Source organism: Arthrobacter sp. Soil736, from assembly GCF_001428005.1.
Lineage (GTDB): Bacteria > Actinomycetota > Actinomycetes > Actinomycetales > Micrococcaceae > Arthrobacter.
In genome coordinates this window covers 1-57,069 of record NZ_LMSB01000008.1, presented here as the reverse complement: position 1 = coordinate 57,069, position 57,069 = coordinate 1, and the positions used below count along the sequence as shown (strand labels likewise).

The 57,069-nt window shown below is 66.5% G+C and carries 48 protein-coding genes and 2 tRNA genes (1 of these 50 only partly in view); 27 read left to right on the top strand and 23 right to left on the bottom strand.

All coding sequences use genetic code 11. The features are described 5' to 3' along the window. On the top strand, positions 1-162 hold the 3' portion of the coding sequence (locus tag ASG92_RS06615) for a hypothetical protein (protein WP_056626202.1). Its footprint begins 54 nt before the window's first position; only the last 162 of its 216 coding nucleotides appear in the window; the start codon falls outside the window, past its left edge; its stop codon occupies positions 160-162. A 57-nt stretch (positions 163-219) separates the two neighbouring features. Here the strand turns inward: ASG92_RS06615 and alr are convergent, their stop codons facing one another. Together alr and ASG92_RS06605 are read right to left on the bottom strand one after the other, a co-directional pair. Beyond that, entirely contained in the window at positions 220-1,461 is a 1,242-nt protein-coding gene (gene alr, locus ASG92_RS06610) for an alanine racemase (RefSeq protein WP_056626200.1), read from the bottom strand. Between the two features lie 167 nt (positions 1,462-1,628). Then, on the bottom strand, positions 1,629-3,110 hold the full coding sequence (locus tag ASG92_RS06605; RefSeq protein ID WP_056626197.1) for an amino acid permease: 1,482 nt from the start codon (positions 3,108-3,110) through the stop codon (positions 1,629-1,631). 606 nt (positions 3,111-3,716) lie between these two features. Here ASG92_RS06605 and ald point away from each other — a divergent pair. Then, positions 3,717-4,835 (top strand): alanine dehydrogenase, encoded by a 1,119-nt coding sequence (gene ald / locus ASG92_RS06600; protein WP_056626195.1) that lies wholly within the window; start codon positions 3,717-3,719, stop codon positions 4,833-4,835. Between the two features lie 1,026 nt (positions 4,836-5,861). Here the strand turns inward: ald and ASG92_RS06595 are convergent. After that, the gene (locus ASG92_RS06595) at positions 5,862-6,635 is read right to left on the bottom strand and encodes an SDR family oxidoreductase (RefSeq protein ID WP_056626191.1); all 774 of its coding nucleotides are present in this window, start codon (positions 6,633-6,635) and stop codon (positions 5,862-5,864) included. 61 nt (positions 6,636-6,696) lie between these two features. Between ASG92_RS06595 and ASG92_RS06590 the strand changes: the two genes are divergently transcribed. Further along, complete coding sequence (locus ASG92_RS06590; protein ID WP_056626188.1) at positions 6,697-7,299, top strand: TetR/AcrR family transcriptional regulator; 603 nt, start codon at positions 6,697-6,699, stop codon at positions 7,297-7,299. A 771-nt stretch (positions 7,300-8,070) separates the two neighbouring features. On the opposite strand, the gene ASG92_RS06580 is transcribed toward ASG92_RS06590, so the two are convergent. The 6 genes from ASG92_RS06580 to ASG92_RS06555 all read right to left on the bottom strand — a co-directional run bounded on the left by ASG92_RS06580 (position 8,071) and on the right by ASG92_RS06555 (position 17,293). After that, positions 8,071-8,277: a hypothetical protein gene (locus ASG92_RS06580; RefSeq protein WP_056626183.1), complete on the bottom strand. Its 207-nt coding sequence runs from the start codon at positions 8,275-8,277 to the stop codon at positions 8,071-8,073. 189 nt (positions 8,278-8,466) lie between these two features. Further along, positions 8,467-10,419, bottom strand: coding sequence for an allophanate hydrolase (gene atzF / locus ASG92_RS06575; protein WP_056626179.1), 1,953 nt, complete (start codon positions 10,417-10,419; stop codon positions 8,467-8,469). Then, on the bottom strand, positions 10,416-14,159 hold the full coding sequence (gene uca, locus ASG92_RS06570; RefSeq protein ID WP_056626176.1) for an urea carboxylase: 3,744 nt from the start codon (positions 14,157-14,159) through the stop codon (positions 10,416-10,418). Before uca ends, atzF begins: the two co-directional genes overlap by 4 nt. Continuing rightward, a complete protein-coding gene (locus tag ASG92_RS06565) occupies positions 14,156-14,863 on the bottom strand; it encodes an urea amidolyase associated protein UAAP2 (RefSeq protein WP_082579348.1) in 708 nt (235 codons plus the stop codon). Before ASG92_RS06565 ends, uca begins: the two co-directional genes overlap by 4 nt. Continuing rightward, positions 14,860-15,738 carry an urea amidolyase associated protein UAAP1 gene (locus ASG92_RS06560; RefSeq protein WP_056626367.1) on the bottom strand — a complete coding sequence of 293 codons (879 nt, stop codon included), beginning with the start codon at positions 15,736-15,738 and terminating at the stop codon, positions 14,860-14,862. The genes ASG92_RS06565 and ASG92_RS06560 overlap by 4 nt, the downstream gene beginning before the upstream one ends. 40 nt (positions 15,739-15,778) lie before the next feature. Then, positions 15,779-17,293, bottom strand: a complete 1,515-nt coding sequence (locus ASG92_RS06555) for an amino acid permease (RefSeq protein ID WP_056626174.1) — start codon at positions 17,291-17,293, stop codon at positions 15,779-15,781. Between the two features lie 242 nt (positions 17,294-17,535). On the opposite strand from ASG92_RS06555, the gene ASG92_RS06550 reads away from it, so the two are divergent. Further along, the gene (locus tag ASG92_RS06550; protein WP_056626171.1) at positions 17,536-18,219 is read left to right on the top strand and encodes a TetR/AcrR family transcriptional regulator; all 684 of its coding nucleotides are present in this window, start codon (positions 17,536-17,538) and stop codon (positions 18,217-18,219) included. Positions 18,220-18,517: 298 nt separating this feature from the next. On the opposite strand, the gene ASG92_RS06545 is transcribed toward ASG92_RS06550, so the two are convergent. Then, positions 18,518-19,456: a LysM domain-containing protein gene (locus ASG92_RS06545; protein ID WP_056626169.1), complete on the bottom strand. Its 939-nt coding sequence runs from the start codon at positions 19,454-19,456 to the stop codon at positions 18,518-18,520. A 332-nt stretch (positions 19,457-19,788) separates the two neighbouring features. On the opposite strand from ASG92_RS06545, the gene ASG92_RS06540 reads away from it, so the two are divergent. Together ASG92_RS06540 and ASG92_RS06535 are read left to right on the top strand one after the other, a co-directional pair. Further along, positions 19,789-20,346, top strand: a complete 558-nt coding sequence (locus tag ASG92_RS06540; RefSeq protein WP_056626166.1) for an acyl-CoA thioesterase — start codon at positions 19,789-19,791, stop codon at positions 20,344-20,346. Positions 20,347-20,442: 96 nt separating this feature from the next. Then, a complete protein-coding gene (locus tag ASG92_RS06535) occupies positions 20,443-20,880 on the top strand; it encodes a thioredoxin family protein (protein WP_056626164.1) in 438 nt (145 codons plus the stop codon). A 128-nt stretch (positions 20,881-21,008) separates the two neighbouring features. On the opposite strand, the gene ASG92_RS06530 is transcribed toward ASG92_RS06535, so the two are convergent. Beyond that, the gene (locus tag ASG92_RS06530; RefSeq protein WP_056626162.1) at positions 21,009-21,287 is read right to left on the bottom strand and encodes an antibiotic biosynthesis monooxygenase; all 279 of its coding nucleotides are present in this window, start codon (positions 21,285-21,287) and stop codon (positions 21,009-21,011) included. Between the two features lie 103 nt (positions 21,288-21,390). Between ASG92_RS06530 and ASG92_RS06525 the strand changes: the two genes are divergently transcribed. Further along, entirely contained in the window at positions 21,391-23,067 is a 1,677-nt protein-coding gene (locus tag ASG92_RS06525; protein ID WP_056626160.1) for an AMP-binding protein, read from the top strand. 111 nt (positions 23,068-23,178) lie between these two features. On the opposite strand, the gene ASG92_RS06520 is transcribed toward ASG92_RS06525, so the two are convergent. The 4 genes from ASG92_RS06520 to ASG92_RS06505 form a co-directional block, all read right to left on the bottom strand. Next, on the bottom strand, positions 23,179-23,991 hold the full coding sequence (locus tag ASG92_RS06520) for an ABC transporter permease (protein ID WP_056626159.1): 813 nt from the start codon (positions 23,989-23,991) through the stop codon (positions 23,179-23,181). Further along, complete coding sequence (locus ASG92_RS06515; protein WP_056626155.1) at positions 23,991-24,959, bottom strand: ATP-binding cassette domain-containing protein; 969 nt, start codon at positions 24,957-24,959, stop codon at positions 23,991-23,993. The genes ASG92_RS06520 and ASG92_RS06515 overlap by 1 nt, the downstream gene beginning before the upstream one ends. 88 nt (positions 24,960-25,047) lie before the next feature. Further along, complete coding sequence (locus tag ASG92_RS06510; RefSeq protein ID WP_082579347.1) at positions 25,048-25,788, bottom strand: DUF4386 domain-containing protein; 741 nt, start codon at positions 25,786-25,788, stop codon at positions 25,048-25,050. Positions 25,789-25,935: 147 nt separating this feature from the next. Beyond that, positions 25,936-26,916, bottom strand: a complete 981-nt coding sequence (locus tag ASG92_RS06505) for a hypothetical protein (RefSeq protein ID WP_056626152.1) — start codon at positions 26,914-26,916, stop codon at positions 25,936-25,938. 152 nt (positions 26,917-27,068) lie between these two features. On the opposite strand from ASG92_RS06505, the gene ASG92_RS06500 reads away from it, so the two are divergent. Continuing rightward, the gene (locus tag ASG92_RS06500; RefSeq protein ID WP_056626150.1) at positions 27,069-27,476 is read left to right on the top strand and encodes a VOC family protein; all 408 of its coding nucleotides are present in this window, start codon (positions 27,069-27,071) and stop codon (positions 27,474-27,476) included. A 26-nt stretch (positions 27,477-27,502) separates the two neighbouring features. On the opposite strand, the gene ASG92_RS06495 is transcribed toward ASG92_RS06500, so the two are convergent. Further along, positions 27,503-27,934 (bottom strand): VOC family protein, encoded by a 432-nt coding sequence (locus ASG92_RS06495; RefSeq protein WP_056626147.1) that lies wholly within the window; start codon positions 27,932-27,934, stop codon positions 27,503-27,505. 168 nt (positions 27,935-28,102) lie between these two features. On the opposite strand from ASG92_RS06495, the gene ASG92_RS06490 reads away from it, so the two are divergent. From ASG92_RS06490 to ASG92_RS06465, 6 genes are all read left to right on the top strand, one after another. Next, complete coding sequence (locus ASG92_RS06490) at positions 28,103-29,488, top strand: cystathionine beta-synthase (RefSeq protein ID WP_056626144.1); 1,386 nt, start codon at positions 28,103-28,105, stop codon at positions 29,486-29,488. A gap of 13 nt (positions 29,489-29,501) precedes the next feature. After that, positions 29,502-30,665 carry a cystathionine gamma-synthase gene (locus tag ASG92_RS06485; RefSeq protein WP_056626141.1) on the top strand — a complete coding sequence of 388 codons (1,164 nt, stop codon included), beginning with the start codon at positions 29,502-29,504 and terminating at the stop codon, positions 30,663-30,665. 76 nt (positions 30,666-30,741) lie between these two features. Next, positions 30,742-31,299, top strand: coding sequence for a helix-turn-helix domain-containing protein (locus tag ASG92_RS06480; protein WP_056626137.1), 558 nt, complete (start codon positions 30,742-30,744; stop codon positions 31,297-31,299). Then, entirely contained in the window at positions 31,296-32,705 is a 1,410-nt protein-coding gene (locus ASG92_RS06475; RefSeq protein WP_056626134.1) for an MFS transporter, read from the top strand. Before ASG92_RS06480 ends, ASG92_RS06475 begins: the two co-directional genes overlap by 4 nt. A 149-nt stretch (positions 32,706-32,854) precedes the next feature. Continuing rightward, positions 32,855-34,258: a glycosyltransferase 87 family protein gene (locus ASG92_RS06470; RefSeq protein WP_082579346.1), complete on the top strand. Its 1,404-nt coding sequence runs from the start codon at positions 32,855-32,857 to the stop codon at positions 34,256-34,258. Then, positions 34,255-35,031 carry an SDR family oxidoreductase gene (locus tag ASG92_RS06465; RefSeq protein ID WP_056626132.1) on the top strand — a complete coding sequence of 259 codons (777 nt, stop codon included), beginning with the start codon at positions 34,255-34,257 and terminating at the stop codon, positions 35,029-35,031. Before ASG92_RS06470 ends, ASG92_RS06465 begins: the two co-directional genes overlap by 4 nt. Positions 35,032-35,064: 33 nt before the next feature. Here ASG92_RS06465 and ASG92_RS06460 read toward each other — a convergent pair whose 3' ends face one another. The 5 genes from ASG92_RS06460 to ASG92_RS06440 form a co-directional block, all read right to left on the bottom strand. After that, a complete protein-coding gene (locus ASG92_RS06460) occupies positions 35,065-35,613 on the bottom strand; it encodes an isoprenylcysteine carboxylmethyltransferase family protein (RefSeq protein ID WP_056626130.1) in 549 nt (182 codons plus the stop codon). A 99-nt stretch (positions 35,614-35,712) separates the two neighbouring features. Continuing rightward, positions 35,713-36,933 carry an acyl-CoA dehydrogenase family protein gene (locus ASG92_RS06455; RefSeq protein ID WP_056626127.1) on the bottom strand — a complete coding sequence of 407 codons (1,221 nt, stop codon included), beginning with the start codon at positions 36,931-36,933 and terminating at the stop codon, positions 35,713-35,715. A 9-nt stretch (positions 36,934-36,942) separates the two neighbouring features. Next, the gene (locus tag ASG92_RS06450) at positions 36,943-38,484 is read right to left on the bottom strand and encodes an APC family permease (RefSeq protein WP_056626124.1); all 1,542 of its coding nucleotides are present in this window, start codon (positions 38,482-38,484) and stop codon (positions 36,943-36,945) included. Continuing rightward, entirely contained in the window at positions 38,481-39,707 is a 1,227-nt protein-coding gene (locus ASG92_RS06445; RefSeq protein ID WP_056626121.1) for a glutathionylspermidine synthase family protein, read from the bottom strand. The genes ASG92_RS06450 and ASG92_RS06445 overlap by 4 nt, the downstream gene beginning before the upstream one ends. Next, complete coding sequence (locus ASG92_RS06440) at positions 39,708-40,355, bottom strand: hypothetical protein (protein WP_056626118.1); 648 nt, start codon at positions 40,353-40,355, stop codon at positions 39,708-39,710. Positions 40,356-40,518: 163 nt separating this feature from the next. Between ASG92_RS06440 and ASG92_RS06435 the strand changes: the two genes are divergently transcribed. The 5 genes from ASG92_RS06435 (at position 40,519) to yidC (ending at position 45,303) form a co-directional block, all read left to right on the top strand. After that, a complete protein-coding gene (locus ASG92_RS06435; RefSeq protein WP_056626114.1) occupies positions 40,519-41,172 on the top strand; it encodes an MOSC domain-containing protein in 654 nt (217 codons plus the stop codon). Positions 41,173-41,706: 534 nt separating this feature from the next. Continuing rightward, positions 41,707-43,863 carry a DEAD/DEAH box helicase gene (locus ASG92_RS06430; RefSeq protein ID WP_056626111.1) on the top strand — a complete coding sequence of 719 codons (2,157 nt, stop codon included), beginning with the start codon at positions 41,707-41,709 and terminating at the stop codon, positions 43,861-43,863. A gap of 294 nt (positions 43,864-44,157) precedes the next feature. Next, positions 44,158-44,229: transfer RNA gene (locus tag ASG92_RS06425), tRNA-Thr, on the top strand. 61 nt (positions 44,230-44,290) lie between these two features. Next, a tRNA-Met gene (locus ASG92_RS06420) sits at positions 44,291-44,364 on the top strand. Between the two features lie 114 nt (positions 44,365-44,478). Continuing rightward, positions 44,479-45,303 (top strand): membrane protein insertase YidC, encoded by an 825-nt coding sequence (gene yidC / locus ASG92_RS06415; protein ID WP_082579345.1) that lies wholly within the window; start codon positions 44,479-44,481, stop codon positions 45,301-45,303. 107 nt (positions 45,304-45,410) lie between these two features. Here the strand turns inward: yidC and ASG92_RS06410 are convergent, their stop codons facing one another. Continuing rightward, complete coding sequence (locus ASG92_RS06410) at positions 45,411-46,079, bottom strand: HNH endonuclease family protein (RefSeq protein ID WP_056626104.1); 669 nt, start codon at positions 46,077-46,079, stop codon at positions 45,411-45,413. Positions 46,080-46,411: 332 nt separating this feature from the next. Between ASG92_RS06410 and ASG92_RS06405 the strand changes: the two genes are divergently transcribed. The 3 genes from ASG92_RS06405 to ASG92_RS06395 all read left to right on the top strand — a co-directional run bounded on the left by ASG92_RS06405 (position 46,412) and on the right by ASG92_RS06395 (position 49,416). Then, a complete protein-coding gene (locus ASG92_RS06405; RefSeq protein ID WP_056626102.1) occupies positions 46,412-46,972 on the top strand; it encodes a dihydrofolate reductase family protein in 561 nt (186 codons plus the stop codon). Positions 46,973-47,059: 87 nt separating this feature from the next. Beyond that, positions 47,060-47,719, top strand: a complete 660-nt coding sequence (locus ASG92_RS06400) for an SDR family oxidoreductase (protein WP_056626099.1) — start codon at positions 47,060-47,062, stop codon at positions 47,717-47,719. 125 nt (positions 47,720-47,844) lie between these two features. Further along, positions 47,845-49,416: a Na+/H+ antiporter gene (locus ASG92_RS06395; protein WP_056626095.1), complete on the top strand. Its 1,572-nt coding sequence runs from the start codon at positions 47,845-47,847 to the stop codon at positions 49,414-49,416. A gap of 98 nt (positions 49,417-49,514) precedes the next feature. Here the strand turns inward: ASG92_RS06395 and ASG92_RS06390 are convergent, their stop codons facing one another. Next, complete coding sequence (locus ASG92_RS06390) at positions 49,515-50,717, bottom strand: ROK family protein (RefSeq protein ID WP_056626091.1); 1,203 nt, start codon at positions 50,715-50,717, stop codon at positions 49,515-49,517. Between the two features lie 250 nt (positions 50,718-50,967). Between ASG92_RS06390 and ASG92_RS06385 the strand changes: the two genes are divergently transcribed. From ASG92_RS06385 to ASG92_RS06365, 5 genes are all read left to right on the top strand, one after another. Further along, positions 50,968-52,275: an extracellular solute-binding protein gene (locus ASG92_RS06385; protein WP_056626089.1), complete on the top strand. Its 1,308-nt coding sequence runs from the start codon at positions 50,968-50,970 to the stop codon at positions 52,273-52,275. A gap of 25 nt (positions 52,276-52,300) precedes the next feature. Beyond that, on the top strand, positions 52,301-53,254 hold the full coding sequence (locus ASG92_RS06380) for a sugar ABC transporter permease (RefSeq protein ID WP_056626086.1): 954 nt from the start codon (positions 52,301-52,303) through the stop codon (positions 53,252-53,254). Then, entirely contained in the window at positions 53,254-54,150 is an 897-nt protein-coding gene (locus ASG92_RS06375; protein ID WP_056626082.1) for a carbohydrate ABC transporter permease, read from the top strand. Before ASG92_RS06380 ends, ASG92_RS06375 begins: the two co-directional genes overlap by 1 nt. Positions 54,151-54,202: 52 nt before the next feature. Further along, positions 54,203-55,915 (top strand): glycoside hydrolase family 13 protein, encoded by a 1,713-nt coding sequence (locus tag ASG92_RS06370; protein WP_056626080.1) that lies wholly within the window; start codon positions 54,203-54,205, stop codon positions 55,913-55,915. Positions 55,916-56,000: 85 nt separating this feature from the next. Next, positions 56,001-56,969, top strand: a complete 969-nt coding sequence (locus ASG92_RS06365) for an aldo/keto reductase (RefSeq protein WP_056626078.1) — start codon at positions 56,001-56,003, stop codon at positions 56,967-56,969. The last annotated feature ends 100 nt before the right edge of the window (positions 56,970-57,069 follow it).

Below are 57,069 nucleotides of genomic sequence, written 5' to 3'. Positions count from 1 at the left end.
AAGGCAGGACGGCGGGAGGTCACGGCGGAAAGTAATGCTGTGAAGCGCGCCCACGAGCTCAGGGCGCTAGGGCTGAAGCCCGCCGACATCGGAAAGATGATCGGGTCCAGCCGGGCAACGGTGTACCGCTACCTGAGCATGGGAAGCGGCGAACTGGCCTGACGGGCGCCGAAAGCAACGCCACGTACGACCGAAATCGACGCTGGCCCACGATCCTGTTTATACAGGACGCTTCATGGACCGGCTTATGGGCACAAGCGGCGTTTCCGATTCGTTGATGTAGCGCCGCGGCACGCGGGGGCTGATGCGGGTCACGATCTCGTAGTTGTTGGTGCCCGCGGCCCGTGCCCAGTCATCTGCGGTGGGTCCGCCGTCGGCACCGTTTCCGAACAGTTCAGCCTCGGCACCCAGCAGGCTCTTCCCGGCGGCGGAAACTTCCCGACCGCCGAGATCGATGACCATCTGGTCCATGGCGATCCTGCCCGCCACAGGGTAGGTCACACCGTCTACACGTACGGGACCACCCGTGGCCACGCGCGGCACGCCGTCGGCATAGCCCAACGGGATAAGCCCCAGCGTGCTTGCGCCAACGGTCCGGTAATTCAGTCCGTACGAGACTCCCTGGCCCGCCGGCACGTCCTTGCAATGGGATACAACAGTGCGCAGAGTCATGGCCGGACGCAGCCCCAGTTCGGCGGACGTCTGTCCTTCGAACGGCGACATCCCGTAGATACCCAGACCCACCCGGACCAGATCGAAGTGGGTGTCCGGCCGGGAAAGCGCTGCCGGAGTATTGGCCAGGTGCCTGACGTCCGGAACTACGCCGGCATCCTCGGCAATGGTCAGGACCTCGCGAAAGGCGGTGAGTTGTTCATCGGTTTCCGGCCGGTGGGGTTCGTCGGCGACGGCCAAATGGGAAAAGATTCCCACCACCCGTAGCAGCCCTTCATTCTGGTATTTCTGGGCTTCGCCCACCAGTTGGTCCCAGGCATCGATGGTGGCGCCGTTTCGGCCCAGGCCGGTGTCCGCCTTCAGGTGGACCCGTGCCGGGCGGTCCTGCTCCCTGGCGGCCGCGACGATCCGGTCCAGCTCCCATCCTGAACAGCCGATGTCGACGCCGGCAGCAACTGCCGCGCCGAAGTCACTTTCCGGGGTGTGTAGCCAGGCAAGGAGGGGCGCGTCAATTCCCGCCGCCCTCAGCGTGAGTGCCTCGGCGATGTGCGCGACGCCGAGCCAGCGGGCCCCGGCCTCAAGTGCGGCCCGCGCTACGGGAACTGCGCCGTGGCCGTAGGCGTCAGCCTTGACCACGGCCATGACCCGCGCCGGTGCAGCGGCCGCAGCCACTCTCCGCACATTGTGGCGGATGGCCTCGAGATCAATCACGGCGGAACGTTCATAGGCAGGGCCCGGTGCCGGGTCTCGTGGCCGCCGGAAGTCGCCTGTTGTTGCTGGGTAAGTCATCCTATGCTCCGTTGGGTGTTCGTTCTGTGTCGCAGCGGTTGGGGTGCTCCGCAGACCCGCCGCGAGGTGCTTGATCGTGTCCGGCAGGACGGTGATGAGTTGTTTCTCCGGCGTCGCGGAGGGCAGCAGCAGGTGGGTTTCATTGTCGGGGCAGTCGTAACTTCGGTCTATTTCACGGTCAGTTTGTTCACGGTGTCCGTTTCGGAGTCCGCCATGGCCTTCCACTCGGCCACGCGGGCCTGGTGCACCGGGGAGCGGCGGACGACGGTGTAGGCAACGCCGAGGACCGCAAACCAGGCCGGGGTGACAAGCAGCGCCGTGAGCGTGTCCGGCTGCGTAGTCAGCGCCCAGACCAGGAACGCGAAGAACGCGAAGACCACCCACACCATCGGGATGCCGCCGGGCATTTTGAACGGCGACGCCGCGTGCAGCTCCGGGCGGCGCTTCCGGAAGACCAGGTAGCTGGCCAGGATGATGGACCAGACGAACATGAAGCAGACGGCGGAGACGGTGGTGACCATGTCGAAAGCCACGCCCACGTCCTTGCCCGCGTAGAGCAGGGCGACGCCGGCCAGGAGCAGGACGCAGGAGAGGAACAGGGCGTTCTGCGGGACCTTGCGGCGGGAGAGCCGGCCGAAGAGCTTGGGGGCGTCGCCGTCGTTGGCCAGGCCGAACACCATGCGCGAGGTGGAATAGATGCCCGAGTTGGCCGAGGACATGGCCGAGGTGAGCACCACGAGGTTCACCACGGTGGCGGCAATGCCCAGTCCGGCGAGGGAGAACATGGCGATGAACGGGCTGTGGCCGGCCTTGAACTCCGTCCACGGGATGACGGACATGAGGATGATCAGGGCGCCCACGTAGAAGAGCATGACGCGCAGCGGGATGGCGTTGATGGCGCGGGGCAGGTTGTGCTCCGGGTTCTTGGTCTCGGCCGCGGCGGTGCCCACGAGTTCGATGCCCACGAACGCGAAGACGGCGATCTGGAAGCCGGCCACGAAGCCCATGAATTCCTTGGGGAAGAAGCCGCCATGGCTCCACAGGTTGGTGAAGCCGGCAGTCCCGGGGCCGGACTTGAATCCGGTGAAGATCATCACCAGGCCCACCACGATCAGCGTCACGATCGCCACGATCTTGATGAGGGCGAACCAGAATTCCGTCTCGCCGAACGCCTTGACGCTGGGGAGGTTGAGCAGGAGCAGGATGATGATGGTGGCAATGCCCGGGACCCAGAGCTCGATGCCCGGCCAGAGCTGTTCGGCGTAGCCGGCGATCGCGATCACATCGGCCACGCCGGTGACCACCCAGCAGAACCAGTAGGTCCAGCCCGTGAAGAAGCCGGCCCACGGGCCCAGGAGGTCGCCGGCGAAGTCGCTGAAGGACTTGTAGTTCAGGTTGGACAGCAGCAGCTGGCCCATGGCGCGCATGACGAAGAACAGCATGAAGCCGATGATCATGTAGACGAAGATGACGGACGGCCCGGCCACCGAGATGGTCTTGCCGGAGCCCATGAAGAGGCCTGTGCCGATGGCGCCGCCGATAGCCAGGAGCTGGATGTGCCGGTTGCTCAGCGAGCGGGCAAGGTGGGGTGGTGATGAGGGGTGTGGATTTGCTCTGGCAGCTGTGTGGGTTGAACTATGTTCTGTCATGTGGACTCTTCCTCGTGTGCGGCGTAGGGCTCAAAATAGGCGCGACAAACACCGGCGCCGACGCATACGGCGGCACGGTCAGGCTTGGATTGACTCTTGACCCGGTTGGATTCGGGAGTTCCGTCGGGGTATTTCTTCAGTCCGATTCATTCGGTTCGGAGCTGGGATTCAGGGTGGCCGGCCTCCTTGCCGGAGCCACAGTGACGAGTGTGATCAAGCTCATCCAAAATGTCAAATAGGGATACTCAGCCGTTCGGTGAAGAAAAAGATGGCTCATTTCCATGTATTTTTTCGTGCAGGGCGGGCGAAAGCTTGGAGCTGTGGGCGAGGAGAACTCCGTTGGGGTCTTCCAGCGACAGCCCGCGGCCGAACTGAGGGCAACCTGTTCCACAGCTGTTCCACGTCCAGCTGTTGCATGCTGCAAGACTACGTCCCGAAGGGCCTGCCGACGAACGGACAGCAGGCGACACCTGACGCCCTGCGACTCGACAAACGTCGAAGGATGATTGCGAGAATCCGCGGAAACACGCGGTTCCGGCCGCTGGTCCGGGGACCGTTCCTGTCGCCTGCCTCACAGGCGGACCTATTCTGGATGGAGCCCCAAAAATGATCATCGGTGTCCCCAAAGAGATCAAGAACAACGAATTCCGCGTTGCCATCACGGCCGCCGGCGTTCACGAGTTCCGCACCCACGGCCACACGGTCCTGGTCGAGCGCGGCGCAGGCCTGGGCTCCGGCATCACTGACGAGGAATACGTCATTGCCGGCGCCGAGATCGTCGCCGATCCGGACGACGTCTGGGCCCGCGCTGACATGGTCATGAAGGTCAAGGAGCCGGTCGAGGCCGAGTACCACCGCTTCCGCAAGGGCCTGATCCTCTTCACCTACCTGCACCTGGCCGCCGAGCCCGAACTGACCCAGGAACTCATCAACAGCGGCGTCACCGCCATCGCCTACGAGACCGTGCAGGAAGGCCGCACCCTGCCCCTGCTCGCGCCGATGTCCGAGGTCGCCGGCCGGCTGTCCGTCCAGGTCGGCGCCACGTCCCTGATGGCCCCCGCCGGCGGCAAGGGCGTCCTGCTGGGCGGCGTACCGGGCGTCCGCCCGGCCAAGGTCGTAGTGCTCGGCGCCGGCGTCGCAGGCACCAACGCCGCAGCGATGGCAATCGGCCTCGGCGCCGACGTCACCATCCTGGACATCAACATCAACCGCCTGCGCGAACTCGACGCCCAGTACCAGGGCCGACTGAAGACCGTCGCCTCCAACAGGTACGAGATCGAGAAGTCCGTGGTGGACGCGGACCTGGTGATCGGCTCCGTGCTCATCCCGGGCGCCAAGGCCCCCAAGCTGGTCACCAACGAGCTCGTCTCGCGCATGAAGCCCGGCTCGGTCCTGGTCGACATCGCCGTGGACCAGGGCGGCTGCTTCGAGGACACGCACCCCACCACGCACCAGGAACCGACCTACAAGGTCCACAACACCATCTTCTACTGCGTCGCCAACATGCCCGGCGCCGTCCCGAACACCTCCACCTACGCACTGACCAACGTCACCCTCCGCTACGGAGTGGCTCTGGCCAACCTGGGCGTCAATGCCGCCTTCGACCGGGACCCTGCACTGGCCGCCGGCCTGAACATCGCCGCCGGCCACGTGGCACACCGCTCCGTCTCCGAGGCGCACAACCTGCCCCTCGTGAACGACTGGCACAACCTGGTCTCGGCCTAAGCCAACGCGCTTGTTCAGGGCGTTAGCTGAACGCAGTGCGGCGGGTCCCCGGTTTCCACGCGAAGCCGGGGACCCGCCGTCGTACTTTCAGCTGCCCCCTGATGCATAAATGCTGCGGTCCCGCTCGTTTTCGTTGTCAGGTTCGCTTGATGGCTGGCAATACGGGTGCCGGGCCGGCAATGCACGGCCGGAGCCGGTGCTGGCGGACCACCGGGCGGCAGAGGCCCCTGTTCCAGCTGATGCGCTGGCCCGGCCCAGCTTGAGGGACGTTTTTGAGTCAGCAGCGCCAGTCATCTGGCACCACTTACATGGCTGGGGGAACGTTCGCCCTGCAACAAAAACACAACTGGCGGGGTCGTAACCCACCGCGGATCCGTCGCTGGCTTGAGGTATCCCGCAATCTGACTGACACCCTGCAAATACCCTTGAGAAGGAATTCCGTGACAAGGAAGCTACATCTTCAGCACGACTGGTTGCCCGTAGTGGGTGAAACCGTCGAAATCCGACGCGGGGAAGGGACCGTGCGAACAGGCGTGGTCGACGCAGTGACGACCGACGGCAGAATCCTCTGGATATCTGCCGATGGAGCAGAACGACGCGCCATGTTCGAACGTGCTCAAGGTCTTACGGTGTGGATTGAATACAAATGGGAATCAGCGCCATCTCGCTAGTGTCGGAGCTTCATGCGCATACCGCCCGTACGCCACCTCTTCGGCAGCCGTTAAATATTCACCAGCCATGCTCTCTCAACGATCGACGCTAGCAATCGTTGCGATCGGTTTGATCCTTAGCGCTACTTTTCCGCGCAGTGGTCCGCGACCCTCAAATACAAGCACCGGGAAACCGTGGAGGTCGTCTGAACTCTCGCCATGTCGTGCTCGAGGAAAGAGACACCCTCTCCCGTCGAGAGAGGGTCATTCCCATCCCCATGCCCAGGTAGCGCTGGCTTACTTCGCTGACCCCCGGCGTTTTGCAGGTTGGTGCGGTTCCACCCGTTGGGGATGTGTTGCGAAAGTGGACCCGAGGTCAGGAGCTCGCCACGACGGCGACTCCGACCCGGCCACCGTCGACGTCAATGATCGATCCGTGGACAAATTCAGCATCGTCCGAGGCAAGGAACAGAACGGCTGCTGCGATCGCGTCCGGATGTCCGGCACGCCCTGCAGGTGTGCCGATCATGAGCGCTTCACCGGGATACTCTTCATCGGGATTGAGGTCCGGAGTGCGGATTACCCCAGGGGCTACTGCATTGACCCGGATGTTACTTGAGGCAAATTCAGATGCCCATGCCCGGGTCAGTGTCTCCAGTGCACCCTTGGTGGAGCTGTAAAGGGCTCCAAAGGGCAGGCCCATCCGCGCAACCCAGCTCCCGAGATTGATGATGGTTCCGCCGCCCGCTGCTTCCATGACCGGAGCTAGCGACTGTGTAAGGAAGAACGGGGCTTTGACATTGACCCCGTAAACACGGTCGAACGTCTCGTCGTCGGCAGTTAGCGTGGTTGCCGCGGGGAAAATGCCGGCATTATTGACGAGAATATCGACGCGGCCACCCAATAGCGCGAGGGACTCTTCGGCTAGTTGCTTGCTCGCCCTGGGGCTACCGTCGAGGTCAGCTCGCACGAAATCAGCACGTCCCCCCTTGCCTCGGATGTCATTAACCACTGCTTCGCCGCGCGTCTGGTCGCGGCCCGAAACGATGACGTGTGCTCCCTCGGCTGCGAGGCGGTAGGCGACGGAGCGGCCGATGTTGCTGGTCGATCCTGTGATCAGTGCTGTCTTATTTTTCAATTTCTGGTCCATACGGCAACTCTAAGAAACCATTTTTGGACCAGCAAGTCCAATTTGTAGGTACGATGCATGCATGACATTTACGGCCAAGGGGCTCGCGACGAGAAATCGGATTATTGAGGGAGCAGCCACACACCTACGAAGCGATGAGCCAGGCACCGTCACCCTCGACGATGTTCGGGCATGGACGGGCACGAGCAAGAGTCAGCTATTTCATTACTTCCCGGGAGGGAAGGAAGAGCTGCTGCTCGAGGTGGCTCGCTATGAGGCGGACCGGGTGCTGGAGGATCAGCAACCCCATCTGGCGGCGCTCGACTCGTGGGCCTCGTGGGATAGGTGGCAGGGGGCTGTTATTGCCCGCTACCGCGCGCAAGGGGCCCGTTGCCCTCTGGCCTCCCTTATGAGCCAAGTCGATTCGGTTGCAGGTGCATCTCAGGTGGCTACGTCTCTTCTGAACCGATGGCAGGAGTATGTAAGGCAAGGCATCACCACCATGCAGGCCCAAGGCGACATTGACCCGGAGCTAAACGCACAACGCACGGCCGCAGCCTTCATCGCCGGCATTCAGGGGGGAGTGACGGTTCTCCGCTCGACCGGCGATACAGCTCACCTCGAAGCAATTTTTGATCTTCTCACCTCATACCTGCGGGCACCTGAACACAAGAGAGCGGCATAAAACGCACGCAGGAAGACTGCAGGTGCCGAACGATGCCCAATGCACAGATGCTGACCACTGAGTGCTTCCTCATAGAACGCCAGACGCGCCGAAGTTCGTGCCATGTTTCGCTGCTCAAGGACAAACCAGTAGGAGATGAGAAAACCCGCCTGGGCAGCTCCAGAAGAAAGTCGAAAGCTCTCGAAGGTCCCCACGACCTCCAACAACAGCTTGGCTACAGAAGGTGTGCGGGGCTGTCATCGGTCCCGTGAAACGGCCCACGGAAATCGTGGCAGGACTACCCATCCGTGGCGAGCTACGGATCGTTGGCCGCAGTTTCGCCGCTGAAGTCAGCAGACAGCCGGGCCCTCGCTCGCTGGATCCGGCCCGCCATCGGCGCGCACCCCTGGCCTTCGACCATCAAAGGGACCGCCCTCGATCGGTTCAACCGCGACGCTTCACCGGTTGAACTCACGCTCGTTGAACCCCTCGTGGTGGAAGTCCCAGCCGATGCGGCATGGTCGGGTCAGTCTTTCCGGCATGCGCTGCGCTTCCGCAGGGTCCGTCCCGAACTGGACCCAGCCAACGTCGAAGTCCCAGTGAGACTGCCCATCCCAGAGAGTGGGCCGAGATGAAGGGCGTTAGCTCCCCGCCCCCTCAACCCTGCGTCATGTCGGGGCCTAGCTGCGGGAGATAGCGCAGCGTCGCGACGGAAGTCCGGTCGCGGTGCATGAGCTGTTGTTTCAGACCCGGCGGTGTTGGGCCGAGACATCCTGTGCCGTTGTGCTAGTTTCATTTGCGGACTGTGGCAGACAAGCTCGAGAGGTTGAGCGCGTCATATGCAGGCGTGCCGGGCTCCGCGCTGTACGCGATGAGGGTGAGTCCTTCGTCCGCGGGGAGCTGCATCGCCTGGAAGGTGAGCTCAAAGTCCCCGACAACGGGGTGGTGGAAGGATTTCACTCCGGTGCGGTCCAGTCGGACGTTCTGCGCCGCCCACATGATCCGGAAGTCCTCGCTCTTGGTGGAAGCTCACCGATGAGATCCGAGAGGTCGGGATCGGTGGAACGACGCAGCCAAAAAGGTGTGGCGGTCCACCACTAGGAGTGAACCGCCACCTTTCTACGGATGGATTATGCGATCAACAACCGCTTGCCCAGCAGCCGACGGACATCCGGAGCGTAAATGGCTTCAAGCTCTCCCGCGCTGTAACCCCCTGACAAGTGCCTGGCCGACCTCGCGCCAGAAGCCCTTCCAGGCCGGTTCCCGTTCCAGTTCCGGCGCAGCGCCTGCCTCCCGCGTGGGACCGGTCCTCGCCGCCTGGGCTGCCAGCCAGTCTCCAAAGTGCGTAATGTCCTCACCCCGGGACGCCGCGACCGCATCGCATGCGAAGCCCACTGCCCTCGAACCGTCGCTCAGCAGCACAGAGCCCAACAGCATGGGTTCGGGCAGCTCCGCGAGGAAGGAACCCAGAGCCGCCTCGGAGAGCAGCCATCGCTCAGCCGCGAGTTCGGCGCCGTCGTCGGAACGGACCACGCCGGGCTTGGGCGGCTGGGTGTCCAGCGAGACCATCCGGTACCGGGGCGCCGTCCTGACCGGACCGTCCCAGAAGGCGCCGCGCCGTTCCAGTTCTGCGACCAACGGCTGGCCCTTCCGGTGGGCGCCCACCACCACCAAGGGCACGACGGCGGCCCCCGCCGCTACGGGCCACGGCACCCGCGGCGAGGAGACACATGCCGGCGCGGCGCCAGCCGCGAAAAGCTCTGGCCTCGCCGGGGTGTACTCGATGCGCCGCGCGATGTCGGCAACGACGGCGTCGTCGAATGTCCGGCCGACCACCGTCAGGCCGAACTGCGACACCCACAGCGCCCCGCCGTCATCGGTTCCGCTGCTGTCCTCCACAATGCCGGCCGGAACCGATACCGCGCACAGATCGAACAGGTTACAGAAGTTCGTGTACGTGCCCATGCGGGAATTCACGCCTACCAGGTCCGCCGCCACCTCCGCCAGCGTCGGATGGAACGGCGCCGTCGGCACGATCAGGGCGTCGAAGCCCTCAAGCCGGGACATCGCCTCGCGCTTCAGCTCCTCCAGCGCCGCGGTGTCCGCCACATACTGGTGGGCAGGCAGGTGGCCGGCCGCACTTACGATGCCCGCCACCGTCGGGTCCAGCCCGACGGTAGGGCCGCCGGGCAATCCGCTGCCCAAGGCCGCGGTGCCGGAAAGCGCCCCGTCGATGAAACTCCCGACGGCGGCATAGCGCTCGGCGACCAGCGCACCGTCATAAAGCAGCCGTGCCGCCCGCAGAAAGACATCCAGTTCGATCGGCTCGGCATCCACGCCGGTAGCGCGCAGACGCTCGATCTGGACCCAGAACTCCGCAGCCCAGGCGGGATCCAAGGCCGGGAGCGTTGCCGGGAAGGCGATACGCGGCCTCGAGGGCGCGGCCAATCGGATGTCCGTGGGCCAAGTCCTGCCCTGCCCGGCCAAGACACCCATCGCGAGTTCGGCGGTGTCCAGGTCCCGGGCGAAGATGGTGGCCGTGTCCCAGGATCGGCACGCCGGAAGCACACCGGCGGTGGAAACCACGTTTAGCGTCGGTTTGATGCCAACAATGCCCTGCAAACCGGCCGGAACGCGCCCGGACCCGGCGGTGTCCGTACCGATGGCGATGTCCACGAGTCCCAACGCCACTGCAACGGCAGAGCCGGAGCTGGACCCCCCGGAAATCCGGCCCGGCTGGCGTGAGTCCCGGACCGGACCGTAGGGACTCCGCGTGCCCACCAGACCCGTGGCGAACTGGTCAAGGTTCGTCGCTCCGAGCACCAGGGCGCCCGCATTGCGCAGCCGTCCCACGGCTACCGCGTCTTCCGCCGGGTCATAACCGAACCCGGGGCACGCCGCCGTCGTCGTGATACCGGCGACGTCCACGTTGTTCTTGACCGCAAGCAGGAGCCCGGCCAGCGGCAGCTCGGCGCCGGATGCCACCGCGGCGTCGATACGGGCCGCCTCGGCCAGCAACTCTTCCTCTCCGCGGATTTCAATCCAGATCTCGGGCCGATCCACGGCGTCAATGGCGGCCAGCGCGTCCCTTATGCGTTTGGCGGCGGTGGCTTTACCTGTCGATGTCCCCTGAGTGGTCATGCGGCTGCCTCTTCCAATTCACGTTCGCTCGGTTCGTCCGCGCCGACGAGCACCACAACGCCTTCACCGGACACCACTTGGGAACCGGCGGTCGGCAGCACCTGGTGCACCACGCCGTCGCACGGAGCTGACAGGACGGTTTCCATCTTCATAGCCTCAAGGGAAACCAGCGGCTGTCCCTGCATCACGCGGTCTCCAGGCGCGACGTCCACCTTCCAAACGCTGGCGGCGAAAGGTGCAGAAACGAGTGTTCCGCCCTCGGGCACCACCACTTCGCCGGGATGGGGAACGGCGACGGCGGCTGCGACTTCCGCACGGTCAAACTCGCCGGCATCCGCCCACGCCTGGCGCTCCACCGCGAACGCCGCCGCCTGCCGCTTCCTGAAGACACCGATCGATTCGCGGTTCTGCTCCAGGAACGCTTCGTGTTCGGCAAGGGAGAAGGTGCCGTCCTCGATCTCGACACCCCGTCCACGGCCAGCGGCCATGTCGGCGCGGAGGTCCAGGAGCTCTTCGGGGCTGACGGGGTACCAGGAGATGCGGTCGAAGAAACGCAGCAACCAGGGCGACCCGGGTTCGAAGGGTGCAGAGTCGGCGTAACGCGACCACACCTGGGTGGTGCGGCCAACAAACTGGTAGCCGCCGGGGCCTTCCATGCCATAGATGCACATGTAGGCCCCGCCGATGCCTACCGCGTTCTCCGGCGTCCACGTCCTGGCTGGGTTGTACTTGGTGGTGACCAGCCTGTGCCGCGGGTCAAGCGGCGTGGCCACGGGAGCGCCAAGGTACACATCGCCAAGGCCCAGGACCAGGTACTCGGCGTTGAATACGGTGTCGAAGACGTCATTCACCGAATCCAGTCCGTTGATGCGGCGAATGAACTCGATATTCCAAGGGCACCACGGAGCGTCGTCCCGGACGCCGGTCATGTAGCGTTCGATCGCCTCGCGCGTGGCGGGGTCGTCCCATGACAGCGGCAGCCGGACAGTGCGGCTCGGCACCACGAGCTCGGAACTCGCGGGCAGCGCGGCCTCGATCTCCTGGATGCGGCCCAGCAGCAGCCGGGTGGACAGAATCGACGGGTCCACCTTGATCTGCAGTGAGCGGATCCCGGGCGTAAGGTCCACCACACCTGGGATACGGAGCTGCTCGATGCGCTGGTGCAGGGCATGGACCCGCGCACGGAGGCCGAGGTCCAGCACCATTGCGCCAAATTCCACCAGAAGGTTGTCGTCTCCGGAGCGGCGGTAAGTGACTGCGGGCCGTCCCTCGCTTTCGGGTACGCGGCCCAGCACTCCGTCGTCGCCGTCGCCCTTTGGCGTCCCGGCGTGCCCGACGGCAGCCAGACCGCCTGTGCGGATGCCGGCACCATCGGGCAGGATCAACTGCCGTCCCGGTCCAAGGTCCTTCGCCGACGGAGCCTGGGCGTCCGTCACCGGCACGAAGCGGACTCTATCGCCCGGACGCAGCTGGCCGAGCTTCCAGCGTTCTCCGGTCACCACCGTGACCGGACAGACGAAGCCGCCGAGGCTCGGGCCGTCAGGGCCGAGAAGGATGGGAGTGTCGCCGGTGAAGTCCAGGGCGCCCACGGAGTAGGGAGTGTCGTGGATGTTGGAGGGGTGAAGGCCTGCCTCGCCACCGTCGGTACGTGCCCAGCGCGGCTTGGGGCCAATCAGCCGGACGCCCGTGCGTGCCGAGTTGAAATGCACCTCATAGTCCGTGGCGAAGAGTTCGTCGACGTCCTCGCGCCGGAAGAATTCCGGGGCGCCGTGCGGACCTTCGACCACCCTCAGTTCCCAGCGGGACGTAAGGGCCGGGCGGCTCTCGGCAAGAACCGGATGCAAAGGGGCATCCGCCGGTAGCTCGTTAGCGGTGCGCAGCACGTCACCGGCGCGGAGCAGCCGGCCGCCGTGGCCGCCGAACTGCCCGAGCGCGAAGGTGGACGCGCTGCCAAGGTAATGCGGGACGTCGAGTCCGCCCTGGAACAGGACATAGCCGCGCAAGCCGGCCCCGTCGGCGGAGCCAATGTCCAGCAGGCCGCCAGCGGGGACCGCAATGGGTTCCCAAGCGGCCACCGCGGAGCCGTTGACCAGTAGCTCCACGTCGGCTCCGGTCACGCACACGGTGGTGTCGTGGGTGAACCGCAGAGCGGGCCCGGCCATGGTGAATTCAAGGCCCGGCGCACCCTCAGTGTTGCCCAGGGCCTTATTCCCCAGCCGGAAGGAGAGATCGTCCATCGGACCGCTGGGCGGCACCCCCACCTTCCAGAGTCCAGTTCTGCCCGGCCAGTCCTGCACACTCGTCTGGAGGCCGGGGCGTTCCACAGTGATCCGGGGCTCGGGATCACCCACGGTGTCCAGGGTTCCTGTGGAATGGTTCGCAGCCCGAACCGCGTCCAGCCCGGTCACTGCGCGCAACATGCCCAGGTTGGTCTCGATGCCGTCGATGCGGGTCTGAGCGAGAGCATCGGAGAGGGCGTCAAGTGCCGCATCCCGGTTGTCACCGAAGGTGATGAGTTTGCCCAGTAGGGGGTCGTAGTTGGTGGACACCTCGCTGCCGGTCTCTACCCACGCGTCCACGCGTACTGCGGGACGAGAATGGTCGGCCCCTCCCTCTTTCCCCTGCGGGTACTGCTTGTCCTGCGGGTACTGTGCGTTGGTGACGGTTCCAGCGCTGGGCTGGAAGTTGCGGGCAGGGTCCTCGGCGTAAATGCGGGCTTCAACCGCATGGCCAGTCACCGGAACGCTATCGGGGACACCCGCGAGGACGGGCCGTGATTGGGCCACGTTGAGCATCCACTCCACCAGGTCGACGCCGGTGATCGCCTCGGTAACTGGGTGCTCCACCTGGAGCCGCGCGTTGACCTCGAGGAAGGAGGCTTCCTGCCGGACGGGATCGTAGACGAACTCCACGGTCCCCGCCGAGCGGTAGCCCACCGAGGCGCACAGGGCGCGGGAGCTGCGGTGGAGCTCTTCCCGGAGCGCTGCCGGCAGGTCCGGTGCGGGGGCTTCTTCCAATACCTTCTGATGCCGACGCTGCAGGGAGCAGTCGCGGTCGCCGAGGCTTACGACTCGGCCTTCGCCGTCGCCGAAGATCTGCACCTCCACGTGGCGGGCGTGTTCGATGTAGCGTTCGGCAAACACTCCCGCGGTGCCGAAACTGGAGCTGGCGAGCCGGGCCACCCGAGCGTGGCTTTCCGTCAGTTCTGCTTCGTTCCGGCACACGGCCATGCCGATGCCGCCGCCGCCGCCGGTAGCCTTCAGCATCAGCGGGAATCCGATCTCCGCGGCGGCTCCGATGGCGGCGTCAAGGTCTTCAAGCAGGCCAGAACCGGCGATCATGGGCACGCCCGCTCGTTGGGCGGCGTCACGGGCGGTGTGCTTGGTCCCGAAGATCCGCAGCTGCTCGGGGGTCGGGCCTACGAACACCAGGCCCGCGGCTTCCACGGCCTCGGCGAACCCGGCATCTTCGGAGAGGAAGCCGTAGCCGGGGTGGACGGCTCCCGCACCAGTGGAGGCCGCTGCTGCCAGGATGGCGTCGACCCGGAGGTAGGACTCCTTGGCCGGTGCCGGTCCGAGCAGCACGGCTTCGTCTGCGAGGCGAACGTGCTTGGCGCCATGGTCCGCCTCGGAGAATACTGCCACGGTTCGCAGCCCGACTTTTCGCGCGGACTCGATGATTCGGCAGGCGATCTCGCCGCGGTTGGCGACCAGCAGGGTATCGAAACGGTTCACGGTCATGCCTCCGGTCGGGTGACGATCATGCGCACGGGCGTCGGGTTGAAGCCGTTGCAAGGGTTGTTGATCTGGGGGCAGTTTGAGACCAGGACCAGGGTGTCCGTTTCCGCGCGGAGGGCCACGCGCTTGCCGGGAGCGGACAGCCCATCCACGATGCCGAGGGCACCGTCGGGATCGACTGGGACGTTCATGAACCAGTTGATGTTAGAGACCATGTCCGGCTTCCCAAGGCCCCACTTGGACCCCTCGATCAGGAAGTTCTCCACGCAGGCATGCTGTTCATGGGTGTGCTGGCCGTAGCGAAGCGTGTTGGATTCCTGGGAGCACGCTCCACCGATGGTGTCGTGGACACCCACCTCGTCGGCCACCACGGTCATCAGGGCGTCGCCGTCGTCTGAGCGAAGGACGGACCCTGTGGTGAGAATGATGGACTGCTGGGCGGCAATGGTGACGGCGGCGGAGTAGCGAGTGGCGACGTCGGCGGCCGAGTAGAGGAGGCAATCCACGGCTTGGTTGCCTTCTAGGTCCACGATGGTCAGGACATCCCCGGCTGCGACCACGGCCGACCAGGGGCCGCGAGCTTCAACGTATTCGTCAAGGATGACGCGTCCGGAAACCAGCGCAGCGAACTTGGGATCGGGCTGGGACAGGGCATCTTGCCGGCTCTGGGCCTCCGACTGGGGAGCTGTGGCAATGGTGGCGTTCATGCGGAGGTCCTCGCTTTGTGGTCGTGTTCGGTGTTCTGCAGTGCCAAGAGGTGCTCGGGGCCGAGATCCAGCCCAAGTTCTCCAGCGGCGAGGGCCCGGAGGTCCTGCGGCGCATGCCAGGCGACGATGTCCACTGCACTGCCCGTGAAGGCCGGGCGAGGGTCGAGGGGATGGGCGGTGTTGGCAAGCACTAGCACCAGGTCCATGTGGAGCAGGAGTTCGACGGCGGTTCCCGCGCCGGCGCTGCCGTCGAACCGGATGCCGCCGTCGGCGTCCACGGCGATGCCTTTGAAGAAGGACACCGACGGCGGGAGGTCCCGCTGGCTGATCCCATGTTTCAGTGAGCCGAGAGTCAGCAGTTCGCGGCCGGCGGGTGAGGCGCTGTGGGCGCTGCCGGCACCGTACTTGGCCTCGTTGCCGGCCCGGTGTGTGGTGCCGGTGAGGACGTCGTGCCGCCCCGAGGAATCGGCGACGACCGTGGCCATCAGCCGGCCGGCGTCGGAAAGCAGCGAGTGGCCCTGCCCGAGGTATGCCTGCCACGGCACCTTGACGGTATCCGCGACGTTGATCCGCTCGTGGTGGGAGCCGCCGCGGAAGAGAACCGCGTGGACGCAAGCGTCGCCGTCGGTGTCGGTCAGCCGGATCCGCATCCCTCTCGCAAGTTCCATGTGCGTGTAGCGGCCGAAGGCCAGCGACTCGGTCCAAGTGGTGGCAGCCAGCGCTCGGGCGTCCAGCCCGGACGTCAGACGTTCTGGGGCCGATGCGGCGGGCACGTGGATCATGGTGTCGGCGGTCCGGCCGTGCTGCGAGCGTGCATGGGCGCGGGCGCCTGCTGTCGTCGCCGTTCCGGCGTGGGTTTCGAGGGTCTGGGTCATGTCGGTCATTTCTGTGTGGCGGTTTCGTTTGGTGCCGGCGTCAGTCGGCCGGCGTGAGGTCAGCGGTCTTCCGCTTCCGCACCCAGATACCTAGGAGCAGAACGGCCCCCACCATCAGCGGGGCGGAGAACAGCAGGAGTCCGTTTTCGCCGGTGGGGTCATAGACCTCGGGCCGGGGCCAGGCGAGGTTCACCACCATCAGGGCGCCGTAGAGGACTGCGAGGATGTTGACCGGAAGCCCCCAGCGTCCGAGCGAGAACAGTCCTTCGGGCATGGTCTTGCCGGCGCGGTCCCAGTCTCCGCGCAGCCGGTTGATCAGCAGCGGCACCGTGACCAGCAGGTAGGCGAGGTAGAGCATCACGATGCAGACGCTGCACAGCGTGGTGAACAGAGCAGCGTTGCCGATGTTGATGGCCAGAACGGCGATCGCGAGCAGGCCGACGATAACCGAAGGCCACAGCGGGGTGCCGCTGCGCGGACTGACGGCGGACAGTGCCCTCGCAGCGGGGAGCTGGCGGTCGCGGGCCATGGAGAAGACCAGGCGCGAGCCAGCAGTCTGGATGGCGAGGGTGCAGACGAAGATGGCGATCGCGACGTCGACCAGCAAGACCTTGCCCCAGAAGGTCCCGAGGACGGCGGTCAGCACGTAGGGCAGCCCCTGGCTGGCCAGGTTGCCGTCGTCAAGGCTCGGGGCGGCCATCAGGGCGCCGACGATCATGAGCCCGCCGCCGAGTCCGGAGATCAGCAGGGCGGAGATGATGGTGCGCGGCGTGGTGCGGCGCGGGTTTTTGGTCTCCTCGGACAGCTCGCCGGCGGAATCGAACCCGACCATCACGTACGCGGCCATCAGGCCAGAGACGAGGAACGCGCCCACCGGGCCGAGGTCCGAACCGCTGACAAGCTGCGTGTCCTGGACGACGTCGGGGCCGCGTTGCGCCACGGAAACGAGCGCCAGGATCACGGCGGCGACGCCGACCAGTTCGCAGGTGACGCCGATCGAGTTGATGTGCGACATGAGCTTTACGCCGACGGCGTTGATCGCCGTGGTGGCGACCAGCAGCACGGCGCCGAGGATGACGGCATTGCTCGCCCCGGTGACAGTATTCAACGCGGGGTCACCGCCGACGAGCTGGAACCCGTCCCAGAGCTGAGGGAGGACCACCTGCAGGGCGATGGCGGCCGCGGCGGCGGTGATCACCTGGGCGATGGACATGAACCAGCCGGCGAACCAGCCGACGGTTTCGCCGCCGACCCGCCGCGACCACTGGTAGACGGCCCCGGAAATCGGGTATCGCGCAGCCAGTTCGGCGAAGTTCAGCGCCACAAGAAGCTGGCCGACGAGGACGACGGGCCAGGTCCAGAAGAAGGCCGGCCCGGCAAAGGAGTAGCCGAAGCCGAACAGCTGGAAGATGGTGGTCAGGATGGAGACGAATGAAAAACCTGCGGCGAAGGAAGCGTAGCGGCCAAGTTTGCGATGCAGCGACGGCTGGTAGCCGAGAGATGTCAGGTCTGCATCGTCGGCGTGGGCGGACGCCGTCGAAATGGTGGAAGTCATCGGGTTTCTCCGTGTCTGGAACGGGGGATGGTGACGACGGAAGCGGGAAGGCTCTGACAGCCGTCCGTAATACCGGTCAATTGATAGTTTTCCAGCGGGATGTCCCGCTTCCGTTTCGCTGATGTAAAAGATGGATGACGGCGCATTTCCGGCATGTGAATATAAACTCACCGGAAGACTGGCCCCGCCGGACGACGGCGGAATCGGGCATGGAGGCGCCTTTGGCGATGTAAGAATGTGGGGTGACCTCAGCCGGACCGGGCCGACCCCGCAAACAGCAACCCGTGCGCCCTGGCGCGACAGCCCGGGACGAGATCCTGGATGCCGCCTCCGAACTTTTCACAAGCCAAGGGTTCGCCAATACGTCCACCAGGGCGATCGCTGACGCCGTGGGGATTCGTCAGTCATCGCTCTACCACCACTTCGGCACCAAGGATGACATTCTGGCAGAGCTCCTCAACGGCACCGTGGCAGGAGGCCTGGCCTTCGCGGTCGCTGTCCACGCGGCCCCGCCGCCGTCCGGCCCTGGGGCCGCGGCCGCGCGCCTGCACGCCGTGGCACTTTACGACGGAAGCCAACTGTGCAGCGCCCGCTGGAACCTCGGTGTCCTCTACCACCTGCCGGAAGCCCGCGCGCCGAGGTTCCAGCGCTTCATGGATGACAGGCTGCAACTCCGGCAGTTGTACCGGGAGCTGGGCCAAACCGTGGAGGAATTCGCCCCGGCTGCCCCCCTGCCACGCGCGGCGTCGCTTGGCGATCTCCTCTTCCGCTTGGTCGAATCCCTGATCAATCTTCGTGCCGATGGCCTTGCGGACGCTGATTCGGCCACGCAGACGGCGGACGCCGGCATTGTCCTTGCCGGGATCGCTGCAGGCCTGGACGAAATACGGGCTATGAGCGCTGCACTGATCCGCGAGTTCGGGTAGGGCTGCCACTAGGCCAGATCGCACTGCCGCGCGTGCTGCTTCTATCCCAGCGATTCCATACGGGTTTCCAGGATCATCTCCGCGATGAGCGGAATCAGCCGGTCCGCCGGACTCCCTGCCGCAGGCCCCTGCGGCAGGGCCAGAACCCGGATGATCCGCCGCCGACTCCTCACACCAGCACCCGCGTATCGATCTGTGTGGACCAGCACCTGGAACGATTGATTCTCATCGGTATGCCCGGGATTAAAAATGGTTCACCCGTTACCGCCACGATCAGCAGTTCGTCTCCGCCCTGCCGCTAGTTGAGGGCAATGACCAGCATCTGGGTTGTCCCCGGAATGCATGTCTGCAGAACAGCCCGCGGGAACCCACCGAAGACCGCCGCTACGTCGTTCGTCGTGCCTGGGTTGGGCACCTGGCTGCGGGCCGCAACTGTGTACGATCCGTACCCGGGGATGTCGACTCTCTCGCCGACGCCGATCCCCGAGAAGCGCGCCCAGCCTCCGCAGAAGTCGTGTTCGGTGATGAACAGTGAATAGCCGTCAGTCGGCGTGAAGTGGATGGGTCCGATGCAGCTGTCCACCATTGCTTGCCCGCCCGCTCCGGCCACGTAGATGGTCCTTACCGCAGGCGCAGGGGCAGGGGCAGGGGCCTGTACGGGCGCGGGTGCAGCCGCGGCCTTAGGGGCTTCCACCGCAGGCCCGGTGAGTTTCAGCGTCTGCCCCGGAACAATGACGGAGTACGGGCCAAGTCCGTTGGCGGCCAGCATCATGTTCACATCGACGCCGAACCGCGCTGCGATGGTGCCCACCGTGTCGCCGGCCACCACCGTGTATGTATTGGCGGCAGGCGCCCGGGCGGGCGCCGCCGTTCTGACGGTGGCAGGAGCTTTGGCCGGCGCTTTGACCGCAGCCGCCTTGGCAGCCGGAGCCTTGGCAACCGGCGCTGCGGCTGTGGCGGACGGCGTCGGATTTGCGACAGCAGGCTCGGGTGTTGCTTCCGCCGCTGAAGCCGGTTGGCCGGCGGCGCTGGCACCCCCGCTGCCGGGAGGCACGACGGCGTTGACCACTGCAGACGCCCCGAGCAGGCCCGCGGCGACGGCGGCCGCCGCGATGATCAGCCGGGCCCGGTGCCGTCCGGGACTCAGGCGGGACCGGCCGGGAGGGCCCATCCGGATGGTCGGGCTTTCCTGGAGACCGGGGTCTTCCTGGGTTCCTGGGTTCTCCTGAGGGTTCATGGCGTGCCCTTTATTCGTGCGCTGCCGGGTGACCGGGCGCTCGTCGGACGGTTACGCGCACAACAAAGGAGGCGCTCTGACCAGGAGGGAGGGAGCACGGCGTTGGGTCGCATGACCGTTATTCATGAATGAGGCACGCTCGCTAACGTGCCGGCCCCAGCGCCTGACTCGAGTCTAAGAAGCGCCGGCGGGGCGCCGCACGAGTAGCCGTTACCTGTTTTTCCAGTCAGGACCACTTGGACTCGGCCGTAGGCCGCAGGTGCCCCGCTTGCGCCGACACAGCCGGACCGCTGGTCTTTCGGGATTTGTTACTGATGAGTAACATAAGGGGCATGCACTTGCTCCTGCGAACACTCCTGATACTGCTCCGGTCAGCCAAACGCCCGCCCCTCAGCGTCTGGGATTCCTCATCCCTGACCCTCCGCGTGCTGCCAACGGACATAGACATCGCGATGCATGTCAACAACGGCATGTATTTCTCGCTTATGGACCTGGGCCGTTTTGACCTGATGGTCAGGAGCGGAACCTGGCAGAAAATGCGCAGGCGGGGCTGGAGCCCGGTGGCTGCCGGGGAGACCATAGCGTTCCGCCGGTCCCTGCAGCTCTGGCAGCAGTACACCATCGAGACCAGGATCATCGGGCTGGACGCCAAGGCCATCTACTTCGAGCAGCGGATGGTGGTGGGCGGCGAGATCTACGCCCGTGCCTATATCGCCACGCGCCTCGTGAGCAAGGCCGGGCCCGTGACGCAGGAGGAAATCCTCGCGGAGTTCGGCCAGCCGCCGGCCGGACTGGAACTGCCCGAGTGGATTCACGACTGGCGTCAAAACACCGCATTGCCGGGCGCACGGCGGCCTGCCCCGCATGCCTGGGCCGGACATCGAGCGTGACCATGCACCGACGTCGGCAATATTCCCGGTGACGCGGGGAGCGAACAAACCGGCCTCCGGGGGGACTTACTGACGCCCCTCGCGTACCGTTGAACCATGGCTACCGTTGACATCACAGGTGAACAGTTCGCATCGACCATCGAGGGCAACGACATTGTCCTCGTTGACTTCTGGGCCGAATGGTGTGGTCCCTGCAAGCAGTTTGGGCCCACGTACTCCGCCGTTTCGGAAAAGCACGGCGACGTCGTCTTCGCCAAGGTGGACACCGAAGCCGAGCAGCAGCTGGCCGCAGAGGCCGGCATCACGTCCATCCCCACGCTGATGGCGTTCCGCGAGAAGGTCCTCGTCTTCTCCCAGCCGGGCGCGCTCAACGCCCCGCAGCTGGAGCAGGTAATCGACGCCGTCAAGGCGCTCGACATGGAGGAAGTCCATGCCCACGTGGCGCGCTTGCAGGCCGAAGCGGCAGCAGCCGCGGGCAGCAGCCCAGCCCAGGGCTCCGGCACGCAAGACGGCACGCAGATCCCGGATTTCTAAGCGCACCAAACAGCAACTAAGCGCACCAACAGCAACGCGGGGTCACTCCGCGCCCCCGGAACCGAATTCGATGGGCGCGAAGTGACCCCGCGTTGTCTTGTTAAAGCGGACTCGCTTCGTTGAGGAGACTAGAGGCGTTCGAGGCGGACCGGTTCGGCCAGCAGCGCGCTGAGGGATTCGTTGAGGTCCTGGACGGCCGTGCCCTTGGAGTGCTTGTCCAGGTCATCCTCCGAGGCCCACTGCTCGGTCAGGACCAGCTTCTCCTCGGTGGCTTCCGTGAGCTCGTACTGGATGCAGCCGGGCTCGCTGACTACCTCGTCAATGGCGATTTCCAGGGCGAGCTTCACGCGGAAGAATTCGCCGTCGTTGGGGATGAACGTTGCCTGCAGGTCGATGGGTGCACTCATGGTTTTCACAATACCGGCCGCCGCCCACCGGCCCCGCCCTCTTTACGCCGGACACCCGACTGTTGCGCTTCTCTTGCCCGGGGCCTCTTGATAGCGTGCCATCATGCGCGCTTACACAGCCGGGGACACTGACGTCCCGCTGCTCGAGGAGACAATCGGCCACAACTTTGAGCGGGTGGTGGCACAGTTCCCCTATCACGATGCGCTGATCGAGGCGGCGGCGGTACCTGGCGCCGACGCCCGCCGCTGGAGCTACACCAAACTGAACGACGACGTCGACCGCGTCGGCCGTGCGCTCCTCGCCCTGGGCGTCGGCAAGGGGGAGCGGATCGGCATCTGGAGCCCCAACTGCGCTGAATGGACCATCCTGCAGTACGCCACGGCGAAGATCGGCGCGATCCTCGTGAACGTGAATCCGGCCTACCGCAGCCACGAGCTGGAGTTCGTGGTCAGGCAAAACGGCATGCGGATGCTGGTCACGGCGCCGTCGGACCGCAACAGCGACTACGTGGGGATGGCGCGGCAGGCGCTCGCCGAGTGCCCGGACCTGCGCGAACTCGTGTTCCTGCCGGATGCCGGCTCCGCCGAGCTCGACGCCGGCGACCCCCAAAGCGACCAGGAACTCACGTACGCCGAACTGCTCAAGCGGGCGGACGACGTCGGGCATTCCGGGCTGAAGGCGCGCATGGCGGAACTTGACCCGCATGACCCCATCAATCTGCAGTACACCTCGGGAACCACGGGATTCCCCAAGGGTGCCACCCTGACCCACCACAACATCCTCAACAACGGGTACTCAATCGGCGAACTGCTCCGGTACACCGAGCACGACCGCGTGGTGATTCCGGTGCCGTTCTACCACTGCTTCGGCATGGTCATCGGGAACCTGAACGCGCTCAGCCATGGCGCTGCGACCATCATCCCGGGGCGCGGTTTCACGCCGGCCGCCGCGCTCGAAGCGGTGCAGGACTTCGGCGGCACCTCGCTGTACGGCGTGCCCACGATGTTCATCGCCGAACTGGCGCTGCCCGATTTCGCGTCCTACGACGTCTCCACGCTCCGCACCGGGGTGATGGCCGGCTCGCTGTGCCCCATCGAGGTCATGAACCGGGTGATCTCGGAGATGAACATGAAGGACGTGGCCATCTGCTACGGCATGACCGAGACCTCGCCCGTGTCCACCATGACCCGGGACGGGGACACGGTGCAGCAGCGCACCGAAACGGTGGGGCGGACCATGCCGCTGCTCGAAAGCAAGATCGTGGACCCGGTCACGGGCGATGTCGTGGAGCGCGGCGAGATCGGCGAACTGTGCACGCGCGGCTACGCCGTCATGCAGGGCTACTGGAACCAGCCGGACAAGACGGCCGAGGCAATTGACTCCGACGGCTGGATGCACACGGGGGACCTGGCGCGCATGAATGACGACGGCTATGTGGTGATCGAGGGCCGGATGAAGGACATGGTGATCCGCGGCGGCGAGAACATCTATCCGCGCGAGATCGAGGAGTTCCTCTACACGCACCCGGACATCCAGGACGTGCAGGTGATCGGCGTCCCGGATCCGAAGTACGGCGAGGAACTCATGGCCTGCGTCATCCTCAGGCCCGGCGCTGCGCCGCTGGACGCCGCTGCCCTGGCGGAGTTCTGCCGCGGGAAGCTGGCGCACTACAAGATCCCGCGCTACGTGGATGTCCGGGAGAGCTTCCCCATGACCGTCTCCGGGAAGATCCGCAAGGTGGAGATGCGCGAGGAAGCCGTGGCACGGCTGGGCCTCTGACATCGAGGGCCGCAAGTGTCCGTTCGCGCAGTGTGAAGGGCCGCAAGTGTCCGTTCGCGCTCAGCTTGCCCGGGGACCAGCGCGAACGGACAGTTAAGGTCCGGCCCCGCCCTAGCTGATGTTGCGGTTGATGGCCCGGACTCCGACCACGAGCCCGACGGCGGCTGTCACCGACGCGGCCAGGAGACCCAGGAGCGTGTCGGCCCCGACGGCGCCCGCGAACAGTTCGCGTTCGGCGTTGACCAGGTAGGTCAGCGGGTTGAAGAGGCTGGCCACCCTCATCCACTCCGGTCCCGCCTCGATGGGCAGCATGATGCCTGAGAGGATCATCAGCGGGAACAGCAGGGTCTGCTGCACGCCCCAGAAAATCCATTCCTTGGTCTGCGAGACCAGGGCCAGCGCATATGACAGCGCTCCGAGCCCGATGCCGAAGATGCCCAGGATGATGAGCCCGAAAAGGACGTGCAGCGGGTGGAGGACGAAGCCGAAGGGAATGCAGACCACTGAGATCAGGAGGCCCTGCACCACCAGCGGCGCCCACTCCTTCAGCGCCCGTCCGATCATCAGCGACGAGCGGGACAGGGGAGTGGCGAGGATCCGCTCGTAAGAGCCGGTCATCAGTTCGTACTGCAGGTTCGATCCGGTCATTGACGTGCCGAACAGCGCAATCATGACGACCACGCCGGGCAGGAACCACTGCAGCGTGGACTGGCCGCCGAAGGCCGGGGCTCCCACGGCCGAACCGAGCAGGGGGCCGAACAGGCCGAGGAACACCAGCGGCTGAAGGAGGGAGAAGACCAGCGAGAACGGGTCCCTCAGGGGAAGCAGCATCTCCCGCCAGAAGACATACCAGACGTCCCGCAGGATCCGGTCCAGCCCGGGCTTCCGTTCGGCGGGCTCTGTCCGCGCCGATTGCCCAGGCATTACACCTCAGCCCCTTCCCGCAGGCTGCGCCCGGTCAGTTCAAGAAAAACGTCATCGAGCGTCGGCGGCTTCAGTTCCAGGGACTGGGCGGGAGCACCGGCGTCGTGCATCCTCCGCAGCAGCTCCGGCGCCAGCCGGGAGCCGTTGCTGAGCCGCAGCCGGAAACGGACGACGCCGTCGTACGCGTGTTCCTCCACCTCGCCTTCGGCGGCGGCGCGCCCCAGCAGCCCGCGCACCTCGGCCGCGGAGGCCGCCGCGACTTCGACGGCCAGCAGGTCCCCGGCGAGGTCGGCCTTGAGCCGGGCGGGGGTGTTGTCCGCAATGATGGTTCCGTGGTCAATGACGATGACGCGCTCGGACATGGAATCCGCCTCATCCATGTAATGCGTTGTCAGCACAATGGTGGTTCCGTGCTCGGCCCGCATGCGCATGATGTGCTCCCACAGATTTGCGCGGTTCTGTGGATCCATGCCGGTGGACGGTTCGTCGAGGAACAGCAGCCGGGGTGAGTGCATCAGCCCCAGGGCCACATCCATCCGCCGCCGCTGGCCGCCGGAGAGCTTGATGACCGTACGTTTCGCGAGGTCGGCGAGATCCAGGGACTTGAGCAGTTCGTCGGCCCGGGCCTTGGCGTCTGTGGTGTTCATTCCGTAGAAACGGCCCTGCATGACCATTTCGTCGATCACGCGGTAGCTGTGGCCGCCGCCGTTGCCCTGGCCGATGTAGCCGATCCGCGCCCGCACCCCGGCCGGGTCCGCCACGACGTCCAGCCCGGCCACCGTGGCTGAGCCGGAGGTGGGCTTCAGGAGGGTGGTCAGCATGCGCAGCGTGGTGGATTTGCCCGCTCCGTTCGGGCCGAGGAATGCCACGAGTTCGCCGGGGGCGACGTCGATGTCGACGCCCTTGACCGCCTCCACCGTTTCCTTCCTGGCGACGAAGGTCCTGCTTAGCTTGTTCGTGTGGATCAATGGGTGCTCCCGAGGATGCGAGACTCTGGGATCCGGTTTTCGCGCTCTATGGCGAAACGCTATACCCGGCGGGCGGGGGCGTCCACGGTTACTGAACCGTCCGGTGTGTGGCGGGGATGGTCCGGCGGCCCTTGATGAGCAGCCAGAAAATGAGGGCGACTTCACCCACGAAGGCAAACTGCGCGACGCTGACGGAGTACGCCGGGACCAGGACGGCGCCCATCCCGTCAATGAGGTACCCGCCCCCGGCAGCCACGAGCAGGAAGCCAAAGATCCTCGCCATGAATCCGGACCTGACGGCCAGGTAGCCGATGAGCAGCAGATGGACGGCAAAGAGGATGAGGCCCGCCTTCCAGAGGGCATCGAACGCATCCACTGCGCGGAGTATCCGCGCCCCGTCGTCCAGGTGCTTCGGCACTTCCAGCAGGTGGGTGATCGCCACGAAAAAGACCCCTGCATACGCGACCCTGAACCCTGCGGCCATCGCCGAGACGCTTCGGTTCACGGACGCGAAAACTTCGAACAGCGCCCCGGCCACGATGATGTCGAGCACGGCCACGACGATGAGGCTGGCGGTTCCCAGCCGGAACAGCATTTCGGACGCGGCAACGTTCGCTGCTGTGCCCGGCGCATCCCCCGGCGTCATGAGGCTGTCCAGGGGGCCGAATATTCCGAATGCGGACAGGACGGCCATGAGGAGGAGCCCGGCCCCGGCAACCAGACTCGGTGCGCGCAGGGTGCGGGCGGTCCCGGACGGCCTGCCCTCAGGGACCGCTGGAACGGCCGGGCCGGCTTCTGTCTGCCGGGGGACCGGTGCTGTTGTGGACATGGGGTTCTTCTTTCTCGGGGGAATGACAACGGGGGAGGTGCGGCCGAAACGTACTTTCGTACTTAGTACGGAACCGTACCGTACTTAGTACGAAAAGACGATAGGCCGGAGCCACGATGGCAAACCCGGAGGTGCTCCGGAAGGGAGTCAGTGCCGGCGGTGGTCCTGGATGGTCATCCGCGGCCCGAAGGTGGGTTTCCGGAAGCCGCTGAGCCCGATCATCCGGACCACGCGCTGCCGGTGCCCCTTCCACGGTTCCAGGAGGGCCAGCATGCCGGCGTCGTCCGTCCGCAGGCCGGTCAGCGCGGCGCCGACGTCGGCCGCCAGATGGTAATCACCCACGGCGATCGAGTCCGGACAGCCATGCGTCCGCTGCACCACCTCGGCGGCCGTCCACTCGCCGATTCCGGGAATGGTTTGCATCTTCCTGGCAGCCTCCACCGCCGGCAGCGGAGCCAGCCGTTCAAGCGCGACGGCGGAACGCAGCGCCCGCATGACGGTCGCCGAACGCTGGGGCCCCACTCCGGCCTTGTGCCACTCCCAGGACGGGATGCGGAGCCACTCCTCAGGCGTGGGCCGGACCAGCAGGCCCGCCGGTGCAACGGCACCGGCCCCCGGCGCGGGCGTGCCATGGCGGTACATGAGGTAGCGGTAACCCCGCCGGGCCTCGATGACGGTGACCTTCTGCTCCAAAATGGTGGGCACGAGGGAATCAACCATGCGTCCGGTGGACGGCAGCCGGACGGCGAGGTTCCGGCGTCGGGCCTCACGGACCATCCGCGGAAGTGTCGAGTGGAACCCGGCCTCGTCAAACGCCGACCAGTCGTCCTCGGCGCCCAGCAGGCGGGGAACGGCGGCGAGGGCGGCGGCGGAGCCGGGGCCCCACGCCTGCGCGTCGACGTAGGGTTCAGGTCCTGTTTCGGCGCTGGTGAGCCGCAGCGAGACCGGACCGTCCGGCGTCGTGAACGCCATCCACAGGCCCTCCGGCCGGGAAGAGAACGAGGGATCTCCATTGCCGCGCATGAGCGTGCCCAGGGTCTGGCGCAGGCTGTAGGGCCCTCCGGGATGCCATCTCAGGGAGGCGTCAGCGGCAGCGGCAACGCTGGCGGGGACGTCTGTGACGGTCATTGAATCATCGTCCCACGGACCGCTGACACCGCAGGCCACCGCATGCCCGCGGACCTTGGAACCGGCCCTTAACCCGCGAGGTGCGGAGGACTACAATCCCAGGTGTGGCGCGGGTCCGCCGCGTCGTTCCTTCGAACTGACAGGTGAGCGCAATGGGTGGAGTAGTGCATTTCGAAATCCCCGCGGACGATCAGGACCGGGCGAGAAACTTCTACAGCCAGGCCCTCGGCTGGCGGATCGATCCCATGCCGGAGATGGACTACAACGTGGTCATCACCACCCCGATGGATGAACAGACCGGCCGGCCCACCGAGCCCGGCGCCATCAACGGCGGCATGATGGCCAGGGAAGGCGAGCTGACCACTCCTGTCATCACCGTGGACGTCGACGACATCGATGCCACCCTGCGGACGGTCGAGCAGCTCGGCGGCTCGACGGTCAAGCCGAAGGACGCCATCCCGGGCATGGGCTTCTACGCCTACTTCAAGGACACCGAGGGCAACATCTTGGGGCTCTGGCAGAATCTTCCGGCCGGAGAAGCAGGCGGAGCTGCCGGCTAGCGGGACTGCCGCCAGCTACTCCTCGCCTACTCCTCGCCGAAGCGGCCGCGGGCCTCCACGGGGATCAGCGGCTTCTGGGCCCGGACCTTCAGTTCCTGCACGGCCCAGGTGTTGCCGTCGGGATCGCTGAACCCGAAGAACGTGCCGCCGTCGCGCTCGTCAAACACGGTTATTTCGCTGGCCTCCACGCCCCGGCTGAGCAGTTCGTCGCGCGCGGCCCGGGCGTCCGGCACCACCAGCTGCAGCCCCCGCATGGAGCCCGGGGCCATCTCGTTCTGCGACGGCAGGTCGCCGATGACAATCGAGCAGCCCGAACCCGGCGGGGTCAGCTGGACCACGTGCATGTGCTCGTTTTTTGTGTCGTGGTCAAGGTTGAAGCCCACCTTGTCGCGGTAGAACTCCACGGCGCGGCCGATGTCGCTCACCGGGAGCACTACCACTTCGAGGGTCCAGTCCATGGCGGGAGTTCCTTTCGGCGAAGCCAATGAAGCGTGCGTAGCCAGCTTGCCGTGCCGGAGCCGCCTTGGCTAGTGCCCGGAGCCACCTTGGCTAGTGCCCGCACCGCCTGAAACGCCACCGCGCAGCCTGAAACTCCCCAGCCCGGGCAAGACGGTAAGTTTGTACCCATGAAGTACGCCCAGTCCGTCCTGGACCTTATCGGCAACACCCCGCTGATCAAGCTCAACCACGTCACCGACGGCATCAAAGCCACCGTCCTCGTGAAGCTGGAATACGTGAACCCCGGCGGTTCCATCAAGGACCGCATCGCGGCCAAGATGATCGAGGAAGCCGAGCGCGACGGCAAGCTCAAGCCCGGCGGCACCATCATCGAACCCACCTCGGGGAACACGGGCGTCGGCCTGGCCCTCGTGGCCCAGCAAAAAGGCTACAAATGCATCTTCGTCGTGCCGGACAAGGTGGGCGAGGATAAGCGCGCGGTGCTTCAGGCCTACGGCGCCGAGGTGGTGGTGACCCCCACCGCCGTCGCCCCTGACAGCCCGCAGAGCTACTACGGCGTCTCGGACCGCCTGGTCACCGAGATTCCCGGTGCCTACAAGCCGGACCAGTTCTCCAACCCCGCCGCGCCGCTCAGCCACTACGAGACCACCGGACCCGAGATCTGGCGGGACACCGACGGCAAAGTCACGCACTGCGTCATCGGCGCCGGCACCGGCGGCACCATCACGGGCACCGGACGCTACCTCAAGGAAGTCTCTGCGAACCGTCCGGAGTCCGACGGCGGCCGGGTCAGGATCATCGGGGCGGACCCCGAAGGCTCTGTCTACTCGGGCGGCACCGGGCGCCCGTACTTTGTCGAAGGCGTGGGCGAGGACATGTGGCCCGCCAACTACGACAAATCCGTTCCGGACCAGGTCATCGCCGTCAGCGACGCCGATTCCTTCGCCATGACCAGGCGGCTGGCGCGCGAGGAGGGCCTGCTGGTGGGCGGATCCTCGGGCATGGCAGTGGTTGCCGCCCTCCGGACCGCGCAGGACCTTCCCGAGGACGCGGTGGTGGTGGTGATCCTGCCGGACTCCGGCCGCGGCTACCTGGCCAAGATCTTCAACGACCAGTGGATGCGCTCGTACGGCTTCCTTTCCGGCGGCGAGGAAGCGTCGGTGGGCGAGGTCATCAAGTTCAAGACCGGCGAACTGCCGGACCTGGTCCACATCCACCCCAACGAGACCGTCCGCGACGTCATCAACATCATGAACGAGTTCGGCGTCAGCCACATCCCGGTGCTGTCCCAGGAGCCGCCCGTGGTGATGGGTGAGGTCCTGGGCGCAGTCGATGAGCGCACCCTGACGGCCAAGCTGTTCCGCGGCGAGGCCAAGCTGACGGACAAGATCTCCGAGCACATGGGGGAGCGGCTCCCGGTGATCGGCTCGCTGGAAACCATCTCGGCGGCCCGTGAGCTCCTGTCCGACGTCGACACCGTGATGGTGACGTTCGTGGGCGCCCCCATCGGCATCCTGACCCGCCACGACCTCCTCGCGTACCTCAGCAACTAATCCAAGGAGCCCCATGTCTGTCTCTGAAAACCAAGGTTTCAACACCCGCGCCGTGCACGCCGGCCAGGCCTTCGAGCCCCGCACCGGCGCCGTGGTGCCGCCGCTGCACTTCAGCTCCACCTACGCCCAGGACGGCATCGGCGGCCTGCGCGACGGCTACGAGTACGGCCGCGGCGGCAACCCGACCCGCGATGCCCTGCAGGAGCAGCTCGCGGCACTCGAGGGCGGCACGCACGCCTATTCGTTCAGCTCCGGCCTGGCGGCCGAGGACTCGCTGATCCGGGCCCTCGCCCGGCCGGGGGACCACATCGTCCTTGGCAACGACGCCTACGGCGGCACCTACCGCCTGATCAGCCGCGTGCTCGGGGACTGGGGCATCGGCAACACCCCCGTGGACATGTCCGATCTCGAGTCCGTCGCCGCCGCGGTGGCCGCGAACAAAACCCGTTTCGTGTGGGTGGAGACCCCCTCCAACCCGATGATGAAGATCACCGACATCGAGGCCCTCGCCAAGGTGGCGCACGACGCCGGTGCCCTCCTGATCGTGGACAACACCTTCGCGTCGCCCTACCTGCAGACCCCGCTCGCCCTGGGTGCCGACGTCGTGGTCCACTCCACCACCAAGTACATCGGCGGCCACTCCGATGTGGTGGGCGGCGCGATTGTGGTCAAGGACGCCGAGCTCGCGGAAAAGATCGGCTTCGTGCAGTTCGCCGTGGGCGCCGTGTCCGGGCCGATGGACGCCTTCCTCACCACCCGCGGCCTCAAGACGCTGGGCGTGCGCATGGACCGCCACAGCGACAACGCCCAGGCCGTGGCGGAATGGCTGCTGGAACGCCCCGAGGTGGAGGCCGTGCTGTACCCGGGGCTGCCCTCGCACCCCGGCCATGACCTTGCCAAGAAGCAGATGAAGAAGTTCGGCGGCATGATTTCGGTGCAGTTCAAGGGCGGCGAGGCGGCGGCGCGGAAGGTGGCCGAATCCACCTCCGTCTTCACCCTCGCCGAGTCGCTTGGCGGCATCGAGTCCCTGATGAACTACCCGTCGGAGATGACGCACGCGTCCGTGAAGGGCACCGAGCTGGCCGTCCCCGTGAACCTCATCCGGCTTTCCTGCGGCATCGAGGACGTCGAGGACCTCATCGCCGACCTTGAGCACGCCTTCAGGTTCATCCAGTAACGGCGTTCATGCAGTAACGGCGGCTCGGCAGCCCGGCCCTCTGGCTTTCTTCAAGAAAGTCAGATAGTCTCGCCGCATGGCACTCCGCTCTGACTGGTCCCAACGCAACTGCAGCATGGCCCGCGGCCTGGATATCTTCGGCGACCCCTGGGGCATGCTGGTGCTCCGGGAAGTGTTCTTCGGCAACGGCCGCTTCGACGCCATGAAGACGCGCCTCCAGGTGGCGGATTCGGTCCTCACCCGGCGGCTCGCCGCGCTCGTGGAGTCCGGCCTCCTGGCCAAGGAACCGTATGACGACGGCGGCCGGACCCGCCAGGAGTACGTGCTCACCGCCAAGGGCGAGGACGCCCTGCCGGTGCTCAACGCCGTCGTGATCTGGTCCGAAAAGCACCTCCCGGCGCCGTCCGGCCATGCGCACATGTACGTCATCCATTCGCCCTGCGGGCAGCGGACCGGCTCCGCGGACACCTGCACGGAGTGCGGCGAGCGGCTCACGGCAGAGAACACCAGCTGGCACAGCCTGACCCGCACCGAGGACCCGGTGCCGCTGGCAACCGCCCGCGAACGCCCGGAACCCGGGCAATCAGACACTGACCGTACGGACGCAACCGGACACAAAGGAACAGCCGCATGAGCAGCCCCGAGGCGACCGCCGCCCGCAATGAAGAAGACCAAGAAGCAGCGACCCCGCCGGGTCCGTCCCGGAAGCGCCGGCTGCATCCCGCGTGGATGGTGGCCGCGGTGGCGTTCCTGGCGCTCGTGGGCGCAGCGGGCTTCCGTGCCGCGCCCGGTGTGCTCATGGTGCCGCTCCAGCAGGAGTTCGGCTGGTCCACCACCGTGCTGTCCGCCGCCGTCAGCATCAACCTGGTGCTGTTCGGCCTCACGGCCCCCTTCGCCGCGGCCCTCATGGAACGGTTCGGCATCCGCGCCGTCACCGCCGTCGCGCTCGTGCTGATCGGCGCCGGCAGCGCCCTGACCGTGCTGGTCAATCAGTCCTGGCAGATCCTCCTCACCTGGGGCTTGCTGATCGGGCTGGGAACCGGCTCCATGGCCCTGGTCTTCGCGGCGACCATCGCGAACACCTGGTTTTCCAAGAGCCGGGGCCTGGTGATCGGCATCCTGACAGCGGGCAGCGCCGCCGGCCAGCTGGTCTTCCTGCCGTTCATCGCCATGCTGGCCCAGGATCCCGGCTGGCGGCAGGCCTCCCTGCTGATCGCCGCCGGTGCCCTGGCGGTGGTTCCGCTGGTGCTGAAGTTCCTGAAGAACTCGCCGGCCGACGTCGGGGTGTTGCCTTACGGCGCTGAGGTGCCGGCTGGCGGCGGGGAGCCGGAGTCCGCCGTCGCGACCGGGGCCCGACCCGCCGCCGAACCGGCCGCAGCAACAGCCGCCGAACCGAGCCGCAACGCCGCCGTCCGTGCGCTGCAGGTCCTCAGGCGTGCCAGCAGGGTGCGCACGTTCTGGGCGCTCGCGGCCGGATTCGCGATCTGCGGCGCCACCACCAACGGACTGATCGGCACCCACTTCATCCCCTCCGCGCACGACCACGGCATGCCGGAAACCACCGCGGCCGGCCTGCTGGCCGTCGTCGGGATCTTCGACATCCTGGGCACCATCGCCTCCGGCTGGCTGACCGACCGCTACAACCCGAGAATCCTGCTGGCCGTGTACTACCAGTTCCGCGGGATCGGGCTGCTGCTGCTGCCGCTGCTGCTGAGCGCCACGGTCCACCCCAGCATGATCGTGTTTGTGGTGATTTACGGCCTCGACTGGGTGGCCACCGTGCCGCCCACGGCCGCCATCTGCCGCCAGGTTTTTGGTGCCGACGGCAGCGTGGTGTTCGGCTGGGTGTTCGCCGCGCATCAGCTCGGCGCCGCCGCGGCCGCGCTGGCCGCCGGAGCCATCCGCGACGCCACCGGCCAGTACACCTACGCGTGGTTCGGCGCTGCCGCGATGTGCACCATCGCGGCGATCATCAGTGCCACCATCCGCAAGGACGCCGGGAAACGGCAGTCCACCCCGGTGGTAACCGGCGCGGCGTGATGTGCGGCCCGGCCGCGTCGGTGAGCGGAAGGCGCGGGTCGCTTCGGTAGGATTGCCTCAGCGCCCGCGCGGGCGCTGGTCCTGCGGCATGGCGCGACGTGCGTCCCGGAGGCAAAACCACACAGGTTCACGCATCTGGGGGACACTGAATGGCTCTGCTCGACGCCCACACTCAAGACAAGGCCCAAACAGAAGAGACGGCCTTAACGCAAGACTCCGCAGCCGCCGGCACGCATGAAGTGTCCAGGGCAGGCTCCGCGGGGCTACTGCGAAGGCCCTGGGCAACGGCAGTCTCCGCCGAACTGGTCACTCTGCTGGTCGTCGCGGCCGCTGCCGTTTTCATCTCGTCGCGGCTTGACGCGTGGGGCAAAGAAGGCCTGGACTTCAGCGTCTACTGGCACGCAGGCAAGGTCCTCAACGAGGCCGGCCTGGCGCCGTCGGGACTGTACCGGCCGACCCTGCAATGGGCCGGCGGCCCGGAGCTTGCCTTCACGTACCCGCCGTTCGCTGCCCTCGTCTTCAGCCTCCTCGCCGGGCTGCCCCAGGCAACGGCCCTGCTGCTCTTCAATGCCGCGGGAGTGGCCGTGTCCGCCTGGGTCGCCGCCTTGGGAGTCCGGTACTGGACCGGCAAATCCGGCTGGCGCGGGACCTTTGGTCCGTCTGCCGGGCGCTCGCTGCGGAACCGGATAGGCGCCGTAGTGCTGCTCCTGGCCATCCTGAACCTCGGCCCGTGGCGGGAATCGCTGGTGTTTGGCCAGATCAACATCCTGCTCCTGGGACTGATGGCGGCAGACCTCCTGGCTGGCAACCCGAAGTGGCGCCGCGGGCTTCCGGGCAGCGGCTTTCTGGTGGGCATCGCGGCCGGGATCAAGCTGACACCTCTGGCCTTCGGCCTGTACTTCCTGATCCGCAAGGACTGGCGCGGACTGCTGAACATGGCCGCCGGCTTCGGGTCCACGGTGGTGCTCGGCTGGCTCATCCGCCCTGCCGAATCCCTGCAGTTCTGGCTCCAGATGCTGCCGGACACCTCCCGGATCGGCGGCGCCGGCTACGTGGACAACCTGTCCCTCAAGGGCGCGCTGCTCCACTTCGGAGTTCCCGAGGCCGGAGTCACCGCGCCGTGGCTGGCCCTGAGCCTGCTGGTCGTGGCCCTGGGAGCAGCCGTCATTAAGGCCGCCAGCGACCAGGGCGCCAGGGTGGTGGCCATTTCCGCCACTGCGCTCACGATGCTCCTGATCAGCCCGATTTCCTGGTCCCATCACTGGGTCTGGATGGCCGCGGTGCTTCCCGCCTTCGCCTGGACCATGCGCGAGACGCCCCTGCGCCACCGCAAGACGCGCTGGCTCATGGGTGGCGTCCTGGGCGCATCCATTATGGTGTTCCTCTTCTCTCCCAAGGCCATCGGCACCCTGTTCGGGGCCGAAAACCTCAACGTCCAGACGCCCGGGCTGTGGATCATGGCCTCCAGCGCCGGGGTGTTCTGCGCGCTGGCGATCATGGCCTGCTGGCTCGTGGTGCTTCGGCGTGGCTCGCTGACGGGAGTGCCGTCATGAGCCTGGAACCCGAGGCCCTGGAGCCCCAGCGCAAGACCGCCCTGGTGACCGGCGCCGGCCGCCTGGCCGGCATCGGCGCCGGAATCACCCGTCAGCTCGCGGCCGACGGCTGGGATTTGGTCCTGACGTACTGGCAGGACTACGACTCGCGGATGCCCTGGGGAATCCAGCCAGACGACGTCGAACGGCTCACTTCGGAGCTGGAGGCCATCGGCGCCAAGGTTGTCTCCCTGCCCGCGGACTTCCAGGACCCGGAGGCCGTGGACCGGCTGATGGCGAGCGTGGCCGAACAGGCAGGCACCCTCCACGGCATGGTGCTCAGCCACGCCGAATCCGTCGACTCCGGAATTCTGGACACCACGCTGGAGAGCTATGAGCGTCACTTCGCCGTCAACACCCGCGCGAGCTGGCAGCTGATCGGCGCCTTCGCGCGGCAGGCAGCGGACGACGGCGGAGCTATCGTGGCGCTGACCAGTGACCACACGGCGTTCAACCTTCCGTACGGCGCCTCCAAGGGTGCGCTGGACCGGATCGTGGTTGCGGCGGCCCGTGAGCTGGGCCCCCTGGGGATCTCCGCCAACGTGCTGAACCCCGGCCCGGTGGATACCGGCTGGATGAACCGGGAGATCCGCGAAGAGCTGACCAGGCGCCAGCCCGGAGGCCGGCTGGGAACGCCGGCGGACGTGGCGGGCACTGTGGCCTTCCTGCTTTCCCCGGCAGGCCGCTGGGTTTCGGGGCAGCTGATCAAGGCCGACGGCGGTTTCTCGGCCTGAGCGCCTTGCCGCGAGTTCTCCTGTGCGCCGCTACTACGCCGGCTGATGCTCCGGTGCAGCACCGGGCCGCCAGGGCGTGAGCCGCGGCAGCCAGCGGGGGACATTGTCCCGGTACACCTGGTACTCCGCACCGAACTTCCGGGTGAGCGTGGGCTCCTCATAGAACTTCACGAAGGCCGTCACAGGGACAGCACCCAACGCGGCGACGGCGAACAGCTTTGGCTGGCCGAGCAGCAGCCCCTGCCCGGTGACGGCGGCGGCAATCGCCACGTACATCGGGTTCCGCACGTACCGGTACAGGCCTCCCACCACCAGATGCTTAGGTGGCGCAAACGGCGCCGGGGTGCCGACGCCTTCCACTGCGAAATGGACGAAGGAATTGGCGATCACGGACGCGCCGGCACCCAGCAGCAACGCCCCGGCGAGCTGGGCGGGCGCTCCGCCGGGCACCGGCCGCTGGACTCGCCAGCGCGTCAGCAGCCACGGAACCAGGCCCGCGGCCGTCGCCGGCGCGAGGGCGAACACTGCCGTGCCAACCGCAGCCCGCTGCCTCTCACTTTTCGTATCTTCGGAAACTGCCATGCTGGCATTCTGAACCGCGGCATCGGCGGGGACAAGGGGCGGATCTTCCGCTGGTTGAGCTTGTCGAAACCAGGTGTGGACAAGGGGCGGAGCCGAAAGCTACCGGAACGCGGGCAGCCCCGTGATGTGCTGGCCAAGGATCAGCGTGTGGACCTCGTCCGTCCCCTCGTAAGTGCGCACCGACTCCAGGTTCGCGGCGTGCCGCAGCGGCGAATAGTCCAGGGTGATGCCGTTTCCGCCCAGGATGGTCCGGGCTTCGCGGGCCACCTTGATGGCCTCGCGGACGTTGTTCAGTTTGGCCAGCGAGATCTGTTCGGGCCGCAACCTCCCGGCGTCCTTGAGCCGGCCCAGGTGCAGCGCCAGCATGGTGCCCTTCTGGATCTCCAGGAGCATGTTCACCAGCTTCTCCTGGGTGAGCTGGTATCCCGCCAGCGACCGGCCGAACTGCTGCCGTTCCGCCGCATAGTTCAGGGCCGCCTCGTAGGAGTCGCGGGCTGCGCCCATGGCTCCCCAGGCGATGCCGTACCGGGCCTCATTGAGGCAGGAGAACGGCCCGCTCAGTCCGCGCGCGCCGGGCAGCAGTGCCTCCGGTCCCAGCCGGACGCCGTCGAACGTCACGTCGCACTGGACGGAGGCGCGCATCGACAGCTTCTGCCCTATGGGCGCGGCGCTGACGCCGGCGGTGCCGGCCGGCACGAGGAAGCCGCGGATGCCGTCGTCGGTCCTGGCCCAGACCACCATGACGTCGGCAATGGAGGCGAGCCCGATCCAGCGCTTGGCGCCGTCAAGGATCCAGCCGGCGTCAGGGCCCGTGCCGTCCTGGCGGGCGAACGTGGCCATCGACGACGGGTCCGAGCCGGCTGTCGGCTCCGTGAGCGCGAAGCAGCCGATCACCTCGCCGGCCGCCATGCGGGGGAGCCACTCCTCCTTCTGGTCCTCCGACCCCCATCTGTGGATCGCGGTCATGGCCAGCGAACCCTGGACGGAGACGAACGTGCGGATGCCTGAATCGCCGGCCTCCAGCTCCATGGCTGCCAGACCGTATTCGACGGCGGATCGCCCCGGGCAGCCGTAACCCTCCAGATGCATGCCCAGCACGCCGAGCTCGCCGAGCTGTGCCGGGAGGTGCAGCGGGAAGACGCCTTGGTCGTACCACTCTGCTATGTCCGGGCGGATCTGCTGGTCGGTGAAATCGCGGATCCGCTGCCGGAGGACAAGCTCATCAGGGGTCAGCAGTGAATCGAGGGCCAGGATGTCGGAGGGGTCCGGGAGCCCGAACTCGGCCGTGGCTGCCGCGGGGTCAAGGTCGTCGTTGCTCATGGCAGCATCCTACGGGGCAGGGTCCGCGTGGTTGGGGGAGACCTGCTGCCTGCCTGCGAAGTAGTCCCGCGTGGAGGGCAGGAACCGGCACACTGCTGCCAGCACCACCCCCAGCGCCAGGAGCACCACGCCGCTGACAAAGGCCCCGCCGACGCCGAAGATCTGGGTGTCCCCGTAGGCCGGGTCCCACATCTGTGCCGCGGAGACAAAGAATGCCGCCGTGAGGATCAGCGCCCCGAGCAGCGGCAGGATCCCGCGGAACCACAGATTGCGGGCGGACTCGCGGAGCGTGCCGCGGAAATGCCAGACGCACGCGAAGCCGGTGAGGGCGTAGTAGAACGCGATGAAGAGGCTGATGGAGCTGATCGAATCGGACAGCAGGTTCTCGCTCAGGAAGCTCATGGCCACGTAGTACGCGATCGCCGCGCCGCCCATCACCTGCGTGGAAAACCCGGGCGTCTGGTTGCGCTCGTGGACTTCGGCGAACTTCGGCGGCAGGGCGCCGTGGACGCCCATGGACAGCGTGCCGCGGGCCGTGGGCAGGATGGTGGTCTGGGTGGAGGAGAGCACGGAGGCCAGGACCGCGACGACGATCAGCCAGCCCCACGGTCCCAGGACCACGTCCTTCATGGCCAGGAAGACGTCGGCCTGGTTCTCGCTGTTTCCCAGCCCGATGCCCTCCGTGCCCACCGTGGCGTACATCATCACCAGGAGGGCCACGGAAACGTAGATGGCCACCAGGACGAAGGCCGAGATCACGGCGCCGCGGCCCGGCGTGGTGGTCGGGTTTTCGGTCTCCTCGTTCACCGCCAGGCAGGTGTCCCAGCCCCAGTAGATGAACAGTGCCAGGAGGGCGCCGTGCACCACCGCGCCGGGATCGGCAAACGCGCCGGCGGGGTTGAACCACTCGATGTCGAAGGCCTGGCCGGTTGTGGCCCCGCCAGGAGCCCCGCCCGCGATCCTGAAAATGATGGCCGCAGCGAAGATGCCCAGCGAGATGTACTGGACGTAGGTCAGGACGCGCTGGACATGTTCGCCCAGCCGGATCCCGCGGTAGTTGACCAGGGTCATGAAGAGGATGAACAGCACGCCCGTGGCGGTGACCACAATCTTGTTCCCGGCGATTGAGCCGTCTCCGATGAGCAGCCACAGGTATTGCCCGGCCACCTGCGCGAGGTTGGCCAGGACCACGGTGCCGGCCAGCGCCACGCCCCAGCCGCCCAGCCAGCCGGCCCACGGGCCGAAGGCGCGCCGGGCCCAGATGAACGTGGTGCCGCAATCCGGCATGGCGCTGTTGAGCTCGCGGAAGGCGTACGCGATGAACAGCACCGGAATGAAGCCCAGGAGCAGGATCAGGGGTGTGTAGTTCCCGTTCACGGCCACGATCAGTCCCAGCGTCGCGGCCAGGGAATAGACGGGAGCGGTAGAGGCCAGGCCCAGCATGACGGAGTCACCCAGGTCGAGGATCCCGGCGTGCAGTCCCTTGGAGGGGACAGCGCCACGGGACCGGCCCCCGGTGCCGCCTCCCGCCGTCGTGGTTCCTGTGCTCATAGTGCGATACCTGCCTTGCTGGAGTGGGCTGCGGCGGAGTGGGCCTGGACGCTGAGGGGCGCCGGCGCGTCAATGGTGTTCGGCACGAAGCGGCAGAAGTAATCGGTGATGGGGCCGTCGGATTCGCGGATGCCGCAGCCTACCGACTCGCCGTCCACCACCCACAGGCCGAGGACGGGATGGTTGCCGTCGAAGTCGGGGAGGGAGTGGAACTGCTGGTAGCACCAGCCCTCGCGGCCGTACCCGCCGGGCTGTTCCATGCTGATGCCCTCCGCCTGGATCCTGATGTTGTCCCCTTCGCGGCCGTGCAGCGGCTTGGCCACCCATTCCTTCAGCGGGCCGGGCTCATTGAGGTAGGCCGGCAGCAGGTTCGGGTGGCCCGGGTACAGGTGCCACAGGGCGGCCAGCAGCGCCTTGTTGGAGAGGAGCATCTTCCAGGCAGGTTCCACCCAGCGCGGATTGTGCGCGCGCTGGAGCAGGCGGTGGCCGAACGGCTCCTTCATCATCAGCTCCCACGGGTAGAGCTTGAAGATGGTGCTGATCATGAAATTGTCCAGGTCCACGAAGCGGTTCAGGTTGGGGTCCCAGCCGATGTCGGACATGTTGATGCCGATGGTGGTCCAGCCGGCCTGGCTGGCCACGTCCCGCATGTAGGCCGCCGTCATCCAGTCTTCCCCGGATTCCTCGGCTTCCGAGTGCGCGATGTGCAGCGTGCTCATGCCCGTGCGGTACTGCAGCTTCTTCCACTGGCGGATCAGCGCCTCGTGGATGCCGTTCCACTGGTCCTTCTCCGGGAAGACGTCCTGCAGCCAGAACCACTGGGCCACCGCGGCCTCAATCAGGCCGGTGGGAGTGTCCGCGTTGTATTCGAGCATCTTGGCGGCGCCGCCCTGGCCGTCGTAGACGAAATCGAAGCGGCCGTAGATGTCCATGTCCCCGGCCTGCAGCGATTCGGCCGCCAGCTCCAGGGCCTGCGGTCCGATGCCGATGGGCCCCATGGCGCCCGTCGCCAGGAACTTCGCCGCCTCGAGGCACATGGCGTGCATTTCCTCGGCGGTCTGTTCGAGGGCCTCCACTTCGTCCATGGTGAACTCGTAGTAGGCGGATTCGTTCCAGTACTCGATCTTCCGGCCGCCGGGCAGCGTGGTGGTGGAGAAGACCAGTCCCTGCTCCTCGATTTTCTGTTTCCAGTCCGGCCGGGGCTCCGACAGTAGGCGCTTCACCTAGCCTCCAGTGCTTCCGCCGCCTTTGGAGCTGCTGCCGAAGCCGCCCCTGCTGACCGTGCCGCCCTTGGTGCTGTAGCCCGTGGACGTCTTGGCGCCCTGCGGCACCGTTTTGGTGAAGCTCGGATAGGCCGAACGGTTCTGGCCCACGGCCGGAACGCTGGCGCCGCGGGCGTAGAAGTACCACGCGTAGAGGCCGCCGCCGCGGCCGGCGGTGCTGTTGCACTGGGTGTCCTCCACCCGCTCGCCGGTTTCGTCGTTGAAGCAGACCTGTGCGTAGTCGGCTTCCTGCTCGTTGCTCGCCACGATCGCGGTGATGGTGCCGGCCAGCAGCGCTGTCACACCGAGGCCGACGACGACGGTGCGGCGCTGCGACCGCTTCTTCCTCGCCGCCGCGGAGGCCAGCTCGCGCTCGCGCTCACGGGCGAACGGATCAAAGAGGGGACTTGGCCGGGGGACGTCCTGACTTGGCTGGCTGTTGGCCTGGGCGTCCTTGTCCTGGCCAAGGTTCAGCAGCTCAGGATGGAGCTCCGGCTTGGGTACCTGCCAGGGCGGGGGCTTGGCGGGCCCGGAGCCGGGCGCGGAACCGGGCGCGTTCTCGCCGGGGCCCCCGCCAGGGTCCTTCTGCGGTTCCTTCTCCGGGTCCATGGTTCCCCCTGCTGTTCCATGCCGTTGAGCCTGCGCTCGCGGGCCAGTGAAATCCTGCAGCAAGCCTAGTAGCTGCATGGTCCTGCGGCGAACAAAAAAGCGGTCAGGAGTTCCCTTTGGCGCAGCAGGGGCACCGCGACCGCCGAGAACCTAGACTGTTGCCATGGATACCGCCACTCTGCTTGCCGTCTGCCGGGTACACCAGCTCCTCCCTGACGAAGGGAGCGTGGGCGTTACGGCCATTGACAAGCGTCCCGTGGACGGGCCGGTGAGGGTGCACAAGCTTGGCCTGCATGGCGACGTCCAGGCCAGCCGCATCCACCACGGCGGCGAGGACCAGGCGCTGTACGCCTATTCCCAGGCCGACGCCGATTACTGGATCGGAGAGCTGCAGCGCGAACTGCCGCCCGGAATCTTCGGCGAAAACCTGCGGGTGGCCGGAATCGAGACCACGGGTGCGGTGATCGGTGAGCGCTGGAAGATCGGCCTGGACGTCGAAGTCGAGGTCACTTCACCCCGCGTGCCGTGTGCGGCTTTCCAGCGCCGCATGGGGGAGGCCCAGTGGGTCAAGCGCTTCACCGAGGCGGGCCGCGTGGGCACATACCTCCGGGTGATCCGGACCGGCTCCATCCAGGCCGGCGACCACATCCACCGGCTTTTCGTTCCCAGCCACGGGGTGACAATCGGCCGGTGGTTCAGCCAGCCTGACGTCGAAGCCATGGAGGCCCTCCGCGACGCCGACGCGGACGGCGAAATCCGCCTCCAGCCCGAGTACCACGACGAATTCGAGAAGCTGCTCCGCCGGGTGGGCAGCTAGCGCCTCCCAGCTCTGGGCATTTCTGCACCGCTTTCCGCAGCCTCGGAGCGGAGGAACCTTGGGCTGGCGCGGAATCGGGATCCAACGGCGCCGGAAAGCGGTGCAAATCTGCGGCGATTCCGCTGAATCAAGGCGGAAAATTGCGGGTTGGCTGCTGCCTGTGTGCGCAAGCTCACCGCCGCGTGCGGCCTCTCGGTTACCCAGGCACGGAACCATGCCTTACACTTGAAATATCCCCCACTCCGGAAATCCCTTATTCCTGCCCAATTTTTGAGGCAGGACTGGCAAGTGTTGGAGTCCGCACAAGCGATGCGGGCATTTTCATAGGGAGAGCCGGCTAAAGAAAACGCTGTACAGACTGCTGGGATAGCAGCCAAGAGATGCAGCGGGAAGTCCTGCCACGGGATTGCGAAAGCGCCGGACTTCTACGTGACCGGCCGGTCAAAGTATGCCCGGCAACCACGGCACATGTACTGCGGCTCCGCTCACCTCGGGTTGTGCCGCCTGGCCCCCTATGGATGAGGAAACTTCCCTATGCCCGAAACTCACAACGACGCCATCGAGACCGAAACGGCAACTGCCGAATCCGCGACCGTCGAATTCACTGAGGCCGCTGCCCCCGCAGCAGAGCCCGCCCCTGCCGACGCTCCCGCCAAGGCCGAAGAAGCGCCCGCCGCTCCCGCAGCCAAGGCTGAGGAAGACGAAGAAGAAGGCGTGAAGTTCGCCGATCTCGGCATCGACCCCCGCGTCCTCGCCGCCCTGCAGGACGTCGGCTACGAAAAGCCTTCCCCCATCCAGGCAGCAACCATCCCGCTGCTGCTTGAAGGCCGCGACGTCGTGGGCCTCGCCCAGACCGGCACCGGTAAGACTGCAGCATTCGCAGTACCGGCACTGTCCCGCCTGGCCGAGCTCCACGACCTCAACGGCCCGTCCCGCAAGACGCAGGCACTGGTCCTGGCTCCGACCCGCGAGCTCGCGCTCCAGGTTGCCGAGGCTTTCACCTCGTACGCCAAGCACATCGATGACTTCACGGTCCTCCCCGTCTACGGCGGCTCCGCCTACGGCCCCCAGCTCGCCGGCCTGCGCCGCGGTGCACAGGTGGTCGTCGGTACTCCCGGCCGTGTGATCGACCACATTGCCAAGGGTTCCCTGGACCTGTCCGAGCTCCAGTACCTGGTGCTGGACGAGGCCGACGAAATGCTCCGCATGGGCTTCGCTGAGGACGTTGAGCAGATCTTCCAGCAGACCCCGTCGGACCGCCAGGTGGCGCTGTTCTCGGCCACCATGCCGAGCCAGATCCGTCGCATGTCCAAGCAGTACCTGAACAACCCGGCCGAGATCTCGGTGAAGTCCAAGACCACCACCGGCGCCAACACCCGCCAGCGGTACCTGCAGGTCATGGGCCCGCACAAGCTCGACGCCCTGACCCGCATCCTCGAGGTTGAAGAGTTCGACGGCGTCATCGCCTTCGTGCGCACCAAGATGGCCACCGAGGACCTGGCTGACAAGCTGAAGTCCCGCGGTTTCCAGGCTGCCGCCATCAACGGCGACATCCCGCAGCAGCAGCGCGAACGCACTGTCGACGCGCTGAAGGAAGGCCGCATCGACGTCCTGGTGGCCACCGACGTCGCGGCCCGTGGCCTTGACGTTGAGCGCATCAGCCACGTGGTCAACTACGACATCCCGCACGACACCGAGTCCTACGTCCACCGCATCGGCCGCACCGGCCGTGCAGGCCGTTCCGGCGACGCCATCCTGTTCATGACGCCGCGGGAGAAGTACCTGCTGCGTTCCATCGAGAAGGCAACCCGCCAGCCGGTGGAGCAGATGCACCTGCCCACCGCTGAAACGGTGAACACGCTGCGCCTGGGCAAGTTTGCCGAGCGCATCACGGAGACCCTTGAGTCCGAGGACGTTGCGGCGTTCCGTGACCTCATCTCCTCCTACGAGGAAGAGCACAATGTTCCGGCTTCGGAGATCGCTGCCGCGCTGGCCGTCATGGCACAGGGCGGACAGCCGCTCCTGGTCAAGGAACTGCCTGCAGCCCCCGAGTTCCAGAAGCGCGAACGCTCCAAGGACGGCTTCGGATCCCGCGGCCCGACCCGCACGCTCACCGAGGGCAACGCCACCTACCGGATCGCCGTCGGACGCCGCCAGCGCGTCATGCCGGGTTCCATCGTTGGCGCCATTGCCAACGAAGGCGGCATCTCCTCGGCCCAGATCGGCGGCATCGACATCCGCTCGGACCACTCCCTCGTGGAACTCCCGGCGGACCTGAGCCCCGATCAGCTGAAGGCCCTGTCCCGCACCCGGATCGGCGGCGAGCTGATCCACCTCGAACTGGACAACGGCCGCAAGCCGTCCGGCGGCGGCGGCGAGCGTGGCGGTTACCAGGGCAACCGTGGCGGCGACCGCGGCGGTTACTCCGGCGGCGGAGACCGTGGCGGCAACTTCAAGGGCAACGGCGGGTTCAAGAAGGAATTCCGCAAGAACGACGGCGAGCGGTCCTCCGCGGACCGCGGCGGCCGTTCGTACAGCGACCGTTCGGAGCGCAGCGTTGGTGCTGACAGCGGTGCAAGCCGCGGCCAGGCCAGCGACTCCCGCTTCGGCGGCCACGGCGACGGCTCACGCAAGCCCCGCCACGGCAACGAAGGCGGACAGCGCGACTTCAACCGCAAGGGCAAGTGGTAACCACCGGCCCGGGGGAGTAGCTCCCTGCCAGTAGTTTTGAAATGACAGATATGGACCGGCTTCCGAGCGGGTCTATATCTGTTTAATCACTAAAGCCAACGTGCTGCCCTGAATGGCGTCCCCGGTGCCGGCGCGGAGCACCCATATGGGCCTTTTCGGCGGTCTCCCGGACCGTCAAATAGGGCCTTTCCGAGGTCATAAAAATGGTTCCGGCGCAACTGTTTCGGCGGCTCCGGAAGCGCCCTCGCGCCGATTTGTTGAGTGGGAACTCTTCCGGTAGAGTATTTACTCGTTGCCCCCCTAGCTCAGTGGTAGAGCGCGTTCTTGGTAAGAACGAGGTCACCGGATCGATTCCGGTGGGGGGCTCTGAATGAGGGCCTGTGTCAAGGCGGTCTTGACCGGCTTGACACAGGTTTTTCTCATTCGTGGCGGTGTAGCTCAGTTGGTTAGAGCGCACGACTCATAATCGTGAGGTCGGGAGATCGAGCCTCCCCACCGCTACAGATCAAGCCCCCGGAATCCGCAAGGTTCCGGGGGCTTTTCTGTCTTCAGTTGAGATCGTGACAAGAACCACGTTTCCCCGTAGCTTGGCAGCACTGACGAATGGGGATATCAGTGGACCTCTTCGAAACGATCATGTTTCCGTTCAAGTGGCTTGTGTCCGCCATCATGGTGGGCTTCCACGAGGGCCTGAGCGCCGTGGGCATGCCGGCGGCGAGCGGCTGGACCTGGACACTGTCCATCATCGGGCTGGTGCTGGTGATCCGTGCCGCCCTGATTCCCGTGTTCCTGAGGCAGGTCAACGCCCAGCGCCGCATGCGGCTGCTGCAGCCGGACCTGCAGAAGTTGCAGGACAAATACAGGGGCAAAACCGATCCGCTGTCCCGGCAGGCCATGGCCCAGGAACAGATGGCCATCTACAAGGAGCACGGCACCAACCCCTTCTCCGCCTGCCTGCCCCTGCTGATCCAGATGCCGTTCTTCTTCGCCCTCTTCCAGGTGCTCTCCGGCATCAGCACGGCCCGCAACCAGGCCACGGGAATCGGTGCAATGGGCCGCGACCAGGTGGCGCAGTTCGACGAGGCGAGCATCTTCGGTGCCCCGCTCTCGGCCACGCTGCTGCACAATGCCGGAGGCAACCCGGCAACGGTCACCATCCTGACCATCGTGATGATCCTGACCATGACAGCCGCGCAGTTCGTCACGCAGAAGCACATCATGGCCACGAGCATGCCCGAAGAAGCCACGGCCAGCCCCTTCATGCGGCAACAGAAGATGCTGCTCTACATCCTGCCCATCGTGTTCGGGGCGGGAGGCATTATCTTCCCCATCGGCGTCCTGATCTACTGGACCGTCTCCAACCTTTGGACCATGGTGCAGCACCGCCTTGTCACGGACCCGCGGGCGCCTGGTCCCGGTGGGGTCCCGCGCCCAGCGTGACGCAAGCAACGGTAGACCCGACAACGCCGCCAAGCGGGCAAGTAAACGGGCAAGAAAAAGCCCCGCACCGCCGTCGGACGGTGCGGGGCTTTCCTGCGGGGCGGGCGTCAGACTTTGGTGAGGCTCACCATCACGTTGGGGCACGAATCCGCGTACCGGATCAGCGCGGCCTTCTCCGTGCTGTCCACGCGCAGGCCCCACCGGATCTTCACGGTGATCCACTGGCCGATGTAGGCGCATTTGTTCGCGGGCGGCATCCACGATTCCGGGCCCCTGGCCTGCTTGGCGGAGTTCAGGGCCGCCGTCTGGGCATTCAGGGACCGCGAGTCGCCCAGGTCGTTGTAGAACGCCACGCGCCGCGCCTGCGACCAGTAGCGCGCGCCGGAGCCCCACGCCTCGTGGACCGGGACGGTGTGGTCGATTTCCACCGCCGTGGCGGAGTAGTGCGTCCGGTTGTCCCAGGTGGTCACCCAGCGGGCCGTGCGGACCGTGCACTTCCGGGTGGTGGTGTACGTCGCGGCGGCACGCGCTTCCTGGAGCAGCACCTCGGCGCGGGTGTTCTGGCAGTCGCGGTTGGTGTCGAGCCAGGAGCCGAAGTAGCGGGTCCGGTCGTAGCCCGCGTTGTTCTCGGCAGCCACCGGAAGCGACCGCGCTGCAGTGCGCAGCGTCGCCGAGTAGTAGGTGGCGGCTTCTGCCGGCACCGCGAGGCCGGCGAGCAGAAGTCCCGCGGCCAGGCCCGAGGCGGCGAGGGACCTGCCCAGGGCCGCCCCGCGCAAAAGTGAGACTAGTGAAGTCGCCCGAATCCGGACGTGTTTGAACCGGCCTGCCGGCATAATTCCCCCATTTAGGTCATGAAAATCTGATGCGCACTGATTGATGCGAAGACCAGCATGACAGCGGAAAAGCCCGGCAAGCGCGTCCTTGATCAGGTCTTGATCCAAACCTGTGCCAATGCTGCGGAGGGCCAATGAAGGGCGCGGCCAGCGCCATGCTGTTGCCATCCGGCCACACCGAACCTAGGGTCGGATTGCGGCGGTCCGCCCCCAGAGGACAGCCCCGGAAGCGGCCCGCCGCAGAACAGTGCACCGCCGAACACGGGAGGGTCTCCATGGCCAAACTGATCTACTCGGGAATCATGTCGCTCGACGGCTACGTGGCGGACCGGGAAGGGAACTTCGACTGGAGCGAGCCCGACGCCGAGGTGCACACGTTCGTCAACGAGCTTGAGCGCCCGGTGGGGACCCACCTCTATGGCCGCCGGCTGTACGAGGTGATGGCCGTGTGGGAGGACCAGGACGCCTTCGCCGCGGAGCCGGACTATATCCAGGAGTTCGCGCGGCTCTGGACGGATGCTGACAAAGTGGTCTTCTCCCGGACGCTGGCCACGCCGTCCACCAAACGGACCAGGATCGAGCGGGAGTTCAATGCCGATGCCGTCCGGCAGCTGAAGGCGGAAGCCGGACGGGACCTGATCATCGGCGGTCCGGACCTTGCCGCCTCCGCCATCCGGGCGGGCCTCGTCGACGAGTTCCAGATGTTCGTCTCGCCCGTGGCCGTTGGCGGCGGCAAGAGGTACTTCCCGGAGGACATCCGGCTCCGGCTCGAGCTGCTCGAGGAACGGCGGTTCGGGAACGGCGTGGTCTACCTCCGCTACCGGAACCGGACCTGATGTTCCTCCCCGGCACGGCGACGCCGGCTGCCGCTGGGACTCCCGGGCACGCTGGGACTCCGGCGCGCCGTGGGACACAATGGGGGCATGACCCGAATCGCAATCATCGGCGGCCACGGCAAAGTGGCCCTCCATCTGTCCACCCTCCTCACGGAAGAGGGGCACAGCGTCACGTCCTTCATCCGCAACCCGGACCACGCCGCCGACGTCGCGGCCACCGGCGCGTCGCCGTCGGTCCTGGACGTTGAAAAGTCGACGACGGCGGAGATCGCCGCCGCGCTCCGGAACCACGACGCCGTGGTCTGGTCAGCCGGCGCCGGGGGAGGGAACCCGCAGCGCACCTACGCCGTGGACCGCGATGCCGCCATCCGCTCAATGGATGCGGCGGCGGAGGCCGGCGTGGGCCGCTACGTCATGGTGTCGTACTTCGGTTCCCGCCCTGACCACGGGGTCCCCGAGGACAACGGCTTCTTCGCCTACGCCGAGGCCAAGGCTGCGGCGGATGAACACCTCCGCGGCACGAGCCTGGACTGGACCATCCTCGGCCCCGGCCATCTCACCGGCGGACCCGGCACCGGCCTGATCGACGTCAATCCGGATAGCACCTGGCAAGGCGCCGACACCTCCCGCGCCAATGTGGCGATCGTCGCGACGGCCGTGCTCGAGGTGCCCGGAAGCGTCGGCAAGACCATCGAATTCCGGGACGGCACCCTCCCGGTCGCCGCCGCGCTGGAACTGGTGAAGTAGCCGCCGGCGAAGCGGTGGCTGGTCGCGTCGAAGGGGCCGCCCGGTGGTCCCGGTAGTGTAGAAAGGCACGGCCAGCACCCCGTCACGGGACGGCGCAGGCCCGACACCCTGGGGAAAGTGAGCACATGGACCAGCTGGCACTCATCATCGGACTCCTGCTCGCCACCGTGGTGGCCGTCGGCCTGGGAGACCGGCTCCGGCTGCCCTACCCGGTCCTGATGCTCCTCCTGGCCGTGGGCCTGACTTTCATCCCCGGATTCCCGGACCTGGCGATCTCGCCCGAGCTGATCCTGCCCATCTTCCTGCCGCCACTGCTGTTCGCCACGGCCCAGCGCAGTTCCTGGGCGGTGTTCCGGGTCCGGTGGCGCACGCTCATCATGCTCGCGGTGGCCCTGGTGGTGATCTCCACGGCGGTGGTCGCCGGCGCGGCATGGCTCATGATTCCGGGCATCGGCATCCCCGCCGCCATCGCCCTGGGCGCGATGGTGGCTCCGCCGGACCCGGTGGCGGTCGAGTCGGTTGCCGGCCGCGTCCACATGCCCCGCCGCATGATCACAGTGCTGCAGAGTGAGGGCCTCTTCAACGACGCCGCCGCCATCGTGATCTTCCAGGCGGCGGTGGCCGCCGCGGTCTCCGGCACCAAGCTGGGGCCCGACGTCGTCCTCAAGTTCGTGGTGGGAGCCGCCCTTGCCGTCGTGGTCGGCATCGCCATGGGCTGGCTGACGTCGCTGGTCACCCGGCTCGTGGAGTCGATGGTCGCGCGCAGCGCAGTCACCCTGGTGGTACCGTTTGCCGCCTACATCCTGGCTGAAGAATTCCATGCGTCCGGTGTTATCGCCGTCGTGGTCACCGCCTTGGAGATGCAGCGGCACTCCCGCCCGCAGGACGCCGCCGAGCGGGTGACCCGCACGGCCTTCTGGGACGTGGTGGAGCTCCTCGTGACCGGACTGGCGTTCGGCCTCGTGGGCCTCGAAATCCAGGACGTCGTCCGCAAGGAAGGCGCCGGCATCTTGGGCATGGTGGGCACCGCCGTCGTGGTCTGCATCCTGGTGTTCGCCGTGCGGTTCGGCTGGCTTGGCCTGCTGGCCCTGTCGGCGCGCAAGCGGAAGAACCTGCTGCAGCCCACCTCCGCCAAAGAGGTGCTGATCCTGACCTGGTGCGGGATGCGCGGCCTCGCCACGCTGGCCCTCGCGCTGGCTCTCCCGCTCACCCTCGCGGACGGCACGCCGTTCCCGGCGCGGGATGAACTGCTGGTCATAGCCTGCGCGGTGCTGCTCGCCACGCTGGTCCTGCCCGGGCTCACGCTGCCCTGGCTGATGCGCGTCCTCAAGGCGTCCCAGGACGGAACCGAGGAGCGGGACGCGGCACGGCTTCTGGCCAGGCGCGCCCAGGCGGCCGCCGTGGCGGCCCTCAAGGACAACGAGCTGATGAAGGAGCTGCCGCCGGAGAAGGTGGCGCTGGTGAAGGAGAAGATGAGGCGGCTGCATGCCGAACTGCTGGACGGCAGCCTCCGCAACGAGAGCCTGGCCGAGAAACGCGAGCGGGGCAGGGAGCTGGCCATCACGGTCCAGACCATCGCCCTGGACGCGGCCCGGCAGGAAGTGGTGGCCGCGCGCAACGAGGCCGACATGGACCCGGAGGTCGCGGACAGGGTGCTCCGCCAGCTCGACCTGCGGACCATGATCATGCCGGAATAGGGCAGCGCGAACGAACACTTGAGGCCCCAAAATCGCCGTGATTTGGGGCCTCAAGTGTACGTTCGCGCTGTTGTGGCGGGGTTGGAGGGCGGAGCGGCTTAGGCCGGCACGGACAGCTCCAGGTCCAGGGTGTTTTTCTCCACGTAATCCAGCGCGCACCTGACGGCCCCCACCGTCACGATCGAGTCGCCCAGCGGGGAAACCGCCACAGTCGGGGGAGTGGCGGTGAACTCGTGCAGCCGTTCGGCGATGGGCTCAAGCAGCACGCCTGCCGAGTTCGCCACGGCCCCGCCGATGACCACGAGCTCTGGGTTGATGATCGTGGCCACGGCGCCGATGATCCTGGCCATCCGGTCGGCCAGCCGGTCCAGGATTTCCAGTGCCACCGCGTCTCCCGCAGCGGCGGCCGCGAAGACGTGTTCGGCCTCGGCGCCGTCCCTGGCGTGCTCCCGGAGCGTTGTCCTGGCTGTTCCGGCCAGGGCCTCCGCCGCCCACGCCCTCGCCATGGCCGCGATGCCGAAGGTGTCGCCCACGCCGTCGACCATGTCGAGGAACGCCAGTTCGCCGGCGCCGCCGCCGATGCCGTGCAGCAGCCGCCCGTCGTCGAGCACGCCGGCACCGACGCGCTCGCTGGCGAGAATGACGACGACGTCGTCCACGCCTTCAGCCGCGCCGCGCCAGCGCTCGCCCAAGGCGGCGAGGTTGGCGTCGTTTTCGAGCAGCACCGTCCACCCCCTGAGTTCCTGAAGCGCGGCCTTGAGCCCGACGTTGAAAAGCCCCCAGAAGTGCTGGGCCGCCAGCACGTTCCCCTTGCGGTCCACCGGAGCAGCGATGCCGGCGCAGACGGCCAGCACGGAGTCGGGGGAGGCGCCCACGCTGTGCAGCGCCATCATGGCTGTCTTGTCGATCATTGCCACGCGTTCCTCGGCGGTGATCTCGGCCAGTGCGAACGGCTGGCTTGACCGTCCCAGAACCGTGCCGCGGAGATCGGACACCACCACCGTTGCCTTGGAGTAGCCCACATCCATCCCGAGGACGTAGCCGGCGTGCTCGTTCAGCTCGAACCTGCGCGCCGGCCTGCCCTTTTGGTATCCGCCGAACGCGCGCTGGTTTTCCAGCTCCCGGATCCAGCCCCGCTGCATGAGGTCTTCGCACACCGAGATGGCCGTGGCCCGGGTCAGGCCCGTGGCCTGCATGACGTCGGTGACCGTCACGGCCTGGGAGGCGCGCATGAAATCCAGGACAGCTCCGGCACTCACCCGCCGCAACAGCTGGGGCGTGGCCGCCGTCATCTCAGACATGGTGTTGACCTCCTTGTGCTTTTCACCACATAATACTTGAGGAACTAAATTTAGATTCTATATAAACTTTGAGCATGGTGGGCCGGACGGCCGCCGACCACCGGCTTTGTCTTCCAGAACCAGACCTTCAACCCTTTTGCAAAGGAGCAACCGTGAACAGCATCCTGAAGCACTGCCCGCCCGGACCACCCCGGCCCTTCCATCCCAAGCCTTCCCGGTCCCGGCCCTCGCTCACGTCGGTATCCGCCCCGTGAGCGCCGCCGCGCTGAGCGGAAACGCGCCGATTGGCAGGCGCGCGCTGCTGAAGTTCGCGGGCCTCGCCGGTGCCGCCGCCATGCTCCCCCTCTCCGGCTGCGGAGCCACGCCCGGCACGCAAAACGGCTTGACCACGCTGCGGTTCATGCAGAACAAGCCCGAGGTGGTGGCCTACTTCAACCAGGTCATCAAGGATTTCGAGGCGCTGAACCCGGACATCCGCGTCATCCAGGACTTCAACGAAGGCAACTTCGTTCCCGGGCTGGTCCGCAACGATCCGCCGGACGTCGTGACCCGCGGATTCGCGCAGGCCACGGCCGACTTCGTCAAGAAGGGCATCTTCGCCGACCTGTCGGACATGCAGGTGGCCGCCACCATCGACCCCAAGATGCAGGAGCTCATCAGCTCCTGGGGCCAGTACAACGGGAACGAGGTCAGCGCGCTGCCCTTTTCCCTGGCAGCCGCCGGGGTGATCTATAACAGGGATATCTTCGAGGCCAAGGGCGTCGCGGTCCCCACCACCTGGGACGAGTTTGTTGCGGCCTGCGAGACGTTCAAGGCTGCCGGCATCGCGCCGATCTATGGCACGTACAAGGACCCGTGGACCCTCTCGCAGGGCATGTTCGACTACGTCGCCGGCGGCTCGCTGGACGTTGCGGAGTTCTTCTCGAGGCTCACTGCCAGGGGCGCCGACATCAGCGCTGATGCCCCCGAATCCTTCGCCAACAACTTCGGCCCGGCCCTGCCCAAGATGCTGCAGCTGGCGTCCTTCGCCCAGAACGGAGCAGCCAGCAAGAATTACGCAGACGGCAACGCCGCGTTTGCCAAGGGCCAGGCGGCGATGTACCTGCAGGGCCCGTGGGCGCTTTCCCAGCTTGTCGCGGCGAACAAGGGCATCAGGCTCGGCAGCTTCCCCCTGCCGGTGACGAACAACCCGGAGGACACCAAAGCCCGCGTGAACGTGGACATGGCGCTCGCCATCACCCGCAACACGCCCAACATGGCCGCTGCGCAGCGGTTCGTCAACTACCTCCTGGAACCGTCGGTGGTGAACACCTACAACGAAAAGAACGCGGCGTTCTCACCGCTCAAGGACGCTCCCGCCGTCGACAATCCGCAGATCAGCGGGCTGGGTGCCTCGGTCAAGGAGGCACGCTACTACCAGGGCGCCGGCACGTACCTCCCGCCGTCCGTGCCGCTGAACAACTACGTCCAGTCTTTTGTGTACGGCAAGAACGGCGAACAGTTCCTCGCAGCCCTCGACGACGAATGGCGCCGCGTTGCCGAGCGCACCGCCGTCTGATCCCCACCCGATTCCAGGAGCCCCAATGACCACAACATCCCGGGTGGCCCAGACAGCCCCGCCCGCAGGACGCAACACGCCGACTTCCGCCCCGGCCAAAACCGAAACGTTCCGGTCCAAGAACAGGATCGATCCCGCGTACTACTGGATGATGGTGCCCGTACTGGCACTCTTCGCCTTCTTCATCACCCTTCCGGCACTGGTGGGCGTCTTTTTCAGCCTCACCAACTACGCCGGCTACGGCGACTGGAAGTTCATCGGACTGTCCAACTACGTCAACATCTTCAAGGACCCGGCCGTCCTTCAGTCGTACATCTTCACGTTCGTCTTCGCCCTGACCACCACCGTGGTGGTCAACATCGTGGCCCTTGCGATCGCCCTTGGCCTGAACGCCAAGATCAAGTGGCGCACGGGCATCCGCACCGTCTTCTTCATCCCCATGGTGCTGTCAGCCCTGATTGTGTCCTTCGTGTTCAACTACCTTTTCTCCAACACCCTCCCGGTGCTGGCGGAGCGGTTCGGGGTCACGCCGCTCGCCACGAGCATCCTCGCCAACGAGAACCTCGCCTGGCTCGCCATCGTGCTGGTCACGGTGTGGCAGGCGGCGCCCGGCGCCACCATCATCTACCTGGCCGGCCTGCAGAGCGTGCCCTCCGAAGTGTATGAAGCCGCTGACCTCGACGGCGCGGGCAGCTTCCGGCAGTTCCTGAGCCTTACCCTGCCGCTGATCCTCGGCTACCTCGTGATCAATGTGATCCTCGGGTTCAAGGGCTTCCTCGGCGCCTACGAGATCATCGTGGGTCTCACGGGAGGCGGGCCCGGCATGGCGACCCAGTCGGTCGCGATGCGCATCTTCTCCGGCTTCACCGGCGGCGACTATTCCTACCAGATGGCGAACGCCGTCATCTACTTCCTGATCACCCTGCTGATCTCCGTCATCCAGCTGCGCCTCATCCAGCGCCGGGGGGTTTCACTCTAATGACCGCTTCCACACTTCCCGAGACCATGGCCGGAGCCGCGGCTCCCGCACGCAAGATCCGCCGCTCCGGCCGCGAAGGCTACAAGGTCAACTGGTGGCTCACGGCGCTGATGATCGTTGCCTCGCTGACGGTCCTGCTGCCGCTGTACTTCACCGTGGCCATGGCCCTGAAATCACCCGACCAGATCGGCACGGGAACGGGCCTGGCCTGGCCCAGCCCGATGAACTGGGAAAACTTCGCGGCAGCCTACGTGGCCACGGACTTCCCGCGGGCCTTCATCTCCACCGCCTTCGTCACCGTGCTGAGCGTCCTCGGTTCGCTGGCCAGCAGCTCGCTCGTGGCCTACGCCATCGCCCGGAACTGGAACCGGAAGTTCTTCCGCGGCTCCTTCGTGTACCTGCTCTCGGCCATGTTCATCCCGTTCCCGGTGATCATCCTGCCGCTAATCAAGCAGACGGCACTCCTTGGCCTGGACAACCCGGCCGGCGTCGTCTTCCTGCACGTCCTCGGCGGCATTTCGTTCAACACCCTGCTCTACATCGCCTTCGTCCGCTCCATCCCCGTGGAACTGGAGGAATCGGCCCGCATGGACGGCGCCACCACGTGGCAGGTGTTCCGCAAGATCATCTTCCCGCTGCTGGCCCCCATGAACGCGACCGTGGGCATCTTCGCGTTCCTCGGTTCCTGGAACGACTTCCTGCTGCCGCAGATGATGATCGCCGACCCCAGCCTCCAGACCCTCCCCGTGGTGCAGATGCTCTTCCAGGGCGAGTTCAACACCAACTACAGCCTCGCGTTCGCGTCCTACCTGATGGCCATGGCACCCACATTGGTGGTTTACATCCTGGCCCAGCGTTGGGTACTGTCCGGAGTCATGCGCGGGGCAGTCAAGTAGACCCTTCAATCCAGTCCAGCAACAACCCCAACCACAAGAAAAGGATCACCCCTTGTCCACCACTGCCACACTGGCGACCCTGTCTGATTCCGACCGTCTGGCCGATCCGAACTGGTGGCGCCAGGCATCCGTCTACCAGATCTACCCCCGCAGCTTCTCCGACTCCAACGGGGACGGCCTGGGCGACATCCAGGGCATCACGGCCAAGGTCCCGTACCTGAAATCGCTGGGGATCGACGCCGTCTGGCTCAGCCCGTTCTACCCGTCGGCGCTCGCCGACGGCGGCTACGACGTGGACGACTACCGCGACGTTGACCCCAAGCTGGGCACGCTGGATGACTTCGACGAGATGGCAGCGGCCCTGCATGCCGCCGGCATCAAGCTGATCGCGGACATCGTCCCCAACCACTCCTCGGACCGGCACGAATGGTTCAGGGAAGCCCTCGCGTCTCCCAAGGGCTCCGCTGCGCGCGACCGCTACATCTTCCGTGACGGCAAGGGCCCCAACGGCGAGTTCCCGCCGTCGGACTGGGACTCGGTCTTCGGCGGACCCGCCTGGGAGCGCATCACCGAACCGGACGGCACGCCCGGCCAGTGGTACATGCACATCTTCGCCAAGGAGCAGCCGGACCTGAACTGGGCCAACCGGGAAATCCGCGACGACTTCCTCAAGACCCTGCGCTTCTGGTCCGACCGCGGCGTGGACGGCTTCCGCGTGGACGTGGCGCACGCCCTGACCAAGGACCTCACCGAACCCCTGCTGTCCAAGCTGGAACTGAGCGCGGCAAACACCGGGACCGACGGATTCGACGACGGCTCGCACCCGTTCTGGGACCGCGACGAAGTCCACGAGGTCTACACCGAATGGCGCGAGGTCTTCAACGAGTACAACCCGCCGCGCACCGCGGTGGCCGAAGCCTGGGTGCACGCCACCCGACGCCCCCGCTACGCGAGCCCCGAGGGCCTCGGCCAGGCGTTCAACTTCGACCTCCTGCAGGCCGATTTCGACGCCGAGGAGTTCAAGGAAATCATCACCCGCAACCTCGCCGAGGCGGCCGCCACCGGGGCGTCCTCCACCTGGGTCTTCTCCAACCACGACGTCGTCCGCCACGCCACGCGCTACGGCCTGCCCAAGACCTCCAAGGGCAAGAAGCACGCCAAGGGCCAGGACGGCAAGGACTGGCTGCTGGCCGGCGGACCCGAAGAGGAACTGGACGTGGCACTCGGCGAGCGCCGCGCCCGCGCCGCCACGCTGCTGATGCTCGCGGTGCCCGGCTCCGCCTACCTGTACCAGGGCGAGGAACTGGGCCTCCAGGAAGTCGCGGACATCCCCGACGCCGAGCGCCAGGACCCGTCGTTCTTCCGCAACAAGGGCGTCGAAGTCGGCCGTGACGGCTGCCGCGTGCCCCTGCCGTGGTCGGTTGAGGGGACCTCCTTCGGCTTCGGCGACGGCGGGGCCCACCTGCCGCAGCCGGACTGGTTCAGCCAGTACGCGGTCGAGGCCCAGGACGGCACCGAAGGCTCCACCCTCGAGCTCTACCGCACGGCCCTGAAGCTGCGCCGCGAACTGCAGGCCGAGGAAGAGCTGGAATGGATCGAAACCGGCAACCCGGAGGTCCTGCACTTCAGCCGCCCCGGCGGCTGGCAGTCGGTGACCAACTTCGGCGACACCGCCGTCGAGCTTCCCGCCGGGACCGTGCTGGTCACCAGCGCCCCGCTGGAAGGCGGCAGGCTGCCGGTCAACGCCACGGCCTGGCTGCGCTGACATTACTCAATGTCAAGTACGGGTGGCGGTGCCCGGCGGGCCCCGCCACCTGTGCGTCCGCCGCGACTCATGAAAGAGTGAAGCAATGACTGAACACAACGTTCCATCGTCCGCGCAGGAGCTCATTTACGGCTGCATGGGCCTTGGCGGCGGATGGTCCGACGAACCGCATGACGTCCACCATGTGGAGGAGGCCGCTGCCGCCGTCGACGCGGCGCTGGACGCCGGCATCACGCTGTTCGACCACGCGGACATTTACCGCAGGGGCAAGTCGGAGGCTGTTTTCGGTGAGGTGCTGGCGGCGACGCCGGGCCTGCGCGAGCGCATCCGGCTGCAGACCAAGTGCGGCATCCGCCTCAACGAGCGCGGGCTGGAGACGCACTACGATCTCAGCGGCGACGCCATCATAGAGCGCGTGAACGGCAGCCTCGAGCGCCTGCGCACGGACTATGTGGACGTCCTCCTGCTGCACCGGCCGGATCCCCTGATGGATCCGGCCGAGGTGGCGGCCGCCGTCGGGAAGCTCATGGCGGAGGGCAAGGTGCGGGCATTGGGCGTGTCCAACATGTCCGGCCAGCAGATTGCGTTCCTCCAGGACAGCCTGGAAACGCCGGTGGTGGCCAACCAGCTGGAGATGAGCCTGTTGAATCGGGCCTGGCTCGAGAGCACGGTGCTCGTCAACCACCCGGAATCGGCGGATTACAGCTTCCCCCACGGCACGATTGAATACTGCGTCCGGCAGGGGATCACCCTGCAGGCCTACGGCGCACTGGCACGCGGGCACTACACGGGGAATCCGCCCGAGCGGCCCACGCCCGCCGAGGCCGCCACGGCGGCGCTGCTGGCGGACATGGCCCGGGACAAGGGAACCACGTCCGAAGCCGTGCTGCTGGGGTGGCTCATGAAGCACCCGGCGGGGATAGCGCCCGTCATCGGCACGGCCAACCCGGACCGGATCCGGGCCTGTGCCGGAGCCGCCCGCGTGGCCGAAACCATGACCCGGGCCGAGTGGTACCGGCTGTGGGTCACGGCCCGGGGGAGCAATGTCCCCTAACCCCAACTAACACGAAAGTAGAAGTCGGTTAGGCCGCCGGGGACGGGGTGAGGGTGACGGTGAAGCCAAGGCTGTTGAGTTTGCTGATGGCGTTGTTTCT

What these genes read in the sequence shown, in the direction of transcription:
- alr (WP_056626200.1), bottom strand. Translation starts at nt 1,461, where the DNA reads ATGACTTACCCAGCAACAACAGGCGACTTCCGGCGGCCACGAGACCCG.
- ASG92_RS06605 (WP_056626197.1), bottom strand. Translation starts at nt 3,110, where the DNA reads ATGACAGAACATAGTTCAACCCACACAGCTGCCAGAGCAAATCCACAC.
- ald (WP_056626195.1), top strand. Translation starts at nt 3,717, where the DNA reads ATGATCATCGGTGTCCCCAAAGAGATCAAGAACAACGAATTCCGCGTT.
- ASG92_RS06595 (WP_056626191.1), bottom strand. Translation starts at nt 6,635, where the DNA reads ATGGACCAGAAATTGAAAAATAAGACAGCACTGATCACAGGATCGACC.
- ASG92_RS06590 (WP_056626188.1), top strand. Translation starts at nt 6,697, where the DNA reads ATGACATTTACGGCCAAGGGGCTCGCGACGAGAAATCGGATTATTGAG.
- ASG92_RS06580 (WP_056626183.1), bottom strand. Translation starts at nt 8,277, where the DNA reads ATGTGGGCGGCGCAGAACGTCCGACTGGACCGCACCGGAGTGAAATCC.
- atzF (WP_056626179.1), bottom strand. Translation starts at nt 10,419, where the DNA reads ATGACCACTCAGGGGACATCGACAGGTAAAGCCACCGCCGCCAAACGC.
- uca (WP_056626176.1), bottom strand. Translation starts at nt 14,159, where the DNA reads ATGACCGTGAACCGTTTCGATACCCTGCTGGTCGCCAACCGCGGCGAG.
- ASG92_RS06565 (WP_082579348.1), bottom strand. Translation starts at nt 14,863, where the DNA reads ATGAACGCCACCATTGCCACAGCTCCCCAGTCGGAGGCCCAGAGCCGG.
- ASG92_RS06560 (WP_056626367.1), bottom strand. Translation starts at nt 15,738, where the DNA reads ATGACCCAGACCCTCGAAACCCACGCCGGAACGGCGACGACAGCAGGC.
- ASG92_RS06555 (WP_056626174.1), bottom strand. Translation starts at nt 17,293, where the DNA reads ATGACTTCCACCATTTCGACGGCGTCCGCCCACGCCGACGATGCAGAC.
- ASG92_RS06545 (WP_056626169.1), bottom strand. Translation starts at nt 19,456, where the DNA reads ATGAACCCTCAGGAGAACCCAGGAACCCAGGAAGACCCCGGTCTCCAG.
- ASG92_RS06540 (WP_056626166.1), top strand. Translation starts at nt 19,789, where the DNA reads ATGCACTTGCTCCTGCGAACACTCCTGATACTGCTCCGGTCAGCCAAA.
- ASG92_RS06535 (WP_056626164.1), top strand. Translation starts at nt 20,443, where the DNA reads ATGGCTACCGTTGACATCACAGGTGAACAGTTCGCATCGACCATCGAG.
- ASG92_RS06530 (WP_056626162.1), bottom strand. Translation starts at nt 21,287, where the DNA reads ATGAGTGCACCCATCGACCTGCAGGCAACGTTCATCCCCAACGACGGC.
- ASG92_RS06525 (WP_056626160.1), top strand. Translation starts at nt 21,391, where the DNA reads ATGCGCGCTTACACAGCCGGGGACACTGACGTCCCGCTGCTCGAGGAG.
- ASG92_RS06520 (WP_056626159.1), bottom strand. Translation starts at nt 23,991, where the DNA reads ATGCCTGGGCAATCGGCGCGGACAGAGCCCGCCGAACGGAAGCCCGGG.
- ASG92_RS06510 (WP_082579347.1), bottom strand. Translation starts at nt 25,788, where the DNA reads ATGTCCACAACAGCACCGGTCCCCCGGCAGACAGAAGCCGGCCCGGCC.
- ASG92_RS06505 (WP_056626152.1), bottom strand. Translation starts at nt 26,916, where the DNA reads ATGACCGTCACAGACGTCCCCGCCAGCGTTGCCGCTGCCGCTGACGCC.
- ASG92_RS06500 (WP_056626150.1), top strand. Translation starts at nt 27,069, where the DNA reads ATGGGTGGAGTAGTGCATTTCGAAATCCCCGCGGACGATCAGGACCGG.
- ASG92_RS06495 (WP_056626147.1), bottom strand. Translation starts at nt 27,934, where the DNA reads ATGGACTGGACCCTCGAAGTGGTAGTGCTCCCGGTGAGCGACATCGGC.
- ASG92_RS06490 (WP_056626144.1), top strand. Translation starts at nt 28,103, where the DNA reads ATGAAGTACGCCCAGTCCGTCCTGGACCTTATCGGCAACACCCCGCTG.
- ASG92_RS06485 (WP_056626141.1), top strand. Translation starts at nt 29,502, where the DNA reads ATGTCTGTCTCTGAAAACCAAGGTTTCAACACCCGCGCCGTGCACGCC.
- ASG92_RS06480 (WP_056626137.1), top strand. Translation starts at nt 30,742, where the DNA reads ATGGCACTCCGCTCTGACTGGTCCCAACGCAACTGCAGCATGGCCCGC.
- ASG92_RS06475 (WP_056626134.1), top strand. Translation starts at nt 31,296, where the DNA reads ATGAGCAGCCCCGAGGCGACCGCCGCCCGCAATGAAGAAGACCAAGAA.
- ASG92_RS06470 (WP_082579346.1), top strand. Translation starts at nt 32,855, where the DNA reads ATGGCTCTGCTCGACGCCCACACTCAAGACAAGGCCCAAACAGAAGAG.
- ASG92_RS06465 (WP_056626132.1), top strand. Translation starts at nt 34,255, where the DNA reads ATGAGCCTGGAACCCGAGGCCCTGGAGCCCCAGCGCAAGACCGCCCTG.
- ASG92_RS06460 (WP_056626130.1), bottom strand. Translation starts at nt 35,613, where the DNA reads ATGGCAGTTTCCGAAGATACGAAAAGTGAGAGGCAGCGGGCTGCGGTT.
- ASG92_RS06455 (WP_056626127.1), bottom strand. Translation starts at nt 36,933, where the DNA reads ATGAGCAACGACGACCTTGACCCCGCGGCAGCCACGGCCGAGTTCGGG.
- ASG92_RS06450 (WP_056626124.1), bottom strand. Translation starts at nt 38,484, where the DNA reads ATGAGCACAGGAACCACGACGGCGGGAGGCGGCACCGGGGGCCGGTCC.
- ASG92_RS06440 (WP_056626118.1), bottom strand. Translation starts at nt 40,355, where the DNA reads ATGGACCCGGAGAAGGAACCGCAGAAGGACCCTGGCGGGGGCCCCGGC.
- ASG92_RS06435 (WP_056626114.1), top strand. Translation starts at nt 40,519, where the DNA reads ATGGATACCGCCACTCTGCTTGCCGTCTGCCGGGTACACCAGCTCCTC.
- ASG92_RS06430 (WP_056626111.1), top strand. Translation starts at nt 41,707, where the DNA reads ATGCCCGAAACTCACAACGACGCCATCGAGACCGAAACGGCAACTGCC.
- ASG92_RS06405 (WP_056626102.1), top strand. Translation starts at nt 46,412, where the DNA reads ATGGCCAAACTGATCTACTCGGGAATCATGTCGCTCGACGGCTACGTG.
- ASG92_RS06400 (WP_056626099.1), top strand. Translation starts at nt 47,060, where the DNA reads ATGACCCGAATCGCAATCATCGGCGGCCACGGCAAAGTGGCCCTCCAT.
- ASG92_RS06395 (WP_056626095.1), top strand. Translation starts at nt 47,845, where the DNA reads ATGGACCAGCTGGCACTCATCATCGGACTCCTGCTCGCCACCGTGGTG.
- ASG92_RS06390 (WP_056626091.1), bottom strand. Translation starts at nt 50,717, where the DNA reads ATGTCTGAGATGACGGCGGCCACGCCCCAGCTGTTGCGGCGGGTGAGT.
- ASG92_RS06380 (WP_056626086.1), top strand. Translation starts at nt 52,301, where the DNA reads ATGACCACAACATCCCGGGTGGCCCAGACAGCCCCGCCCGCAGGACGC.
- ASG92_RS06375 (WP_056626082.1), top strand. Translation starts at nt 53,254, where the DNA reads ATGACCGCTTCCACACTTCCCGAGACCATGGCCGGAGCCGCGGCTCCC.
- ASG92_RS06365 (WP_056626078.1), top strand. Translation starts at nt 56,001, where the DNA reads ATGACTGAACACAACGTTCCATCGTCCGCGCAGGAGCTCATTTACGGC.